The sequence below is a fragment of the Rhodococcus phenolicus genome, from assembly GCF_001646785.1.
GTDB lineage: Bacteria > Actinomycetota > Actinomycetes > Mycobacteriales > Mycobacteriaceae > Rhodococcus > Rhodococcus phenolicus.
In genome coordinates, this window is record NZ_LRRH01000055.1 from 1 (window position 1) to 53444 (window position 53444).

57 protein-coding genes are annotated in these 53444 nt (G+C 67.9%); 27 read left to right on the top strand and 30 right to left on the bottom strand.

The window, feature by feature from the left end:
- Positions 1-763: 763 nt before the first annotated feature.
- From A8G15_RS15605 to A8G15_RS15620, 4 genes are all read left to right on the top strand, one after another.
- A complete protein-coding gene (locus A8G15_RS15605) occupies positions 764-2935 on the top strand; it encodes a transglycosylase domain-containing protein (RefSeq protein ID WP_068161318.1) in 2172 nt (723 codons plus the stop codon).
- 10 nt (positions 2936-2945) lie between these two features.
- Positions 2946-4553, top strand: coding sequence for a glycosyltransferase family 87 protein (locus A8G15_RS15610; protein WP_068161190.1), 1608 nt, complete (start codon positions 2946-2948; stop codon positions 4551-4553).
- A 26-nt stretch (positions 4554-4579) separates the two neighbouring features.
- Positions 4580-5053, top strand: a complete 474-nt coding sequence (locus tag A8G15_RS15615; protein WP_156665422.1) for an RNA polymerase subunit sigma-24 — start codon at positions 4580-4582, stop codon at positions 5051-5053.
- Between the two features lie 144 nt (positions 5054-5197).
- Entirely contained in the window at positions 5198-5473 is a 276-nt protein-coding gene (locus tag A8G15_RS15620; RefSeq protein WP_068161195.1) for a LuxR C-terminal-related transcriptional regulator, read from the top strand.
- A gap of 4 nt (positions 5474-5477) precedes the next feature.
- On the opposite strand, the gene A8G15_RS15625 is transcribed toward A8G15_RS15620, so the two are convergent.
- Positions 5478-5750, bottom strand: a complete 273-nt coding sequence (locus A8G15_RS15625) for a LuxR C-terminal-related transcriptional regulator (protein ID WP_068161198.1) — start codon at positions 5748-5750, stop codon at positions 5478-5480.
- Positions 5751-5946: 196 nt separating this feature from the next.
- Between A8G15_RS15625 and A8G15_RS15630 the strand changes: the two genes are divergently transcribed.
- The gene (locus A8G15_RS15630; RefSeq protein WP_068161201.1) at positions 5947-7590 is read left to right on the top strand and encodes an nSTAND1 domain-containing NTPase; all 1644 of its coding nucleotides are present in this window, start codon (positions 5947-5949) and stop codon (positions 7588-7590) included.
- Between the two features lie 24 nt (positions 7591-7614).
- On the opposite strand, the gene A8G15_RS15635 is transcribed toward A8G15_RS15630, so the two are convergent.
- Genes A8G15_RS15635 through A8G15_RS15650 form a run of 4 tightly spaced genes read right to left on the bottom strand, consistent with a single transcriptional unit; the run spans position 7615 to position 10425 of the window.
- On the bottom strand, positions 7615-8028 hold the full coding sequence (locus tag A8G15_RS15635) for a DUF2752 domain-containing protein (protein WP_068161207.1): 414 nt from the start codon (positions 8026-8028) through the stop codon (positions 7615-7617).
- Positions 8029-8037: 9 nt separating this feature from the next.
- Entirely contained in the window at positions 8038-8427 is a 390-nt protein-coding gene (locus A8G15_RS15640) for a CD225/dispanin family protein (protein WP_068161209.1), read from the bottom strand.
- Between the two features lie 46 nt (positions 8428-8473).
- Positions 8474-9070, bottom strand: a complete 597-nt coding sequence (locus A8G15_RS15645; protein WP_068161211.1) for a GNAT family N-acetyltransferase — start codon at positions 9068-9070, stop codon at positions 8474-8476.
- Positions 9067-10425 carry a glycosyltransferase 87 family protein gene (locus tag A8G15_RS15650; RefSeq protein WP_068161213.1) on the bottom strand — a complete coding sequence of 453 codons (1359 nt, stop codon included), beginning with the start codon at positions 10423-10425 and terminating at the stop codon, positions 9067-9069. Before A8G15_RS15650 ends, A8G15_RS15645 begins: the two co-directional genes overlap by 4 nt.
- 130 nt (positions 10426-10555) lie before the next feature.
- Here A8G15_RS15650 and rpsF point away from each other — a divergent pair, with 130 nt between their 5' ends.
- The 7 genes from rpsF (at position 10556) to A8G15_RS15685 (ending at position 16600) form a co-directional block, all read left to right on the top strand.
- Positions 10556-10843 carry a 30S ribosomal protein S6 gene (rpsF, locus tag A8G15_RS15655; protein WP_068161222.1) on the top strand — a complete coding sequence of 96 codons (288 nt, stop codon included), beginning with the start codon at positions 10556-10558 and terminating at the stop codon, positions 10841-10843.
- 64 nt (positions 10844-10907) lie between these two features.
- Positions 10908-11426 carry a single-stranded DNA-binding protein gene (locus A8G15_RS15660; protein ID WP_068161224.1) on the top strand — a complete coding sequence of 173 codons (519 nt, stop codon included), beginning with the start codon at positions 10908-10910 and terminating at the stop codon, positions 11424-11426.
- A gap of 42 nt (positions 11427-11468) precedes the next feature.
- Complete coding sequence (rpsR, locus tag A8G15_RS15665; RefSeq protein ID WP_068161227.1) at positions 11469-11711, top strand: 30S ribosomal protein S18; 243 nt, start codon at positions 11469-11471, stop codon at positions 11709-11711.
- Between the two features lie 16 nt (positions 11712-11727).
- A complete protein-coding gene (rplI, locus tag A8G15_RS15670; protein ID WP_068161231.1) occupies positions 11728-12183 on the top strand; it encodes a 50S ribosomal protein L9 in 456 nt (151 codons plus the stop codon).
- Between the two features lie 446 nt (positions 12184-12629).
- A complete protein-coding gene (gene dnaB / locus A8G15_RS15675) occupies positions 12630-14828 on the top strand; it encodes a replicative DNA helicase (RefSeq protein WP_211270178.1) in 2199 nt (732 codons plus the stop codon).
- 339 nt (positions 14829-15167) lie between these two features.
- Entirely contained in the window at positions 15168-15929 is a 762-nt protein-coding gene (locus A8G15_RS15680; RefSeq protein ID WP_068161239.1) for a dienelactone hydrolase family protein, read from the top strand.
- A gap of 191 nt (positions 15930-16120) precedes the next feature.
- Positions 16121-16600 (top strand): hypothetical protein, encoded by a 480-nt coding sequence (locus A8G15_RS15685; protein WP_068161248.1) that lies wholly within the window; start codon positions 16121-16123, stop codon positions 16598-16600.
- Between the two features lie 92 nt (positions 16601-16692).
- Here A8G15_RS15685 and A8G15_RS15690 read toward each other — a convergent pair whose 3' ends face one another.
- Positions 16693-18174 carry a DHA2 family efflux MFS transporter permease subunit gene (locus A8G15_RS15690; RefSeq protein WP_068161251.1) on the bottom strand — a complete coding sequence of 494 codons (1482 nt, stop codon included), beginning with the start codon at positions 18172-18174 and terminating at the stop codon, positions 16693-16695.
- 81 nt (positions 18175-18255) lie between these two features.
- Entirely contained in the window at positions 18256-18921 is a 666-nt protein-coding gene (locus tag A8G15_RS15695; protein WP_068161323.1) for a PadR family transcriptional regulator, read from the bottom strand.
- 298 nt (positions 18922-19219) lie between these two features.
- Here A8G15_RS15695 and A8G15_RS15700 point away from each other — a divergent pair, with 298 nt between their 5' ends.
- The 3 genes from A8G15_RS15700 to A8G15_RS15710 all read left to right on the top strand — a co-directional run bounded on the left by A8G15_RS15700 (position 19220) and on the right by A8G15_RS15710 (position 20949).
- Complete coding sequence (locus A8G15_RS15700; protein WP_068161255.1) at positions 19220-19669, top strand: hypothetical protein; 450 nt, start codon at positions 19220-19222, stop codon at positions 19667-19669.
- Positions 19670-19751: 82 nt separating this feature from the next.
- Entirely contained in the window at positions 19752-20210 is a 459-nt protein-coding gene (locus A8G15_RS15705) for a cupin domain-containing protein (RefSeq protein ID WP_068161258.1), read from the top strand.
- A gap of 127 nt (positions 20211-20337) precedes the next feature.
- Complete coding sequence (locus A8G15_RS15710; protein WP_068161259.1) at positions 20338-20949, top strand: phosphoribosylanthranilate isomerase; 612 nt, start codon at positions 20338-20340, stop codon at positions 20947-20949.
- Positions 20950-20969: 20 nt separating this feature from the next.
- Here A8G15_RS15710 and A8G15_RS15715 read toward each other — a convergent pair whose 3' ends face one another.
- The 4 genes from A8G15_RS15715 to A8G15_RS15730 all read right to left on the bottom strand — a co-directional run bounded on the left by A8G15_RS15715 (position 20970) and on the right by A8G15_RS15730 (position 25044).
- Entirely contained in the window at positions 20970-21923 is a 954-nt protein-coding gene (locus A8G15_RS15715; RefSeq protein ID WP_068161260.1) for a DUF808 domain-containing protein, read from the bottom strand.
- A gap of 104 nt (positions 21924-22027) precedes the next feature.
- Positions 22028-23113: a phosphotransferase family protein gene (locus A8G15_RS15720; RefSeq protein ID WP_068161325.1), complete on the bottom strand. Its 1086-nt coding sequence runs from the start codon at positions 23111-23113 to the stop codon at positions 22028-22030.
- Positions 23114-23159: 46 nt separating this feature from the next.
- Positions 23160-24227 carry a TIGR03857 family LLM class F420-dependent oxidoreductase gene (locus A8G15_RS15725; protein ID WP_169833899.1) on the bottom strand — a complete coding sequence of 356 codons (1068 nt, stop codon included), beginning with the start codon at positions 24225-24227 and terminating at the stop codon, positions 23160-23162.
- A gap of 136 nt (positions 24228-24363) precedes the next feature.
- Positions 24364-25044: a TetR/AcrR family transcriptional regulator gene (locus tag A8G15_RS15730; RefSeq protein ID WP_068161348.1), complete on the bottom strand. Its 681-nt coding sequence runs from the start codon at positions 25042-25044 to the stop codon at positions 24364-24366.
- A 156-nt stretch (positions 25045-25200) separates the two neighbouring features.
- Between A8G15_RS15730 and A8G15_RS15735 the strand changes: the two genes are divergently transcribed.
- Entirely contained in the window at positions 25201-26427 is a 1227-nt protein-coding gene (locus A8G15_RS15735; RefSeq protein ID WP_068161262.1) for an oxygenase MpaB family protein, read from the top strand.
- Positions 26428-26448: 21 nt separating this feature from the next.
- Here A8G15_RS15735 and A8G15_RS15740 read toward each other — a convergent pair whose 3' ends face one another.
- The 3 genes from A8G15_RS15740 to A8G15_RS15750 all read right to left on the bottom strand — a co-directional run bounded on the left by A8G15_RS15740 (position 26449) and on the right by A8G15_RS15750 (position 29236).
- Positions 26449-27987, bottom strand: coding sequence for an acyl-CoA carboxylase subunit beta (locus A8G15_RS15740; RefSeq protein WP_068161274.1), 1539 nt, complete (start codon positions 27985-27987; stop codon positions 26449-26451).
- Between the two features lie 53 nt (positions 27988-28040).
- Positions 28041-28652, bottom strand: a complete 612-nt coding sequence (locus tag A8G15_RS15745; RefSeq protein ID WP_068161275.1) for a maleylpyruvate isomerase family mycothiol-dependent enzyme — start codon at positions 28650-28652, stop codon at positions 28041-28043.
- Between the two features lie 74 nt (positions 28653-28726).
- Positions 28727-29236, bottom strand: a complete 510-nt coding sequence (locus tag A8G15_RS15750; RefSeq protein ID WP_068161276.1) for a hypothetical protein — start codon at positions 29234-29236, stop codon at positions 28727-28729.
- Between the two features lie 174 nt (positions 29237-29410).
- Between A8G15_RS15750 and A8G15_RS15755 the strand changes: the two genes are divergently transcribed.
- Positions 29411-29593, top strand: coding sequence for a hypothetical protein (locus A8G15_RS15755; protein ID WP_068161277.1), 183 nt, complete (start codon positions 29411-29413; stop codon positions 29591-29593).
- 47 nt (positions 29594-29640) lie between these two features.
- The gene (locus A8G15_RS15760; RefSeq protein WP_068161278.1) at positions 29641-30288 is read left to right on the top strand and encodes a (2Fe-2S)-binding protein; all 648 of its coding nucleotides are present in this window, start codon (positions 29641-29643) and stop codon (positions 30286-30288) included.
- Between the two features lie 477 nt (positions 30289-30765).
- Here the strand turns inward: A8G15_RS15760 and A8G15_RS15765 are convergent, their stop codons facing one another.
- A complete protein-coding gene (locus tag A8G15_RS15765) occupies positions 30766-31278 on the bottom strand; it encodes a nitroreductase/quinone reductase family protein (protein ID WP_068161279.1) in 513 nt (170 codons plus the stop codon).
- Between the two features lie 620 nt (positions 31279-31898).
- On the opposite strand from A8G15_RS15765, the gene A8G15_RS15770 reads away from it, so the two are divergent.
- Entirely contained in the window at positions 31899-33155 is a 1257-nt protein-coding gene (locus A8G15_RS15770; protein ID WP_169833900.1) for an MFS transporter, read from the top strand.
- A 25-nt stretch (positions 33156-33180) separates the two neighbouring features.
- On the opposite strand, the gene A8G15_RS32230 is transcribed toward A8G15_RS15770, so the two are convergent.
- The 8 genes from A8G15_RS32230 to A8G15_RS30690 are packed head-to-tail and all read right to left on the bottom strand — an operon-like array spanning position 33181 to position 41332.
- Positions 33181-33315, bottom strand: a complete 135-nt coding sequence (locus A8G15_RS32230; RefSeq protein ID WP_281180686.1) for a hypothetical protein — start codon at positions 33313-33315, stop codon at positions 33181-33183.
- Complete coding sequence (locus A8G15_RS15775; RefSeq protein ID WP_068161281.1) at positions 33315-33995, bottom strand: response regulator; 681 nt, start codon at positions 33993-33995, stop codon at positions 33315-33317. Before A8G15_RS15775 ends, A8G15_RS32230 begins: the two co-directional genes overlap by 1 nt.
- A complete protein-coding gene (locus A8G15_RS15780; RefSeq protein ID WP_068161282.1) occupies positions 33992-36514 on the bottom strand; it encodes a sensor histidine kinase in 2523 nt (840 codons plus the stop codon). The genes A8G15_RS15775 and A8G15_RS15780 overlap by 4 nt, the downstream gene beginning before the upstream one ends.
- Positions 36515-36522: 8 nt before the next feature.
- On the bottom strand, positions 36523-37179 hold the full coding sequence (locus A8G15_RS15785; protein ID WP_068161283.1) for a potassium-transporting ATPase subunit C: 657 nt from the start codon (positions 37177-37179) through the stop codon (positions 36523-36525).
- 6 nt (positions 37180-37185) lie between these two features.
- Positions 37186-39285 (bottom strand): potassium-transporting ATPase subunit KdpB, encoded by a 2100-nt coding sequence (gene kdpB / locus A8G15_RS15790; protein WP_082899937.1) that lies wholly within the window; start codon positions 39283-39285, stop codon positions 37186-37188.
- 58 nt (positions 39286-39343) lie between these two features.
- The gene (gene kdpA, locus A8G15_RS15795) at positions 39344-41044 is read right to left on the bottom strand and encodes a potassium-transporting ATPase subunit KdpA (protein WP_068161284.1); all 1701 of its coding nucleotides are present in this window, start codon (positions 41042-41044) and stop codon (positions 39344-39346) included.
- Positions 41045-41051: 7 nt separating this feature from the next.
- Positions 41052-41150 (bottom strand): K(+)-transporting ATPase subunit F, encoded by a 99-nt coding sequence (gene kdpF, locus A8G15_RS15800; RefSeq protein ID WP_068161285.1) that lies wholly within the window; start codon positions 41148-41150, stop codon positions 41052-41054.
- Positions 41147-41332, bottom strand: a complete 186-nt coding sequence (locus tag A8G15_RS30690; RefSeq protein ID WP_156665423.1) for a hypothetical protein — start codon at positions 41330-41332, stop codon at positions 41147-41149. The genes kdpF and A8G15_RS30690 overlap by 4 nt, the downstream gene beginning before the upstream one ends.
- 184 nt (positions 41333-41516) lie before the next feature.
- Between A8G15_RS30690 and A8G15_RS15805 the strand changes: the two genes are divergently transcribed.
- Both A8G15_RS15805 and A8G15_RS15810 read left to right on the top strand, forming a co-directional pair.
- Entirely contained in the window at positions 41517-41963 is a 447-nt protein-coding gene (locus tag A8G15_RS15805) for a hypothetical protein (protein ID WP_068161286.1), read from the top strand.
- Positions 41960-42250: a hypothetical protein gene (locus tag A8G15_RS15810; protein WP_068161287.1), complete on the top strand. Its 291-nt coding sequence runs from the start codon at positions 41960-41962 to the stop codon at positions 42248-42250. Before A8G15_RS15805 ends, A8G15_RS15810 begins: the two co-directional genes overlap by 4 nt.
- A gap of 6 nt (positions 42251-42256) precedes the next feature.
- Here the strand turns inward: A8G15_RS15810 and A8G15_RS15815 are convergent, their stop codons facing one another.
- The 4 genes from A8G15_RS15815 to A8G15_RS15830 all read right to left on the bottom strand — a co-directional run bounded on the left by A8G15_RS15815 (position 42257) and on the right by A8G15_RS15830 (position 45818).
- Positions 42257-42571 carry a hypothetical protein gene (locus tag A8G15_RS15815; RefSeq protein ID WP_342671585.1) on the bottom strand — a complete coding sequence of 105 codons (315 nt, stop codon included), beginning with the start codon at positions 42569-42571 and terminating at the stop codon, positions 42257-42259.
- Between the two features lie 73 nt (positions 42572-42644).
- The gene (locus A8G15_RS15820) at positions 42645-44240 is read right to left on the bottom strand and encodes a phytoene desaturase family protein (RefSeq protein WP_068161289.1); all 1596 of its coding nucleotides are present in this window, start codon (positions 44238-44240) and stop codon (positions 42645-42647) included.
- Entirely contained in the window at positions 44237-44704 is a 468-nt protein-coding gene (locus A8G15_RS15825) for an SRPBCC family protein (RefSeq protein WP_068161290.1), read from the bottom strand. The genes A8G15_RS15820 and A8G15_RS15825 overlap by 4 nt, the downstream gene beginning before the upstream one ends.
- 34 nt (positions 44705-44738) lie before the next feature.
- Complete coding sequence (locus A8G15_RS15830) at positions 44739-45818, bottom strand: NAD-dependent epimerase/dehydratase family protein (RefSeq protein ID WP_068161291.1); 1080 nt, start codon at positions 45816-45818, stop codon at positions 44739-44741.
- Positions 45819-46205: 387 nt separating this feature from the next.
- Between A8G15_RS15830 and A8G15_RS15835 the strand changes: the two genes are divergently transcribed.
- Genes A8G15_RS15835 through A8G15_RS15850 form a run of 5 tightly spaced genes read left to right on the top strand, consistent with a single transcriptional unit; the run spans position 46206 to position 49823 of the window.
- Complete coding sequence (locus tag A8G15_RS15835; protein ID WP_068161294.1) at positions 46206-47735, top strand: nitric oxide reductase activation protein NorD; 1530 nt, start codon at positions 46206-46208, stop codon at positions 47733-47735.
- A complete protein-coding gene (locus A8G15_RS15840; protein ID WP_068161297.1) occupies positions 47732-48556 on the top strand; it encodes a CbbQ/NirQ/NorQ/GpvN family protein in 825 nt (274 codons plus the stop codon). The genes A8G15_RS15835 and A8G15_RS15840 overlap by 4 nt, the downstream gene beginning before the upstream one ends.
- The gene (locus tag A8G15_RS32235; RefSeq protein WP_281180687.1) at positions 48553-48684 is read left to right on the top strand and encodes a hypothetical protein; all 132 of its coding nucleotides are present in this window, start codon (positions 48553-48555) and stop codon (positions 48682-48684) included. The genes A8G15_RS15840 and A8G15_RS32235 overlap by 4 nt, the downstream gene beginning before the upstream one ends.
- The gene (locus tag A8G15_RS15845) at positions 48681-49394 is read left to right on the top strand and encodes a hypothetical protein (RefSeq protein ID WP_068161363.1); all 714 of its coding nucleotides are present in this window, start codon (positions 48681-48683) and stop codon (positions 49392-49394) included. The genes A8G15_RS32235 and A8G15_RS15845 overlap by 4 nt, the downstream gene beginning before the upstream one ends.
- Before the next feature lie 36 nt (positions 49395-49430).
- Positions 49431-49823 carry a hypothetical protein gene (locus tag A8G15_RS15850; RefSeq protein WP_068161300.1) on the top strand — a complete coding sequence of 131 codons (393 nt, stop codon included), beginning with the start codon at positions 49431-49433 and terminating at the stop codon, positions 49821-49823.
- Positions 49824-49966: 143 nt separating this feature from the next.
- Here the strand turns inward: A8G15_RS15850 and dmpG are convergent, their stop codons facing one another.
- From dmpG to A8G15_RS15865, 3 genes are read right to left on the bottom strand one after another with little or no spacing between them, the layout of a single operon-like run.
- Positions 49967-50977: a 4-hydroxy-2-oxovalerate aldolase gene (dmpG, locus tag A8G15_RS15855; protein ID WP_068161302.1), complete on the bottom strand. Its 1011-nt coding sequence runs from the start codon at positions 50975-50977 to the stop codon at positions 49967-49969.
- Positions 50974-51948, bottom strand: a complete 975-nt coding sequence (locus A8G15_RS15860; protein ID WP_068161305.1) for an acetaldehyde dehydrogenase (acetylating) — start codon at positions 51946-51948, stop codon at positions 50974-50976. Before A8G15_RS15860 ends, dmpG begins: the two co-directional genes overlap by 4 nt.
- Positions 51945-52757, bottom strand: a complete 813-nt coding sequence (locus A8G15_RS15865) for a 2-keto-4-pentenoate hydratase (protein WP_068161307.1) — start codon at positions 52755-52757, stop codon at positions 51945-51947. The genes A8G15_RS15860 and A8G15_RS15865 overlap by 4 nt, the downstream gene beginning before the upstream one ends.
- 174 nt (positions 52758-52931) lie before the next feature.
- Here A8G15_RS15865 and A8G15_RS15870 point away from each other — a divergent pair, with 174 nt between their 5' ends.
- Positions 52932-53390 (top strand): DoxX family protein, encoded by a 459-nt coding sequence (locus A8G15_RS15870; protein ID WP_068161309.1) that lies wholly within the window; start codon positions 52932-52934, stop codon positions 53388-53390.
- Positions 53391-53444 lie beyond the last annotated feature (54 nt).

A 53444-nucleotide genomic window follows, 5' to 3' on the forward strand; every position in this document is an offset into this window, starting at 1 on the left:
CGCAGAACCCCCACGCCATAGGGTGCCAACCGACGTAAAACGAGGACGTGTCGTCCCGCGTCCGCGCACCCAGTTGGAGATGAGTACGTGAGTTCCCCCGACAACGATCCACAGGTCGATCGGCCGACCCCGCCGCCCCGGACCGGCCCCGCCGATCCGCGCCGGCAGCGGGCCCCGGGACCGGGACCGGTCGGGGGATCCGCCCAGGGACGGCCGCTGCCCCCGCAGCCCGGCCAGGGCCGGCCCTACCCCCCGCAGCCTTACCCGGGTCAGCAGGGACAGCCCGGCCCGCGCGCGGGTGGTCAGCCGGGTCAGCAGCCGCCGCGGAACCCGATGCCGCCGCGGAACCCGCAGAACCCTCAGCAGCAGTACCCCCGGAGCGGGCCGATCCCCCAGCAGAACCCGCGCAGCGGACCGATGCCGCAGCAGTACCCGCGCAGCGGACCCATCCCGCAGCAACGCCCGCAGGGGCAGCCGCAGCAGTTCGCCGGTGCGCAGGGGAATCGTGCACAGTCCGGCCCCCAGCAGCCCGCCGGTGGTGGTCGGCCGCCCGCCGACCGGACGCGGCGCATCCCGCAGCAGGACCCGGACCGGCAGACCACCGCGAACCGGCAGCCTCCCGCACGTCCCGCGGGTGCCCCACCGGGAGGGCGTCCCCCGACTCCGCCACCGACCGCCCGCGGTGGCGGCAACGGCGGCAACGGCGGCGGCAAAGGAAAAGGTGGCCGTCGCGCTCGGCCTGATCCTGCCGATCCTCACGTTCATGGTCGCCTACGTCGTCCAGGACGTGCCCCGGCCCGGCGACCTCAAGACCAACCAGGTCGCCACGATCTACGCGTCGGACGGTTCGACGGTCATCACGAAGGTCATCCCGCCCGAAGGGAACCGCACCGAGGTGCGGCTCGACGAGATCCCCGAGCACGTCCGCAACGCCGTGCTCGCCGCCGAGGACCGCGACTTCTACACCAACCCGGGGTTCTCGGTCAGCGGCTTCGCGCGCGCGGCCCGCGACAACATCCTCGGCCGCGACAGCGCCGGTGGCGGCTCGACCATCACCCAGCAGTACGTCAAGACCGCCCTCGTCGGATCCGAGCGCACGCTCACCCGGAAGATGAAGGAACTGGTCCTGTCGTCGAAGATGGCCAACCAGTGGTCGAAGGACGACATCCTCGCCGCGTATCTGAACACCATCTACTTCGGTCGTGGCGCGTACGGCATCGCCGCCGCGTCCAACGCCTACTTCGGTAAGCCGGTCGGTGAGCTGAGTGTCGAGGAAGGTGCCGTGCTGGCGTCGTCGATCCAGTTGCCGTCGCTGCTCGATCCCGAGCAGAACCCCGACGGCGCGCAGGCGCGCTGGAACTATGTGCTCGACGGCATGGTCACGGCCGGGACGCTCGGCGCGCAGGACCGGGCGGGTATGAAGTACCCGGCCTACGTGCCGCTCGCCGAACTCGACAACGGCGACCAGACGACCGGCCCGGACGGTCTGCTCAAGAACCAGGTCCTGCAGGAGCTGTCCGCCGAGGGCATCAACGAGCAGCTCCTCAACACCGAGGGACTCGAGATCACCACGACCATCGACCCGCAGGCGCAGGAAGCGGCGCTCGACGCGGTCCGCACCACCATGGAGGGCGAACCGGAGGAACTGCGCACCGCCGTGGTGTCCGTGGATCCGCACACCGGTGCCGTCCGCGCGTACTACGGCGGCGACAGCGGCATCGGGTTCGATTTCGCGCAGTCCGGCCTGCAGACCGGTTCGTCGTTCAAGGTGTTCGGCCTGGCCGCGAACCTCGATCAGGGCAAACCGCTGTCGACCACCTACGACAGTGGTCCGCTCACGGTCAACGGCATCTCCATCGGCAACGTCGAAGGCGAACAGTGCGGTCAGTGCACCATCGCCGAGGCGCTGAAGCGGTCACTGAACACCAGCTTCTACCGGATGATGCTGTCGATGGACAACGGTCCGCAGGCGATCGCGGACATGGCGCACAAGCTCGGCATCCCGAAGGAGATCCCGGGTGTCGGGGAAACCCTCACCGAGCCGGAGGGCGCGGGCCCGAACTACGGCATCGTGCTGGGCCAGTACCAGTCCCGTGTCATCGACATGGCCTCCGCGTACGCGACCCTCGCCGCGTCCGGCACCTACCACCAGCCGTACTTCGTGCAGAAGGTCGTCACCGCCGACGGCAATGTGCTGCTCGATCGTGGTGCCCCCGCCGGTGAGAAGGTCGTGGACGACGCGGTGGCCGACAACACCACCGCCGCAATGCAGCCGATCGCCGCGTACTCCAACGGGCACGCCCTCGCGGGTGGCCGCCCGTCGGCGTCGAAGACCGGCACCGCGCAGCTCGGCGACACCGGATCCAACAAGGACGCCTGGATGGTCGGGTACACGCCGTCGCTCGCGACGGCGGTGTGGGTCGGCACCGAGCAGGGCCTGCCCCTCGAGAACAGCTGGGGCGGCATGATCTACGGCTCCGGCCTGCCGTCCGACATCTGGAAGGCGACGATGGACGGCGCGCTCGAGGGCACGGACGTCGAGAAGTTCCCGACTCCGGAGCCGATCGCCGGCATCGCCGGTGTGCCCGCCTTCACCGCCGAGGTGACGGCCGTGCCGACGACCACCAAGGCGCCGGAGACGAGCCGCACCGTCCCGTCGTTGCCGGAGGTCCCGGAGATCACGACCCGCAATGTCGAGATCCTTCCGGGCGTGACGATCCCGCTGCCCGGTGTGGCACCGCAGCAGACGACCACCACCCCGCAGCGACCCGGCCGCGACACGGAGACGACCCCGGAGGAGGACGCCCCGGGCTACGGAACCGAGGAGGATCCGGGCTTCGGGCAGGACACGGAAGAATCGGTGGAGGAAGCGGTTCCGGCTCCGGGCGGGCAGGTCAACCAGCAGCAATCGGGCGGCACACTACCCGGAAGGTAACCTCGCCTCCGTGAGCGAGAAGGCAGCGACCGGCAGGCCGACGGGTACGAAGGCGAAGGTCGTGTCGCCGGCTCCGCTCGCACCCGACCTTCGCTCGGCGGACTGGCGCGACACCCCCGGATGGAACGATCCGATGGTGTCGCGCCTGTCCACCGCGATCGGCGGGCCGGTCGGCCGGTACGCCCTGCTCGGCCGCACCCGCTTCTTCACCCCGCTGCGGGCGCTGCTGCTCCTGGCAGTGGTGTTCCTGGCGTTCGGCTGGTTCACCAAGGCCGCATGCATCCAGCAGGCACCGATCGGACCGAACGGCGAACTCGGACTCGACTGGCGCGGCAACCGTCAGTACGTCGCCATGTGTTACTCGGATGTGGTGCCGCTCTACGGCGCCGAACGCCTCAACGAAGGCGCGTTCCCATACGCGACGTCGTGGGAAGAACCCGCCGCCGACGGGGGAACCCAGATCCGCTACATGGAATACCCGGTGGTCGCCGGGCTCTACCAGTACATGTCGATGCGGGTCGCGAAGGCGTGGGATTCCGTGTCGTGGCTGCCCGGTGGTCTCCAGGTGGCGATCTACTTCAACGTTGTCGCGCTCGGCCTTGCCGCGGCGTGGCTCGTGACGGTGTGGGCGACCGCGCTGTCCGCGGGTCGCCGGATCTGGGATGCCGCGCTCGTCGCTGCGTCACCGCTGGTGATCGTCCACGCCTTCACCAACTTCGACGCCCTCGCCACCGCCTGCGCGGCCGGTGGTCTGCTCGCCTGGGCGCGCCGCCGGCCGGTGCTCGCCGGCGTCCTCCTCGGACTCGGTGGCGCCACGAAGCTGTATCCGCTGCTGCTGCTGGGCCCGTTGTTCCTCGTGTGCCTGCGCGCGGGCAGGATGCGCGCCTTCGGTCGGACCGCGGCAGCGGCTGCCGCGGCGTGGCTGGCGGTGAACCTGCCGATCATGGTGCTGTTCCCGCGCGGATGGGCCGAGTTCTTCCGTCTCAACACCGAACGTGGCGCGGACCCCGACTCGATCTACAACGTGGTCCGGTCCCTCACCACCTGGTCCGGTTGGGATCCGGCGACGTCGAATTCGGTGTCGCTGTTGCTGTTCGCGGCCGCATGCGCGGCGATCGCGTGGCTCGCTCTCACCGCCGCCCGCCGGCCACGGCTCGCCCAGCTGTGCTTCCTCGTGGTCGCGGCGTTCCTGCTCACCAACAAGGTGTGGAGTCCGCAATATTCGCTGTGGCTCGTGCCGCTCGCGGTGCTCGCGCTGCCTCACCGCCGGGCACTGCTCGCCTGGATGACGATCGACGCGCTCGTGTGGGTACCGCGCATGTACTACTACCTCGGCACCGCCGACAGGGGGCTGCCCGAACAGTGGTTCACCGTCACCGTCCTGATCCGGGACGTGGCGGTCGTCGCCCTGTGCGTCGCGGTGATCCGGCAGATCCGGAAACCGGCCGAGGACCTCGTGCGCTACGGATTCGTCGACGACCCGATCGGCGGCGTCGCCGATCAGGCTCCGGACGCGTTCCCGAGCTGGTTGCCGCGGATGCTGCGGCCACGGGGCGAGCGCGATTCACCCGCGAAGTCATCCGAAGGGACGACGCGAACCGCAGGGGTCGCATCCTAATCTCGACGAGGATGTGAGGAGGCGCTGTGGCAGTGAATCACCGCGGCTCGTCGGGACGGGCGACGGCCGGATCCGCTCCGTGTGAGCTCGCATGGGCGGTTGCCCGCGGCGACTCGTCGGCGATCCCCGCTCTGCTGCGCGTCCTCCACCCACCGGTCGCCGCATATTGCCGCGCCCGCGCCCGCGACGGTGGTATCGCCTTCGCCGACGCCGACCGGCTCGCACTCGACGTGTGCCGGACCGTGCTCGCCGAACTCTCCTCGTCGACGGGCGCGAATCGGAACTTCACGACCCTCGTCTACGAGATCGCCTCCCGTGCCGTCGAGCGGGTCGTCGCGGCCGGGCACGCCCGCACCGCGATCCACCTGCGCAGGGAGGTGCTGATCCTGCGCACCATCGTGGGTCTCGATCCCGAACAGACCGCGACGGTACTGGGCATCAGTCCCGGCCGGGTCCGGCTGGAACAACACGCGGCGTTGCGGTCCCTGCGTGCGGCATGAGAATCCCCGGGCGTTGCGGACACGCGCTGTGACGACGACCTCGTCATCACAGGGCCTCGCATCTGCACACAACCGTTAATATCCCAACGTCTCTTTTCGGAAGGTCGGGGGGCCTGCGGCGGTCGGCCGCTCGAGGAGGATTCCGTGTCAGCTGATGCCCTGTCGTCGGTTGCTGCTGTCGTGCACATATCGTCGCGCCCCGCGCTGTCCGCCCGCGAAGTGCAGGTATTACGCGGCTGGCTCCGGTCCGATTCGAAGACCGACGTCGCTGCCGCCCTGTTCATCTCCGTCGCCACCGTCAACACGCATCTGGCCCGGATACGGGAGAAGTACGTCGCGGCGGGCCGGCCCGCGGGCACCAAAGCGGCGCTCACCGCCCGGGCCCTGCAGGACGGCTACATCACCCTCGACGAACTGTAGGTGGCTACCACTCGTCGAGCGTCGTCAGGCCGTCCTGCAGAGCCCGCGCGAACAGCGCGGCCTTCGTGGGGGCACTGCGACCCACCGACGCGTATTTCAGCCGGATCCGCGCGATGTGGGTGTTGAGCGTCGACTGGGAGACGAACAACTCCCGCGCCGCCTGAGCCTTCGAATCCGCCGCCAGCCACGTCAGCAGCACCTGCACCTCGCGCGTGCTGAGCAGCGGGCGGCTCACCAGCGTCGCGCCGGCCGGGGACACGGGTTCGAACGCAATCATGGCGCGCCTTCCGGGAAGAAGCCGTAACGGAATGCGGCGCGCGAGCGCCGAAGAGGACGGCGCGAACGCCGGGGAACCATCCTCACCGCGACCGGTGGTGAACGGAACTACACCCACCGGTCCGATACGGAATCCGTACGGAGAAAACCTCTTCTGTCCACTCCGATTCTGTCCACTCCGACCCGAAAGGACTTCGATGCCCCACCCGAGCACGGAACCGCTCGATCCGGGACGGATCGGCTCCCGGGCGCAGTTCGCCGATGCGCTGACCGAACTCCGCACCCGGGCCGGGTTGTCCGTGCGCGACGTCGTCGCGGCGTCCGGAGCCCTGCACGGCACGGTCGCCGGATGGTTCGCCGGCCGGCACCTGCCGACGACAGCGAGCGCTCCCGCTCTCGCCGCAGTGCTCGCCGCGTGCGGGATCGCCGATCCTGCCGACGTCGCCGCGTGGCAGGCCGCCGCCGGCCGCGCCCGGCAGGCCGCGCGTCGTCGTACCGACCTGACCGCCGTGCCGTACCGGGGATCGGCACCGTTCCGAGAAGCGGACGCCCCGTGGTTCTTCGGGCGCGACGATCTCACCGCTGAACTACTCGCCCGTGTCCGTGCCGCGACCACCGGAGCCTCCGGCCGGGTGACCCTTGTGATCGGACCTTCCGGTGCCGGGAAATCCTCGCTGCTGCGCGCCGGGCTGGCCGCCGCTGCCGCCACCGACGCCGATCTCGCGGCGTGGCGGCCCACCGTCGTCACCCCGGCGGGCATCGGTGTGCCCGCGCTCGTCGCAGCCCTCACCGGCCCCGGACCGTCGGTGCTCGTCGTCGACCAGTTCGAGGAACTGTGGACGCACTGTGTGCCCGGCGATCGTGCGGCGGCCCTCGCCGCGCTGGCGGCCGGCCGCGGTGTCGTGGTGGTGCTCGGTTTGCGGGCGGACTTCTGCCCCGCAGCCGCGCGCGAACCGGTTCTGCTGCCGATCCTCGCGGCGGACCCGCTCGTCGTCGGTCCGCTGAGCGGAGCCGACCTCGAAACCGTCGTCGTCGCACCGGCGGAGAAGGCCGGTGCCACCGTGTCCGACGACCTGGTCCGCGTTCTGCTCGCCGACCTCACATCGCGCACCGCCCGCACGGCAACGGATCCGGGCACGCTGCCGTGGCTGTCGCACGCGCTGCTCGGAACCTGGCAGCAGGCTCGTCGCCGCACCCTGACCGTCGCGGATTATCTGGCCACCGGTGGTGTCTCCGGCGCCGTGCAGCAGAGCGCCGAGGAGGTCTACGCGGAGCTGAGCCCGGAACAGCAGATGCTCGCCCGGCGCATCTTCCTGCGGTTGGTCAACGTCGACGACGAGACCCAGACGCGGCGCCGCACTCCGCGGAGCGAACTGGTGATCGGCGACAGTGCCCGAGTCGCTTCGGTCGTCGATCGGTTCGTCGCGCGCCGGCTGCTCACCGTCGACGAGGGCACCGTGCAGTTGTCCCACGAGGTGCTGCTCACCGCATGGGAACGGCTGCGCGAATGGATCGAGTCGGACCGCGCCGCCCTGGGTGTGCACCGACGTCTGACCCACGCCGCGCGAGTATGGCAGGACAGTGGACGAGACACCGGCGCGCTCCTCGCCGAGGGCCGGTTCGACCTGTTCGAGGAGCGGGCCGGCGATCGGCGGAATCTCCTCACTCCCCTCGAAATCGAGTTCGTCGAAGCCGGTCTTCGGCATCGCGACCGGACCGCCCGCTCCGAACAGCGCCGGACGAGAATGCTGCGGGGTCTCCTCGGCGTTCTGTCCGTGGTCGCCGTGACGGCTGCGGCCGCCGCGGTCGCGTCCGTTCCGCAGTCTGCCCGGTCGAGGTGAGTACACGCTGCCCCACCCGCGGTCTCAGACCCGGAGAGACGAGAACGGTTCCAGCGGAATGTTGCGAATCACGAACCAGGACAGGATGATCAGTAGCACGAGCTGGGGAGCCCGGCGCCACTGATGCCATTGCCGGTAGCGCCGGTCGCGTGCTCGTCCCACGGTCCACACCGCGAACGACCACAGCAGGACCAGCACCGCGAGCACACCGACTGCGTTGTACCGCAACGCCGACGGGACATCCAGGTGCAGAAGCGAATACAGCATTCGCGACGAGCCGCAGCCGGGGCACCACACGCCGAACAGCGCGCGGGTCGGGCACGGCGGGATCGGTCCGCCGGGAGTGGTCGGGTCGGCCCACACGACGGCAGCGCACACACACGCGGACACGGCAACCACCCCGGCGGGGGCGGCGAGCCTGGTCAGTGTGCTGTGCATGATCGTCCGTCAGTAACCCGAGGACGACATCGAGACGATGAAGACGATCACGTAGAACAGGGTGACGGCGACCGCGATCACGACGAAGGTGGCCGCCGACCAGACGGCGAACTTCCTGGCGTCGTCGGCCGCTTTGCGGGCGGCGTCGAATCTTCCCTGCGCCCACAGGGAGTTGACCTGGGATGCTTTCACGATCGACACGATGCCCAGCGGTTGACAGCACATGACCGTCGCGAGGATCCCCCAGACCAGATTGTTCTCCGGAGGCGGACCGTACTGGGGTCCGGGTGGGAACTGGGGTCCGGGTGGGTGGTATCCGTAGCCGGCCGGTGTCCCCTGCGGGACGTACTTACCCGGGCCGTCCTGCGGATACTGCGGATACTGCGAGTAGTCGGTCATTCCGTCCTTCGGTCGGTGCCCGTCGGTGGGCGCGGATCTCGCGGGTCTAGGAGGGAAGGTCGGCCACCCGGGCCTCGAGACGAGCGCGGGCGGCGGGCCAGTCGTCGTCGGTCATGGCAAACAACGCGGTGGTTCGCCAGCTTCCGTCGCGGCGGCGGCGATGCTTACGCATCAACCCCTCGAATTCGGCGCCGAGTTTTGCGATCGCGCCGCGCGAGTGCGCGTTGCGCTCGTCGGTGTGCCATTCCACGCGCACCGCGTCGAGGTCCTCGAAGGCACGTCGGAGCAACAGCAGCTTCGATTCCGCGTTGATGCCGGTGCCCTGGGCCGACCGCGACAACCAGGTATGGCCGATGACGAGTTTCCGGTGGGCAGGATCGATCAGGTAGTAGGACGTGGTGCCCACCACCGAGCCGGTGCGGGTGTCGACGACTGCGTACGCCAGCCGATCGGTATCGGCGACCGCGGTGCGCACGAACGCCTCGGCGTCGTCGAGGTCCCGGATGACCGCGGAGGTCCATCGGAAGATCGCGTCGGCGTCGTCGACGGCCGCCAGCAGCTGCGGCGCGTGCTCGGGTGCGAGCGGCTCGAGCCGGACGCGGATGCCTTCCAGTGTGGGTTGCCGATACCAGGATTCGCTCATCGGGCACGTCCGGTGGTCGTCATCGGAATCGGCCTTTCGGGATCCGTCGGGGCGGGAGCGCGCATCCGCAGCGGTGCGCGTGCGAACACGACGAAGAGTACGACCAGCAGGATTGCCCGGCCCCACACACCCACCTGGGTGAGCAGCAGTGCCGTGGTCATGTCGCGCTGTCCGCCGGTGGCGGCGAACCAGAGGAAGACTCCGATGCCGATCGCGGCGTCGGCGACCAGGTACGCGGCGACGAGCGGCCAGCGGATCCGCACCAGCACCAGCAGCGGCAGCAACCACAGCGTGTACTGCGGGGAGTGGACCTTGTGCAACAGCAGGAATCCGCACAGCATCGCCGCGCCGACCGCGATCCACGGGTACGTGCCTTCTCGCCGACAGCGGCGCCACCCGATCGCCAGTGCCACCGCGAACGACACGCAGATCAGCAGCGGCGACAGGAGGGAGACGAGGCTGTTGTAGGCGGGGGTGACGTCGGTGCCCTCGTAACCGCCGAGGAGCGGTCGCAGCCCCCAGAACCAGATCGAGTTGCTCGTCGAGTCCGCCGCGCGGTTGCTCTGGAATTCGAAGGACGCACGCCAGCCCGTGTAGCCGAGCAACGCGAACGGCAGGTTCACGGCGACGACGGTCGCGGCGCCCGCGGCCGCGACCGCCACGGCGCCGCGCACGTCGAAGCGAGCAGCCGTCGCGTCACGGCGAGCGTGGTCGCCGCCGGTGAGGACGTAGGCGACGAGTGTCAGCAGGAAGATCCCCGGATAGAGCTTCAGGCAGAAGCCGATGCCGAGCAGCACCGCGGCGATCATCCCGCGGGTCCGCAGCGACCAGCGTCTCGTGGCGACGATCGCGACGGCACCCACCACCGTCGCGACCACCGGCAGGTCCCAGTTGAGGAACGCGTAGAGCACGAGCGGGGGCGTCGCCGACCACAGCAGCGCGGCCCAGCCGGCGAGCCGGCCCAGCAGCCAGGCGGTGAGCAGACCGAACGGCGCCAGCAACAGTGCCGACCAGAGCAGGAATTCCGCGTCGTTGTGGGCGGGGACGGCGCCGAGCCACATCAGCACCCCGCTGAGTACGGGGTATTCGACGGTGCCGCCGACGAGGTGGCCGGCGGCGGTGATGTCGCCGTCCAGGAACGGGAAGCGATGCAGGTTGATGTCCCGCCCGATCCACAGTTGCTGGATGTCGGAGTAGCAGACGTCGGCGTCCTTGATCCTCTCGAAGCGCAGGGTGCGGCCCAGCTCGTCGAATACCGGTCCGGCACAGCGTGCTTTGTTGAGGTAGCCGAGGACGAGGGTGACGGCGCACACCACGACGGCGACGAGCGCGGGGGTCCTGGTGCTCGTGCGCATATTCCTCACCCTAGGTGAATTTCGCTGGTCAGGGCGGGGTCATGTACCCTTCTTGGGTTGCTGACGCAACGACCCTCCTGTCACGGATCGTCCGTGACCGTTCACAGTCCATGGGAGGTGATGAGGTCTTATGCGTCATTACGAATTGATGATCATCCTGGACCCCAGCCTGGATGAGCGCACTGTCGCTCCCTCGCTGGAGACGTTCCTCAACGTGATCCGCCAGGAAGGCGGCAAGGTCGACAAGGTCGACGTGTGGGGTAAGCGTCGTCTCGCGTACGAGATCGCGAAGAACAGCGAAGGCATCTACGCGGTGATCGACATCAGCGCGACGCCTGCTGCCGTTGCGGAGCTGGATCGCCAGCTCGGCCTGAACGAGTCGGTGCTCCGCACCAAGGTTCTGCGCAACGACAAGTGATCCTGTCGGCGCCTGACCGTAGGCTCGGGCGCATCAGGACTCCACACACAGCAGGAGGAACCACATGGCAGGCGATACCGTCATCACCGTGGTCGGCAATCTGACCGCCGATCCCGAACTGCGTTTCACCCCGGCGGGTGCCGCGGTCGCGAACTTCACCGTCGCGTCCACGCCCCGCGTCTTCGACCGTCAGTCCAACGAATGGAAGGACGGCGAGGCTCTGTTCCTGCGCTGCAACATCTGGCGTGAGGCAGCGGAGAACGTGGCCGAGAGCTTGACCCGCGGCTCGCGCGTGATCGTGCAGGGCCGGCTCAAGCAGCGCAGCTACGAGACGCGTGAAGGCGAGAAGCGCACTGTCGTGGAGCTCGAGGTCGACGAGATCGGCCCCTCGCTGCGCTACGCGACGGCCAAGGTCACCAAGGCCGGTCGTGGTGGTGGCGGCGGTGGCTTCGGTGGTTCCTCCGGCGGATCGGGCGGCGGGCGTGCAAGCGCCGGCGCGAACACCGGCGGCGACGACCCGTGGGGCAGCGCTCCGCAGGCCGGCTCGTTCGGTGGTCCCGGGGACGACGAGCCCCCGTTCTGATCCGACCTCGATCGGAACATCCAGAAATTACGGAGAAAGACCATGCCTAAGCCGCCTGCGCGCGACAAGGTTTTGAAGAAGAAGGTCTGCACCTTCTGCAAGGAAAAGAACGTGCAGATCGACTACAAGGACACGACGCTGCTGCGCAAGTACGTCAGCGATCGCGGCAAGATCCGTGCTCGCCGCGTCACCGGCAACTGCGTGCAGCACCAGCGTGACGTCGCTGTTGCTGTCAAGAACTCTCGTGAGGTCGCGCTGCTTCCTTACGTTTCGACGGCTCGCTGAGGAAAGGGAGGAACCGATGAAGCTCATTCTCACTGCTGACGTTGACAACCTCGGTGCGCCTGGCGACACCGTCGAGGTCAAGGACGGCTACGGCCGCAACTACCTGCTGCCCCGCGGCCTGGCGATCGTCGCCACCCGCGGTGCCCAGAAGCAGGTCGAGGGCATCCGCCGTGCTCAGGAAGCGCGCGCTGTGCGCGGCCTGGATCACGCCAAGGAGCTCAAGGAGGCCATCGAGGGCCTCGAGAGCGTCTCGCTGAGCGTCAAGACCGCCGGCGACTCGGGCAAGCTGTTCGGCTCGGTCACCGCCGCCGACGTTGCCGGTGCCATCAAGGCTGCCGGTGGCCCGGTCGTCGACAAGCGCATCGTCGAGCTGCCCAAGGCTCACATCAAGGCGACGGGCAAGCACATCGTCGTCGTGAAGCTGCACCCGGACGTCACCGCGAAGTTCACCCTGAACGTCGTCGGCGCCTGATTCCGGCTCCCGGAGAGCCCCACGCACCTGGTGCGTGGGGCTCTTCGTCGTCTATCCACAGGGCTGTGGATAGCGAGGTCACAATGTGACCTGAGACATATCGTTTCGGGAACGAAGCAGCGAACACGCCCGGTGCGCGACACGCCGAAATCGTTGTTGTACACAGGTGTGAAAGGCGATTTTCTGCGTCTGAACTGGGCAAACATGAAGTGTGAGATGTGTTGTCCCCAGTTTGTCCACAGTAGGTGCACAAGCGTGGCCTCCCATTTCCACATTTCATCCACAGATGTGTGCACAACCCGATTTGGATCGGCGCGGCGAAGTCCCTAACGTCGAGCGCGCCTGCACCCTCGATGTCGGTGGGGGCGAGTAGAACGTGGGTACGGACATGCGCGTCGACCACGCCCTACCGAACGTGGAACGCGGATGGGGAAGGATGGCATCGCGTGGCTGTAGTGGACGATCGAGGCCATTCCGACTACAACGATCCGCCGGAGGAACCGGGCGGAGACTTCGGCCGGCAACCTCCGCAGGACATGGTGGCCGAGCAGTCCGTGCTCGGCGGCATGCTGCTCAGCAAGGACGCCATCGCCGACGTCCTCGAGGTACTGCGCCCCGGCGACTTCTACCGTCCCGCCCACCAGGTCGTCTACGACTCGATCCTCGACCTCTACAGCCGCGGTGAACCGGCCGACCCGGTGACGGTGTCCGCCGAACTGGACCGCCGCGGCGAACTCAAGCGCCTCGGCGGTGCCGCCTACCTGGTCACGCTCACCCAGACGGTACCCACGGCCGCCAACGCCGGCTACTACGCCGAGATCGTCGCCGAGAAAGCCGTGCTGCGCCGCCTCGTCGAAGCGGGCACCCGCATCGTCCAGTACGGCTACGCGGGCGCCGAAGGCCAGGACGTCGCCGAGGTCGTCGACCGCGCCCAGGCCGAGATCTTCGATGTCGCCGAGCGCCGCACCACCGAGGACTTCGTTCCGCTCGAGGAACTGCTCCAGCCGACGATGGACGAGATCGACTCCATCGCGAGCCGCGGCGGTATCTCCCTCGGTGTTCCCACCGGATTCGCCGAACTCGACGAACTCACCAACGGCCTGCACGCCGGCCAGATGATCATCGTGGCCGCGCGCCCCGGTGTCGGTAAGGCACTCGCCCTCGACACTCCCCTGCCCACCCCCGACGGGTGGACGACGATGGGCGAGGTCGCGGTGGGCGACCTGCTGCTCGACGCTCACGGCGCCCCCACCCGCGTCGTCGCCGCCACCCCCGTCATGACCGGTCGGCCGTGCTACGACGTCGAGTTCTCCGACGGCACCGTCGTCGTCGCCGACGAACAACACCAATGGCGGACGGTCGCCGGGATCCGTACCACCGGCGAGCTCGCCGCGACCGTCGCGGACGGTCACGTCGTCGCGAACAGCGCGGCGCTGCAACTCCCGGAGGCGGACCTGCCGGTCGCGCCGTTCACGCTCGGCGCGTGGCTCGGCGGCCCGTCCGAGGACCCGGACCTGCACATGCGGATGGAAGGCGAAGGCGACTTCGCCGAGGAGCTGATGACGCTCGGCGCCCACATCCCCGAGATCTACCTGCGCGCCTCCGAACGGCAGCGTCGCGACCTGCTCGCCGGGGTCCTCGACGCCGGCGGCACCGTCCTCGCGGACGGCACCGTGCGCTTCGAGACCGACTGCCCGCGCCTCCTCCACGGCATCGCCGAACTGATCGCCGGTCTCGGCTACACCCGCACCGTCGACGCGGGCTCGGTGGTCTTCTCCGCCGACGACGACGTGTTCGTGCTGCCCAGTAAGGCATTGCAGCACAAAGAGAACCGGCTCGCGGTCGCGCAGGAACGCCGCATCGTCGCGGTACGGCGGGTCGCGTCGGTGCCGGTGCGATGCGTCGAGGTCGACGGCGAACACCTGTACCTCGCGGGCCGATCGATGATCCCCACCCACAATTCGACGCTCAGCATGGACTTCATGCGGTCGTGCTCCATCAAGCACGGCATGGCGTCGGTCATCTTCTCCCTGGAGATGGGCAAGACGGAGATCGTCATGCGTCTGCTCTCCGCCGAAGCGAAGATCAAGCTCGGCGACATGAGGTCAGGCCGCATGACCGACGACGACTGGACCCGCCTCGCCCGGCGGATGAGCGAGATCAGCGAGGCCCCGCTGTTCATCGACGACTCCCCCAACCTGACGATGATGGAGATCCGCGCAAAAGCACGGCGGCTCAAGCAGAAACACGACATACGCCTCATCGTCATCGACTACCTCCAGCTGATGTCGTCCGGCAAGAAGGTCGAATCGCGCCAGCAGGAAGTCTCCGAATTCTCGCGTAGCCTCAAGCTTCTCGCGAAGGAACTCGAAGTTCCCGTCGTCGCGGTGTGTCAGCTCAACCGTGGTCCTGAGCAGCGCACCGACAAGAAACCGCAGGTCTCCGACCTTCGCGAGTCGGGATCGCTCGAGCAGGACGCCGACATGGTCATCCTGCTGCACCGCCCCGACGCATTCGAACGCGACGACCCGCGTGGCGGCGAAGCCGACCTCATCGTCGGCAAGCACCGTAACGGTCCGACGGCCACGATCACCGTCGCGCACCAGCTGCACCTGTCGCGGTTCGTGGATATGGCGCGGGGATAGCGGCGCGCCTTCGCTGCTGCTCCTGAGTCCCTCATCATCGGATTCAACCGATAGGCACCTGAAATCGTGGTTGGTGTGCAGATATATCCGTACACCAACCACAATTTTCGTCGTGCATGCACGGTGGCTGGCGGCCGGTCGGATCGGTCAGCAGAAAAATGGTTGGACGGGCTTCGGCTCGGATTGATAGCGTGCCCGAGACCGTGACATCACGCGAGGAGGTGAGACCCATGTACGCAACAACCATGTGGGTGCTCCCACTCGTGTTCGCGGTCGGGTGACCGATGTAGGTGTCGCCGGGAGCGCCTGATCAAAGGGCACTCTCCGAAAGGCTGCACCATGCATTTCATCTCCGAGACATCGTCGAACGGTGTCGTCGAACGTCATTTCACTCTCGACGGGATCACCGGCGTGCTGTGGACGCCCGCGTCCGGAACCGCCGGCGCACCACTGCTCCTGTCCGGGCACTCCGGCGGCATGCACAAGAAAGCGCCCGGGCTGGTCGCCGACGCGTTCCGCAACGTCACCACCCACGGGTTCACTGTCGCCGCCATCGACGCTCCCGGACACGGTGACCGGCCGCGCAACCCCCAGGACCAACAGTGGTCCGATGCGATCCATCGTGCCCGGAGAGAGGGCAAACCGATCGCCCCGGTCGTCATCGACTACAACTGGTCGTTGGCGGGTCGTGCGGTGCCGGAATGGCAGGCGACCCTGGACGCTCTGCAGGCACTACCCGAGATCGGCATCGAAGCTCCGATCGGCTACGGCGGTGTGAACCTCGGTGTCGTGACGGGACTGAGGTTGGCGGCGGTCGAACCGAGGATCGCTGCTGTGAGCTTCGGCGGAGTTTTCGTGGACGATGCCCTGATCGAGGTGGCGAGGAGGATCACCATCCCGATCGAGTACCGGATTCCTTGGGACGAAAAGGAATTCGACAACGAGTCCGCAGTCGCATTGTTCGATGCCTTCGCCTCGAAGGAGAAGACACTTCACGCGTACCCGGGCAGGCACAATCAGGTGCCGGTCTACGAGCGTGGCGGCTCGGCCCGGTTCTTCGCCCACCACCTCGGGCGGGACACCGACACGGTTTCGGGCTGACGTGACCGGTATCGGCGTCCGGCCCGCGCCGGACGCCGATACCGCCATTGCCGGGATCGTCCGGTCAGGGGCAGCGCACGGCACGTCTCCGGCCGCCCTCTTTCGCGATGAGTTCAACAGTGGTCTGCTGGACAGGTCATCACCCGGCCTCCGGGACGGGAGCGGATCAGTGAATCATCGAGGTATACGCCATGACCACGATCCATCTTCATCGGACGACCACCGCGACACCCGAGCAATTCATCGCCGGCCTCACCGACTTCGGGCCCGGCCGCAAGGAACTCTTCGCCAACAGTGCGGACAACTACCTCGAGGTGCACCACGAAGGCCCCCACGATGCCGATGTCACCGAGGGCTCGATGGGCATCTGGGAACGGCTGCACTACGACTGGAGCGACCCCCACCATGTCGTGATGACCACCACGGACTCGAATATGTGGGGTGGGGCGTCGAGCCACACCTACACTCTGACACCGCAGCCCAACGGAAAGACCGAGGTGGACGTCGTTGTGGTCCGCGACGGCAAGAACCTCAAAGGGCGGGTTCTCGCGGGTGTTCTCGGAGTGTTCGGAACCCGCTTTCTGGGAAAGCAATTCGAGAAGTCCGTGGAGGCCATCGAAGCGCGCACCGACGGTCCGACCGGCCCGGAAGTGCAGGGAACGGGAGGCTGATGCGAAGGGCGGCAACAGTACCCGCGACAGCCCCCGCCCGGGACCGGCCCCGGGGCCGGCACGACGCTCGCCGATGCCCCGAGGCTACCGGCTCAGCCGGCGACCTCGGCTTTGTCGGCATCGGACTCCGGTGCCGAGTCCTGTTGCGATCCTTGCCCGACGAACAGGGCCGAGGCGACGACGCCGATGAGAAGGATCGCCCCGGGCAGGAGCATCGACTGCGCCAGTGCCGTACTGAAGTTGTCCGCAATCTGTTCGGGGATCTTGCCCATCGCGCTCCCCCCGCCCTCGCCGACCTGGGCGTTGCCGAGCCCTTGCGCGGCCATGCGTGACGCGATCAGCGCGCTGATCGCGGCGCTGCCCAGGACCGAACCGATCTGCCGAGTGGTGTTGTAGACGCCCGCACCGGCACCCGCCTGATGGACCGGCAGGTTGCGGGTCGCCGTCGATGCCAGCGGTGCCCAGATGCACGAGTTGGACAGGCCCGCGACGCCGGCCACGATCAGGAACAGCACGATCGAACTGTCGGGCGTCATCAATGCAGAGAAGGCGAAGACGGTCACCGCGAAGACCGTGAACCCGATGGTGGGCAGCACTCGGGGCGGCATCCGGTCGGAGATCTTTCCGATCAGCGGTGCGGTCAGACCGGTCACGATCGCCATCGGCGCGAAGACCAGGGCGGCCTGCGTCGGTGTGTATTCCCGCACCGCTTCCAGATAGAAGTACGCGGGCACCATGAGTGAGGTCACGGCGGCACCCATCGCTGCGATCGCGATACTCGACATCGAGAAGTTCCGGTCGCGGAACAGGCTCAGCGGCAAGAGAGGTTCGCGCTTGCTGCGTGCCTGGTTGACGACGAACAAGACCAGCACCGCGATGCCGAGGATGATCATCACCCAGGTCCAGACATCCCAGTCACGGGTGTTGCCCTCCTGGATTCCGAAGACGAGCAGGAAGATTCCGATGCCGCTCAGTGCCACGCCGACGACGTCGAACTTGTGTCGATGCGTCTCGAGATCGGGCACCAGCCACGCCGCGAGAACGAAGGCCACGATGCCGATCGGGACGTTGATGTAGAAGATCCAGTTCCAGCCCTGCCAGTCCACCAGCACGCCACCGAGGATCGGCCCGACCAGGGTGGCGAGGCCGGCGACACCGCCCCACAGGCCCATGGCCGCACCGCGCCTGTCCGGCGGGAAGGTGCGGGTGATGACCGCCATCGTCTGCGGCGTCATCAGTGCAGCACCGAATCCCTGGGCTGCTCGGGCGGCGATCAGCATTTCGATCGTGCCCGACGTCGCGCACCACAGCGACGCGAGGGTGAACACCAGCAGACCCGCCAGGTAAACCCGTTTGGGCCCGAACCGGTCGCCGAGTCGGCCGGTGAACAGGAGTGGCACGGCATAGGTCAGCAGATATGCGCTGGTGACCCAGATGACCTTGTTGATGTCGGTGTTCAGGCTCGTCATGATGGCGGGGTTGGCCACTGCAACGATGGTCATGTCCAGCAGGATCATGAAGAACCCGACCACCAGCGCAGTGAGCGCAAGCCACGGATTTCGTTGGTGTGTCATGGTTTCCGTTCCTCGTCCGAACAGCGATCGTTCCGTCGACGAATCATGTGGGTTTCTTCGGCGCTGTCGATCTCGCATTCGTCAACCGTTCTGGCCGACCGTGTCGCCCTTCCGTAGTGCGTCGAGGGTCTCGGCGGTCAGCGCAGCTCCCCAATCGTGGCCGAGATCTCGTGCTTCGCCGGAGAGGCAGGGCGCCGCGCCGGCGTCTTCCTCCCATTGCAGCGAACCGTCGCGGAGATCCTGGACCAGACCGTCCAGCCACTCCAGGTCGTGAGCGGTCTGACTGCGGAGATACTCCAGGGAGATCCAGTAGCGGCGGGGTACGCCCTTGCCTGTCGCCCATTCGCGGATGACGTCGAGCTCCTCGACGTTGTCGCGTAGCTGCGTGATGCGTTCGCCGAGCAGGGCGATCACCTCGTCGGCGGGCAGGTTGTGCGCCTCTGCCAGCGCGAGGGGGAAGATCGGGTACTCGCGAACGGGTCGGCGAAGGATTTCGGCGATGCGCGTCCGCACTGCGGCGGTTCCGGCCGGCGTGATCCTGTATGTGGTTCGCTCCGGTCTGTTGCCCGCTCGCTCGATACCCGTTTCCTGCACCAGGTTTCGATCCGCGAGACGGGACACCGTGTGATAGAGCGAGCCGGCCCGCAACTTGACCAGGTTGTCTTCGCGACGTTGCAACAGTAGTTGGTACATCTCGTAGGGATGCATCGGGCGTTCTTCCAGCAGCGCCAGCACCGCGATGGCCATCGGCGTCAGTGTGGGATCGGCCTGCGTGGGCACCGGGTGTGTCCTCCCTTCGTGTCCGCCGTGCACATGCGGCGCGGTCGGGCGACATTCCGCAAATACTCCACGCCGAATATACGGTGCGGAACGTGCAGTGGCAATGGATCGGGGGAGGTGAGGTGATCACAGCGCCGTTCGGCCCCATACGAAATCGACAGATGGAATGATCTTCCGTGGCATCCCGCGTCCATCGGATGCCGCTGTTCGTGACCCACCCGGCAATTGTTTCCGCATGTGAGGAACTCACGAAGGGATCGGATCGATGGCGACGAACACCGGTGACGAAACGAGTTTCACCGACGCCGAGCGCGCCGCGATGAAGCAGCGTGCGGCCGAACTACGTGAGCAGGGCCGCAGCGGCAAGGGGGCGGCGAAGCGGGAGCGCGAGGCGCAGGCGTGCGTCGACGCGATCGCCGCGCTGACGGGCACCGACAAGCAGATCGCCGAGCGCCTGCACGCTGTCGTGACCGAGGAGGCTCCACACCTCGACCCGAAGACCTGGTACGGCTTCCCGTCCTACGCCCGCGACGGCAAGGTGGTCGTCTTCTACCAGCCCGCGTCGAAGTTCGACACCCGCTACGGCTCGATCGGCTTCAACGAGGACGCCCTCCTCGACGACGGGTCGTTCTGGGCCACGGCGTTCGCGGTGCTCGAAGTGACCGACGAGATCGAGAAGCGGCTGCGCGAGCTTGTGCGCAAGGCTGCGGGATAGGCCGCCTCCTCACGGGTGCCGCAGCAGCGGCCCGGGCCCGAAACCACCCATGTCGGGCAGGCCGCAGCGGTACGGTCCACGGATGACGCCATTCACCCGCGGTCTCGTCGGGGTCGTCGCAGTGGCCGCGATCGCCGGATCCGCGCCCGGGGTTGCCGGTGCCACGCCGTCGTCGGGTATCTCTGCAGTGACCCTGGCCGAATGGGAGATCCCTGCCGGCCTGTTGCCGTTCGTGCCGGAGGGCGCCCACATCGTCGTTCGCGAGATCACCCTCGCGCCCGGCGGGACCACCGGCTGGCACTTCCACCACGGGAACGTGTACGCCCTGGTCCGGTCGGGAACGCTGACCCATCCCGGTCCGGATTGTGTCCCGGACCTCTACCGCGCCGGCGACATCATCGGAGAGCCGCCCGGGCACGCAAATACGCACGAGGGCAACAACTTCGGCACCGAGCCGGTGGTCCTCGATGTTCTGTACGTCCTTCCCTCCGGCGATCCGTTGTCGGAGGACGCTTCCGCGCCGGAGTGCGCCGGAGGGTAGTCACCGTCCGGCGCTCCGGCGTCGATGGGGTGCGCAACGACGACGGTTGCCACCGGCGGTCCGCTGCCGCTGCCACCGGTGACCTGCCATATCGTGATGAGAAGGCACGCGAGACGAAAGGCATGCGGTGACGTTCATCAAGATGTGTGGGCTGCGCGACGAAGCGGCGGTGGATCTGGCCGTCGAACTCGGTGTCGACGCAGTCGGTTTCGTGTTCGCCGAGAGCCCTCGTCGTGTGTCTGCGGAGCAGGCGGCGCACCTGCGCTCGCGGGTTCCCGCCGGTGTTCTCGCGGTCGGGGTGTACGTGCGGATGCCGCTCGCCGAGATCATCGAGACAGCGAAAGCCGCGAATCTCGATCATGTTCAGGTGCACGACCTGCATTCGGGGGACGACGTGCGGGCGTTGCACGACGCCGGACTGACCGTGATCCGTGCCGTGAACACCGGCGGTGCCGAGGCGCTCACCGAGGACTTCGGCGCCGATCTGCTGCTGGTCGACGGCGCGGTCGCCGGCGCCGGAGTCACGTGGGACTGGCAGGACCGCAGCGCCCTGCCGTCCGGTCGCTGGATCCTCGCCGGTGGTCTGAACCCGGGCAATGTGGCGCGAGCGGTCAGGACGTCGGGTGCGTGGGGTGTGGATGTGTCCAGCGGCATCGAGTCGAGCCGCGGCGTCAAGGACCCTGACCAGATGCGGGCGTTCGCGGATGCGGTGCGCGGGAGCGGCCCGGCCGAAACATAGGGCGAACCGCGCGTCCGGCGTCAGTGCGCGGCGGCGCTCTTCTTCCGCTTCGGAATCAGGTGCACGATCAGCACGACGATCGCACCGAGGACGAGGCCGACGAGCGCAGACGCCACAGTCCCCGCGGTCCACGACAGGACACCACCGAAGCCGCCGCTCACGAGTTCGCCGAACCAGTGCTCGAGATCGTGGAGGACATCGGCCGGCCAGTGGAACCCGGCCTCGCCGACGTTGACGATCAGGATGTGCCCACCGACCCACAGCATCGCGGCGATCCCCACGACGGTCAGCACCGACATCACCTTGGGCATCGCGGCGACGAGGCCGCGGCCGATCTTCTGGCTGAACCGTGACTCGCGCCCCGCGAGCGCCAGGCCCACGTCGTCCATCTTCACGATCAACGCGACCACTCCGTACACCAGGGCGGTGATGAGGAACGCGACGACGATGAGCACCGCCAGTCGGGTGAGGAACGGTTCGTCCTCGACCGAGGACAGGGAGATCACCATGATCTCGGCGGACAGGATCAGGTCGGTGCGGATCGCGCCGTTGACCATCGACTTCTCGAACTCGGGGCCGCCACGCCGGGCGGTCGCGTCCGCATCGTCGTGGTGACCGCCCGTGAGTGCTTCATAGACCTTCTCGGCCCCCTCGAAGCACAGGAACAGACCACCGGCGATCAACAGGTACGGCAGCGCCTGGGGCAGGAACTGGCTCAGGATCATCGCCACCGGCAGGATGATCAGGAGCTTGTTGCGAATCGACCCGATCGCGATCTTGCGGATGATCGGCAGCTCGCGGTCGGGGGTGAATCCGTCCACGTAGCGCGGGGTGACGGCAGTGTCGTCGACGACCACACCCGCGGCCTTCACACTGGCCCTACCGGCTGCGGCGCCGATGTCGTCGATGGATGCCGCGGCTGCCTTCGCGAGTGCCGCGACGTCGTCCAGCAGGGCGACGAGACCACCAGCCACGGGAACCTCCCAATTTCGGCTGTGCCGAGCCGAGCGCGACACGCGGTTTTTGCGGGTCGACTCGAACGGTACCGAATCCGCGGGTGCGGGCACCAACGAGCCCGCTACCGGGCGCGCTTCCCGACGAGATCCAGCGTGCCCAGGTCCCGGATCGCCTCGCAGCCGCGTTCCAGCATCACCACCATCATCTCGTCACCGCGTTCGGTCGTCGTCGCGAACGCGGTGCCCAGGGTCGCGAGCAGCGGTATCTGCAGCATGCCGAACCGGTAGTCGTCCCAGCACATCGCGCGGGAATATCCGCTCACCCCGAACCGGAGCAACGCCTCGTGATAGGTGGCGACGAGATCGGCCTCGGCGGCGCGCCGGGCATCCGGGAGCATGCCGGTTCCGATGAAGTAGGCGAGGTCGCGTGCGGCCAATCCGACGCCCATGGTCTGCCAGTCGACCACACCGACCGTGTCCGTGCCGACGTCGAACAGCAGGTTGTCCAGGCGGTAGTCGCCGTGCATCAACGCATACCGCTCGGGTCCTGCGAGCAGCCACGGCGTCACGAGCTGCATCGCCGCGCCCAGGGTGTCGCGGGTGGATGCATCCAGCCGGGACCCGAGCTTGTCCAGGACGATGTCGACGGCCGTGCGGCAGATCTCCCCGAGACCTTCGGATGCGTCGAGATCGCCGGGTTTGGGCATGGCGCACTCGGTGAGATCGAGCCAGCGCGCGTCGCACCAGCTGGGTCCGTGCAGGCCCGCCAACGCCGTGACCGCCAGTTCGGCGTCGTGGACGGTGCATCCGGCGAGCTGGTCGCCCTGGGTGGCGGGATGGAGATCGTCGAGCAGCAGAGCGAAGTCCGTACCGTCCTCGCTGATATCGCAGTAATAGCAGTGCGGCACCGGGACTTTCACAAATGCCGAGGCTTTCCGGTAGAACGCGACTTCGCTGATGTAGCCCAACGCCACGCCACCGCGTACCGAGTCGTCCTGGGCCGGAAGCTTGAGCACGAAGGTCGCGGGTAGTCCCGGGTCGTCGACGGTGTAGCGGGGCGTGATCCGGTAGGTGGCACCGGTCTGGCCGGTGCCGACCGCGTGGATGTCGACGTCGGCGACGGTGACCTGTGCGCCGGTGGTGCTCAATACGGCGGACAACCACGCTGCGGTGACATCGGACGGGCGGCGGGGAATTTGCTCGGACATCATCGTGCTCCCCGTTCCCGGGATCGATCGATCACAGGTCTGCGAGTCACGGGAGCACCTCGTCGTTCGTACGATAGGCGGTGGCGATCGGTTCCAGTTCGTCGGGGGTGCATCCGTGCAGGATCACGGCGTCGGCACCGAAGTCGAACTCGCGGCGGATCCGCTGGACGCACTGCGCAGCCGATCCGGTGGCCGCGGGCTCGAGCCATTCGTCCGGAAGCAGCGTCGCGATGTGCTCGATCTGGTCGGCGGAGGCCTTGTGGTCGATTCCACCGGGGATCGAGAGCACCACCGGGTCCTGCCGGAATCGTTGCAGCACAGCGGGATCCCAGTTGTTCGTCTTCACCAGCAGATCACCGTAGCCCTGCAGGTACGTGGCGAGCCGCGCCACCGTCTTCTTCAATCGCACTTCTTCGGGCAGGTGGTCGCCGACGGTCGCGAAGCACGACCACACCCGGACGTCGCCGGGATCGCGGCCCGCCTGTTCGGCGGCCTTCTTCACGATCGCCACCGAGCGTTGCAGTGTGTCGGGGGTGAAGTAGGTGTGCAGGATGACGTCGTCGAACGCCCGGCCCCCCAGTGCGAGTGAACGGGGCCCGAACGCCACCAGGCCGAGGCGGATGTCCTCGTCGAATTCCGGATCGAGGAACAGCAACGGATATCGTCCGATCGGACCGTCGTGACCGGCGATGACCTCACCGCGCCAGAGCCGGCGCATGACCTGTGCGAAATCCTCCATCTGTGCGGTCGTCACCGCCGGCACTCCGAACGCGGAATACAGGGCCGCGACGCCGCGTCCGATTCCGAGTGTGAAGCGGCCGCCGGAAAGCCGGTGCATCGTGGTCGCCCACGAGGCGGTGATCAGGGGATGCCGCGTGTTGTGGTTGGTTGCTGCGGTGGCGATCTGCATGCGGTCGGTGACCGCGCACGCCGCGCCGACCAGCGACGCGGCCTCTTTGATGTTCCAGCGTTCGGAGACGAATGCGGTGCCGAAGCCGAGTTCCTCCCCGCGGCGGGCTTCGTCGACCAGAGTTCTCGGCCCGTCCCCGCCGGCTCCCGCCAGCAGGTAGTAGCCCAGTTCGTCGAGCGTACGCTGACCCCTGTCCACAGGCATTGCGATGAGCCTCCCGTATGAAGTACCGCTCATACTGCATCGACGACCGACATGCCTACCGTAAGCCTGTCTGTTCCCCGATGAAGAAGGTAGGTGTCGCGCATCGGAAATGGCAAGAGGCGAACGTCGGCCGGTTTCAGCGCGTCGCTCGGCCCGGTGGCGGGACCTCCAGCATGGGTACCAGGAATCTGCGAGCGATCGCGGTCAGTGCGGCGTCGTCGTCGAGATCGACGATGCGACTGGGAAAGGCGAGGAACGACCCGGTGATGCGGACCATCATCTCTGCCACCAGATCCACGTCGAGATCCACCGAGACCGTGCCGGACGCCTGCTCGCGCCGTAGCTGACCGGCAACGAATGTCTGTACTGCCGAGAGCATTTCACCGTCGGCGCCGATGATGGAGCCGGCGAACGAGGTGGGATCGGTTTCGATCAGTCCCGCGACGAGCGGATTCGTGCGGATCGTCCGCAGTGAGCTCACGAAGCCGAGCGTCACGCGGTCGGCCACGGTGGGTGCACCGGCGACCTCCTCGATGAACCGGGTGAAGTACCGGCTGAACTCCCGCATGATCACCTGGTCGACGAGCGCTTCCTTGGTGTCGAATTTGCGGTAGATCGTGATGCGGGAGAGATTGGCGCGTTTGGCGACCTCCTCCATCGTCGACCGTTGGATGCCCATCCGGCAGAACTGCTCGTAGGCGGCGTCGAGGAGACGGGTGCGCGTCGCGTCGGTGTCGTCGGTGTTCTCGACAGCGTCGTTGTACGCGCGTTCGAGAAGCGACGTCGATCTACACAATCCGGATCGGGCCGACGGCATGGGTTCCACGAATACCTCCTGTGCTTGTTCCGTACCAGGGTGACGCTTCGGGACGGATTCCGTGAATCTTCCGTGAGGATCGTGGTGATGTGCTCTGATGTTACATAGTTACCTAGACTGTTTCATTGCATCATCGAGCCCAATACAGGGGGGCGGATGTCAGATCTGAGCAGGCGGAACGTGTTGAAGGCCGGAGGGGCGCTCGCGGCGCTAGGCGCCGTCGCTGCGGCGTCCCCGGCGCAGGCACTTCCGTGGAGGTGGTCGCCGGCCGGGTCCATTCCCGGCGCCGGCAGCGGAGCGGATCCGCGACAGGTGTGGGACACGGAAGCCGACCCGCTGGTCGCGTCGCTCTTCGAGCGCGGCGAGGTCGAACGCGCGAACGGCCTGTTGCGCGAGTGGAAGAAGAACGGGCAGCCTCTACCCGCGGGGCTACCCCCCGACCTTCACGACTTCCTGGAGCGCCATCGGCAGCTTCCGGCGTGGGCGGACCCGCAGAAGCTCGAAACCGCGGTACGGTTCAACGAGAAGCGGGGACTCTATCTCGGTGTCCTCTACGGGTTCGCCAGCGGCATGATGAGCACCGTCATCCCGAAGGAAGCAGTCGCCGTCTACTACTCCAAGGGCGGCGCCGACATGAAGCGCCGGATCTCGCGAACAGCGAAGCTGGGATACGACATCGGTTCGCGCAATGCGTATCTGCCCGACGGCGAGATGATCGTGACTGGCCTGAAGACTCGTCTCGCCCACGCCGGTGTGCGGCACCTGCTGCCGCAGTCGGCGCACTGGACGGGAGCGGCACCCGAGGGCCGTCCCATCAGCCAGCACGACATCATGGTCACCTGGCACAGCCTGCCCACCTCGGTGATGCGGGTACTGCGGGCATGGAAGGTGCCGATCGCTGCGGACGAGAGCGAGGGTTTCCTCCATTCGTGGCAGGTCAGCGCGCACATGCTCGGAGTCGAGGACCAGTACATCCCGGCGACCTGGGCCGACGCCGAATCGCAGGCCACCCAGGTGCTCGACCCGATCCTGGCGCCGACGCCGGAGGGACTGAAGCTGGCCGACATGCTTCTCGATCTCGGTAAGGGGCTGGACTTCACGCTCTTGAGCCGCCCGATCCTGGGGGCACTGACACGATTCGTGCTCGGCGACAGGGTCGCCGATTGGCTTCAGATTCCCCGTGAGCCGGTGTGGGGGACGTTGCTGAACGTCGGATGGGGTCCGTTCATCGCGGTGCGCGAGGGCCTGCTGCCGTTGCCGCTCGCCCCGGAGGCGTACTGGTCCTTCGACGAGCTGCTGCGTCAGTTCGTGTTGCTGTACATGTCGGAACTGAAGACGATCAGCATCGAGATCCCGACGTTCAACAACCCGAACTACCCCTGACGGTCGGATCCGCCACGGCACCTACCACGTATCGACGACGCCGCCGCTCCCGGTGATCTCCCCTCCGTGAGCGGCTGCGTCCACCAACTGAGCTATGAGGGAACGGGTTTCGGCGGGATCGATCACGTCGTCGATCTCGAAGTATCGAGCCGCGTTGAGCCCCGTCGAGTTGGCGCGCAGCATCTCGGTCAGCAGCCGGACCCGTTCCTCGCGTTCGTCGTCGTCCGCGATCGCCTCGAGTTCGGCGCGCGTCGAGAGCCGCACCGCGCCTTCGAGTCCCATCGCGCCCATGGTCGCGCCGGGCCACGCGACCGTCATCAACGGCGAGTGGGTGCTACCGGCCAGCATGGCCTGGGCTCCGAGCCCGTAAGCGCGTCTGAGAATCACACCGATGAACGGCACCCGGATACGTGCGGCGGCAACCAGCAGGCGGGACGCGTGCCGGACCAGCCCGGTGCGTTCCGCATCCGGACCGACCATGATGCCCGGGGTGTCCACGAGGGAGATCACCGGGAATCCGTATGCGTCGCACAGCTGCAGGAACCGCGCCGCCTTGTCGCTGCCGTCGGACGTGATCGCCCCGGCCGTGTGGCGCGAATCGTTGGCGAGGATCCCGACCGTTCGGCCCTCGATCCGCCCGAGCGCGGTGCACAACTCCGGTGCGAATCCGGGCCGCAACACGGTGACGGAATCCTCATCGCACAGGGTTTCGACGACGGGCACGACATCGAAGGTCGTGCGCTCGTGTTCGGGCACGAGGTCGCGAAGGGTGGATTGATCTGCGATGGACCAGGATTCGGATCTGCCGAGGAAGTAGCCCAGCAGGTGGCAGGCCATCTCCGCGGCGTCCTCGGAATCGTCCACCGCGACGTCGACCACGCCGTTCTCGATCATCACGTCGAGCGGCCCGATATCCGCGGCCGCGACCTCACCCAGTCCTCCACCGGAGATCATCGCCGGGCCGCCCATGCCCAGCGAGGCGCGGGGCGTCGCGACGATGAGATCGGCGCAACCGGCGATGACGGCGTTCCCGGCGAAGCAGTTGTCGTCGACGACGGCGATACGCGGTACCCGGCCGGACAGCGCGGCCCACGCGGCGAACGTCGTCACGTCCAGCGCCGACACCAACGGCAGATCCGTGTCACCGGGGCGGCCCCCGCCGCCGGACGCGACGAACACCGTGGGCAGACCGAGCCGGCCGATGACGTCGAGCAGACGGTCGGTCTTGCGGTGCCCGCGCATCCCCTGGGTACCGGCCATGACGAGATAGTCGTAGGACAGCACCGCGCACGAGCGCCCGTCGATCGTGGCCACACCCCCGACGATGCCGTCCGCGACCGTGCGGTCGAGCAGTTCGTTCGTGCTGCGGCGGGACTCCTGTGCCGCGGTGACGAACCGTCCGTACTCGACGAAGCTGCCCGGATCCACGATGCGGGCGATGTGTTCGCGGGCGGAGGTCCCGCCACGGGCATGGAGTTTCTCGAGGGCATCCGGTCTCGCGGAGTCCTCGGTGAGGGCGCGGCGGGCGAGAACGTCCAGGAGGTCGGCGCGGATCGTCATGTCGACACAATAGAAACCGGTGTGCGGATGCCCAACCCCTGCCCGTCTCGGGGTCAGGCCCCGGACATACGCGTCCGCAGCAGGCCGACACCGTCCCCGTCCAGTTCGGCCGACACGGCGGCGCGGCCCACCATGGCCAGTGCGAGCACCTCCCCGGTGCCCCGGACGACGGGCCCGTCGCCTCGTTCCCAGGTCATGTCCGTGGCCACCAGCCGCAGCCCATCGGTGTAACGGGAGGGGCGGGCGAACGGATCTGGATGGTCGAGCACCGTGCGGAGACGGTCGGCGTCGATCGTGCGCGGCAGCCCCAGTGGACGACGGATGTCCTGTTGGTGCACAACGTGATCGGCGAGGGTCAACTGCGGGAACCAGCGGGTGAACCAGCTTCCCGAGATCGAGGTCGCCAGTCCCTCGACGAGCCGGTCGACGGGTACGGTACGTGCTTCCTCGACATAGTGCCGGTTGAGCCGGTCCACAGACGGATGTCGCAATCCGGCCAGGAGGTAGCGGTGCATCGGCACGGCGTCGATCGACAGGTGGCCGGCGACGTCCCGCACCGACCAGCCCGCGCACAGCGACGGTGTGTCCCATTGTTCCGGCGTCAGCGAGCGAAGCAGATCGACGAGCTCGGCGCGTTCGGCAATGATGTGCTGACGGGTGTTCACAGATACACCCCACTACATGTCTGCCGCTGCCGTGGGCGTTGCTATGACATGTCACAGGGCGCGGACCCGAATCGTCAGCTCTTCTTCTTGTTGTCCTTCTTCGCCTGCCGGCGTGCCCCGGCCGAGATGCTCGATGCCTCGTACTTCTTGCGGCCGGACGATTCCCGTGTCGTATCGACACGGATTTTCCCCGGCGACTTCACCTTGCCCCGACCCGCGGCGCCGTTGCCCGCGACGGGGGAGTCGACCCGGGCGAGGGCCAGTCGTTCCTGCTTGAGCGCTTCGGCGGACTGGCGGGCCACCGCACCCAGCCGCCGGCTGACCCGGGCCAGCGCCTCCTCGAAGACCTCGGCCTTGCCGGCGTTGCGCTGATTCGCCGACCGCCCCGTGGCCCGGGATTTCTTCTTGTCGACCTTCTCGGCACCGGCCCGGCGATACAACTTCACGTACTTGTTGCGAGCCCGGCGAATCCGGCTGTGGAGATCGATCAGGGCGTCCTCGTCGAGATCCGCCATCTGCGCCTTCTTGGTTTCCCGTACGAGAACGAATTCGTCCTCGGACAGCGAGTTCTCCAGCTTGCTCATACCTACTCCGATCATCTCGAAGGGTGGATGGTGTCAGCATCGTATCCCGCAGTCGCGCAGCCCCGGACGCACTTCCGCGGGCTCGTATCCGCAGGTTGCCGCCCGGAGAGGCCACCGACGGGCTACCGTACCGGGAGGTCGCACCACACATCCGGACCTGCGAGGGGCAGCGAGATGGAGATGGACGAACAGTTGCACGAGCTGGCGTGGCAGCTCAGTGAGGCCGGGCACGACTGGGCGGCGGTGGCCGACGAACTCGGCTGCGACGCGACGCTCGCGCAGGCCATGGCCGAGCGATATCGGGTCGACACCGATGCGCGGGCCCAGGAAGCCCAGTTCCGCCTCTTCGACGTGTGACACCGCGCCAGGGCTATCGTGTTCGGGACCCGACACGGAGATCGAACATGCCCCGCCCCGACGCACCCACGACCCTCGGCCGCCTCGCCGCCCACGGTTCCTACTTCACGGTGGGTACCGGACCGGTGCCGCCCGGGACATGGCAGCCGACGGCGACGCTGCGCGAGCGCGCGATCCGGAACGGGCTCGCCGCTGCCACCGCCGATCGGATGGGGGTCACCGAAGCCCGTGTCGCCGCGTCGACGGTGTTCTCCGGCTACGCGGCGCGGTTGTGGTCGATCGCGGTCGGCTCGACGGTGGTGGCCGGCCGCTGCGTGAGTCTCGGTGCCGAGGAACTGTTGTGGCGCAGCGAATCCGGCACGTTGCACCTGCACATCGAGCGTCCCCGTTTCGGGAATCCTGCGGCCACGGAGGTCCTGGAAGGTCAGCTCGCACCGCTGATCGAGGCGTGGAGCGACACCGTTGCGCCCGGACTGTCGTGGGGGAACGCGGCGTCGGCCCTGCGCGGCACCGGCAGCGTTCTCGGGCCGGCCGCGGACACGGTGGTCGCGGCACTGTTCCGGGACGAGCGCCTGAGCTCCGCGCTGGACCCGGCCACCGGGCGCCGGCGCAGCTGCTGCCTGTTCTACCGCACCCCGTCCGGCGGCGTGTGCGGTGATTGCCCCTTTCCGTCGGCGCCTTCGTCCCGGGGATGAACCTCATCGGGTCCGGACGACGGGGCCTCGGGATCCGACGGGGCCTGGGAATCACGGCTGGGCCGTGTTCCAAAAGTCGGCTGCCTCAGAGCCACTGACCGATCGCAGCTGCCTGGACGGTGGCCGGGTACCGCACCGCAAGTTTGTCGTAGCGCGTGGGCCACCGCCCGAAACTGCTCGAGTTGGTTGATCCCGCACTCGACCGCATGCCGATGCCGGTACACGTCCCGATCGAACGTCGGAGGTCGCCCACCACCGGAACCTCGGCGGTGGTGGGCGAGTTGGTCGGGCGGTTCGCGCAAGAACTGAAGCCTTGCCCGCCGAAACAACGAAGTCGCCTCGAGCAGCGGTGATGTCGGGTGCGGGCTGCGACGCGTGCAGGATGCAATGCCGAGTGCGACCTCCGGCCTCCTGGTTCTGCCGCGCAGCCCGGTGCGAAGCACTCGACGTCCCGTGGTCGGGAGGTCTCGCGATCGCTCAGACCTCGCCGTCGAGGGTCAGCACAACCAGCGGCATGGGCCGGTCGATCTTGGACTGGAAGTCCGCCAGCAGGGGGTTGGCGGCCAGCACCCAGGTCGCGAACTCGTCGTAGTCCGCGCCTTCGAGCACCTTGCCGGTCGCCCGGTAGGTCTTGTCCCGGAGCTCGACAGTAACCTGCGGATTCGCCTTGATGTTGTACCACCAGGCCGGGTACTTGTCCTCGATGAACGAGCTCACGAACATGATTTCGTCCCGGTACAGAGGTCCCAGCGGAGTTGTGTGCCGCTTGCCGCTCCTGGCACCGGTGGTGGTGAGCAGGATGAGGTCCCCGCCCGCGTAAGCACCGCCTACCTTGCCCGAGTTCTCCCGGAACTCCTTGATCACATCATCGTTCCAGTTGGCGATGCTGCCCTGCTGGTCCCAAGCCTGGTTCCACGGCGCATCGGGATCGTTGTAGTCGGTGATTTCGGTCTGATTCGGCTGTCCCGCAGTCGAGTAGGTTTCGCTCATGATTCGAGTGTGCCGCGGATATAGGACAGCTGCCGTCCTGAATTGTGGTGGCTGACGATCTCGTCGCCGGTCGTTCACGCGCGGCGCCCCCACCGACACCGCGCCCGCCGCAGTCACGACCTCACGTTCAGCGTGGTAACCGTCGCGGACCCTCGAGCGATGCCGGTTCGGCCACCGGGGGATCCGCCGATCGGGCTGAGTCCCGGTCCACCCCGTGTGGGACTCGGGTAGCCATTGCAGCATGCCCGGGGACAGCGGGAACTGTCGATCACGCTCTGCCGGTCATATCTCTTGGCCACCAACACATTATCGACCAATCCTGCTGGTCGAGGGTTTGTTTGCGACACGCTCACGATCGGCTCCGTATTTCGCAACAGCCCCCTGTGTGCAGGCGAAACAACCACATCTCGTTCTGAACATGGTCCGCTGGGTGGGAATCCGGCATCAAGGCGAGCTCCACCCGAGCGTTTCAACCTCGGGTGAACTCTGCTGTAGAGTGGTCGGGTTGATTCTGGGTCAGGCACGGCGGGAGGCAGGGACGCCGTGCGCTTCTTTCTGCATGCAGAAGGTTCCGAAAGGTACTGATGACCCACAACTCCAACACCTCTCATTTTCGCGCCATGCATGATCTCGTCGGATCGGCCTACTTTCCGGTATCGGCGTTGGCTCGTCTCCCGCTGTCCATGCTTGTCATGGGTGTCCTGACCTATGTCGTCGCATCGACCTCCGATTTCGCCTCGGCGGGCATCGCAGCCGCGGTCACCGGAGTGGGTGTCGCTGTAGGTGCCCCGCTGTCCGGAATCGCCTCGGACCGCTGGGGTCAGCGGCCGACGCTCCTCGTCTCGACCGCGGTATACGTGCTGGCGGTGATCGCTGTACTCGTCGCGGGGGACCCGAGCGGCGATGCTCCGGCGTTGTCGCCGGATCTGCTCGCAGCGGCATTCGCCGCCGGCATCGTGGTGCCCCAGTGTGGCCCGATGACTCGCGTGCGGTGGATCCGTGGGTTGTCGAGTCGCGGCTCGGGACACGCTGTCGCGGTTGCTCAAGGCTTCGAGGGCACGATGGACGAGCTCGGATTCGTTCTCGGACCGGCGGCCGTCGGCATCGTTGCTGCGCTCTTCGGTGCTGCAGTACCGCTGTATGTGCTCATCGCGCTCACGGTGATCGTGGTTCCTTGGTTTGCGCTGCACCCCAGTGCGCAGTTCGCAGCACCCGCCGACGGTGCCGATTCTCTGCGTGAGAGGGAGTTCTCCTCCGAACCCGCGAGGGTGTCATGGGCTCCGGTATCTGTCCTTCTCCTGGGGATGCTCGGCATCGGAACCATTTTCGGCTCGCTGGCCACCACCACCGCGGTCTTCGCCGATGAGACCGGTCACCCGGGGAGCGGGGGCCTGATCTACGCCGCGCTCGGTTTGACCTCCGGCGCAGCCGCATTGAGTGTGTCTCGGTGGAGTGAACGGCTGACCGCGTCGGCGCGGTGGAGTGCGTGTGCCGTCATGCTGGTCGCTGCTCTGGCGTTGATGTGGTTGCCGAGCGTTCCGTGGCAGATGGTAGTCGTCCTGCTGTTCGTCGGCGCGCCGATCGGGCCGATCCTTGTGACGATCTTCAAGGTCGCCGGCGATCACACGCCGGCGCGACGTCTCGGATTCATCATGACCCTGCTCAGTGCCGGAATCACCCTGGGCACCTCGATCGGAAACTGGGTCGGTGGGGAGGTTGCGAACGCGGGCGGTCACTCGGCCGCAATCTGGGTGGCCTTCGGCGCGGGTGTGTCGCTGCTGGTCTGCGGCGTGTTGTTCACCGTCGTTCGATTCGAGCCGGTGAGCCGTGCATCTGCACGGCCTGCGGCACAGGATGTGCTCGAACCGCTCGGCTGAACCACTCCTGTGGGCGAGAACACGATCAGGACCCGCTGTCGGTCGGCAAGTGCCGGAAATCCTCGAAAACCGCCCCGGCGACGATGCCGTAGGCGATCGACAGGAACAGCGAATGCGTGACACAGAACAGAAGGAAGGTGCGGACCTGCGGCTGCAGCACTAGGGCTCGAACCGGTAGCCGCGTCCCGCTTCGGTGATCAGATGCCGGGGACGTGCCGGTTCGGGTTCGAGCTTGTGGCGCAGTTGCGCGAGATAGATACGGAGATAGTGCGTTTGATCGACATAGGTGGGACCCCACAACTCGGTCAGCAACTCTCGTTGCCCGACGAGCTTGCCGCGGTTGCGGACCAGCATTTCGAGCATCCCCCACTCCGTCGGTGTCAGATGCACCGGCGCGCCGTCCCGGGTGACCTTCTTCGCCGCGAGATCGACGACGAAATCGTCCGTCTCGACAACGGGGTCGGACGAATCCGGTACCGCGGTCCCGCGGCGGACGGCCGCCCGGATACGCGCGAGGAACTCCTCCATCCCGAACGGCTTCGTCACGTAGTCGTCGGCGCCGGTATCGAGCGCGGCGACCTTGTCGGCCGAGTCGGTCCGTGCGGACAGCACGATCACCGGGGCGGTGCACCAGCCCTTCAACCCCGCCAGCACCTCGATGCCGTCGAGATCGGGCAACCCCAGATCCAGCACGATCACATCGGGGTGCCGCTGCGCGGCCGCGCGCAGGGCCCCTGCACCGTCGGCGGCGGTGATCACCTCGTAGCCGCGGGCCGTGAGGTTGATGCGCAACGCCCGCAGGATCTGTGGTTCGTCGTCGACGACGAGGATGCGGGTCACGGGTGTTCCTTCGCGGGCGCGGCGAGTTCGACGATCACGGTGGTACCGCCGCCGGGGGTGTCGGCGGTTGCGATGGTACCGCCCATCGCCTCGACGAATCCGCGAGCGACGGTCAGTCCCAGCCCCGCGCCACCGGTGGTGTGCCGGTCGCCGGTGCGGGGAAACGTGGCGAAGACATCGTCCTCGTGCTCGAGCCCCGGACCGGAATCGGCGACGGTGATGGTGACGCGTTCGTTCGTGGTGTCCGCCTCGACGCGGATCGGTCCGGTCGGGGCGTAGCGCAACGCGTTGTCGAGCAGGTTGGCCAGGACCCGTTCCAGGAGAGCGGCGTCCGCGTCGGCCATGATGTCGGCGACGTCGATTTCGACCCTTTCGCGGATGGCGCGGACGACCTCGGGGCCCCCACCGGACAGTCCGGCGAGCGCGCCGTGCACGACCTCGTCGAGATAGACGGGCGCCGGGACCGGTGTGACCACCCCGGCGGCGAGCCGGGACGAGTCGAGGAGGTTCGCCACCAGCCGGGTGAGCTGATCGGTGGACTCCTCGATGGTCGCGAGCAGTTCCGCGGTGTCCTCGGCGGAGAACTCGATGTCCGTGCTGCGCAGGCTCGACACCGAGGCCTTGACGGCTGCGAGCGGGGTGCGCAGGTCGTGGCCGACGGCGGAGAGCAGCAGCCGCCGCATCCTGTCGGTCTCGCTCAGGGCGGAGGCGCGGGCGGCTTCGGCGGCGAGTTCCTGTTGCCGGACCAGCGCGGCGGCCTGACCTGCCACGGCGGTGAGGACCCGGCGGTCCCGGGCGTGGAGCCGAGGTCCGCCGAGAAGAAGGGTGTAGGGGCTGCCTTCCACATCGCAGACGGTATCGGCGGCCTCGGGAGTCGTCGGTGGCACCGAACCGGCGGTTCCCAGCACGATCGGTGGACCGCTGTCGGCGCGGACCAGGCTCACCCCACGCTGCGTGTACGTTTCCCGGACCTTCTCGAGCAGGCGCGGGACATCCGCACCGCGCAGCACGGCCCCGGCGAACATCGCGAGCAACTCCGCTTCCCGGGACGCCAGCCGGGCTTCGCGGCTGCGCGCGGCCGCGGCATCGACGAGTGCGGCGACCGCGACGGCGATCACGAGCAGCACCACGGTGGTGACGAAATTGTCCGGTTGCGCGATGGTGAAGCTGTAGAGCGGCTCGGTGAAGAAGAAGTTGAGCAGCAGCCCGGACAACAGTGCCGCCACGATCGCCGGGCCGATGCCGCCGAACAACGCCACGGCCAGGACGACGACGAAGAACAGGGCGTTCTGCCCGGCGACGCCGGTGAGCCGATCGACCCCGGCGAGGAGGCCGGTGGCGCCGAGCGGAATGAGGAACGCGGCGATCCACGACTGCACCCGCCGGTCGCGCCGGCCACCCAGCGCCACCCGGGGTGGGGCAGCGGTGTGCTCGTGGGTGACCATGTGCACGTCGATCTTCCCGGATTCGCGGACCACGGCCGTGCCGATGCCTTCGTCGACGATCCGCGCCCACCGTGATCGCCGTGACGTGCCGATCACCAGCTGCGTCGCGTTGACCTCCCGCGCAAAATCCAGCAACGCGCCGGGTACGTCGTCTCCGACCACGCTGTGGATACTGGCACCCAGGCTCGTCGCCAGCGCCCGTACCGGCCCCATTCGCGGCGCGGCCACCCCCGCCAGCCCGTCACCGCGCACCACGTGCACGACCAGCAGCTCGGCGCTGGCCTTGGCCGCGATCCGGCTGGCTCGTCGCACCAGCGTGTCCGATTCCGGTCCGCCGGTCACCGCGACGACCACGCGCTCGCGGGCCTCCCACGTCGCGGTGATCGCGTGCTCACCGCGGTACTTGGCCAGCGCGACATCGACCTGGTCGGCGAGCCATAGCAACGCGATCTCCCGCAGCGCGGTCAGGTTGCCTTCCCGGAAGTAGTTCCGCAGCGCGGCGTCGACCTTCTCAGGGGCGTAAACGTTGCCGTGCGCAAGCCGCCGCTGCAACGCCTGCGGGGTGATGTCGACCAGTTCGACCTGCTCGGCGCGGCGCACCACCTCATCGGGGATCGTCTCGCGCTGCACCACCCCGGTGATCTGCTCGACCACGTCGTTGAGCGAGGCGAGATGCTGGATGTTGACCGTCGAGAGCACGTCGATCCCGGCGTCGAGGAGTTCGTCGACGTCCTGCCAGCGCTTCTCGTTCCGGCTGCCCGGCACGTTGGAGTGTGCGAGTTCGTCGACCAGCGCGACCGCCGGCCTGCGAGCCAGCACGGCATCGAGGTCCAGTTCCTCGAACGTCGTGCCCCGGTACTCGATCCGCTGCGGCGGAACGACTTCCAGGCCGCCGAGCTGCTCCGCTGTGCGAGTGCGCCCGTGGGTGTCCACGATCGCGACGACGACGTCGGCACCGCGGGCGATGCGCCGGTGGGCCTCGCCCAGCATCGCGTAGGTCTTGCCCGCACCCGGGGCGGCACCGAGGTAGATCCGCAGCTTTCCGCGCCGGGGCGGCAAACCGGTAACACCCATCTGTCTCCTCACGAACCGGTCGGTACGGCTGCCCCACCCTGGCAGCCGGGTGCCGTCAAGCCTAGTGCCACATTCAGTTCCGGCACGTTCACACGCTCGACGCCGAGGAACCCGAGTTGCCTTCCCTCGGTGTGTTCGGCGACCAGTTCCCGGACCCGGTCCTCGCTCGTGCCGGTTTCCCGTGCGACCCGCGGCACCTGCAATTCGGCGTAGGCGGGGGAGATGTGCGGGTCGATTCCGGACCCGGAGCCGGTGACCGCGTCGACCGGTACCCGATCGGGGGTGACCTGTTCGCGTGCCGCGATCGCGGCACGACGCGCGTCGACGAAACCGGCGAGCACCTCGCTGCTCGGTCCCTGGTTGGACGGCAGAGCCGCCGCCGGGTCGCCCGGGGTGAAGGGGTCGTCGTCGGCGACGGACCCGACCACGCGCGGATGGAAGAAGGGGTCGGGTTGCCCGGGTGCGACCTGCGGGTCCACGCCGACCAGTCGGCTACCGACGACGCAGCCGTGCGCGTCGGTCAGCTCCGAACCCTCTGCAGTCGCGGTGCCCATCCGGCTCACCGCCCACACCGCCGCCGGATAGGCGACACCGGCGATGACGGTGAGCGCGATCAGCACGAGGAATCCCACGCGGAGCTGGCGGAGAAAATTCATCGAATACATTGCGCGTTACCCCATTCCAGGGATGAGTCGGACGACGAGGTCGATCAGCCAGATACCGATGAAAGGTGTGACGACACCACCGAGTCCGTACACGAGCAGGTTGCGTCCCAGCAGTGACGACGCGCTCGCCGGGCGATAGCGAACACCCTTGAGCGCCAACGGGATCAACGCCACGATCACGAGTGCGTTGAAGATCACCGCCGAGAGGATCGCGGACTGCGGCGTCGCCAGGCCCATGATGTTCAGTCCTGCCAGCTGCGGGTAGATACCGCTGAACAGCGCTGGAAGGATCGCGAAGTACTTCGCCAGGTCGTTCGCGAGCGAGAAGGTGGTCAGGGCGCCGCGGGTGATCAACAACTGTTTGCCGATCTCGACGATCTCGATCAGCTTGGTCGGATCGGAATCGAGGTCGACCATGTTGCCGGCTTCCTTCGCGGCCGAGGTCCCGGTGTTCATCGCGACCCCGACGTCCGCCTGCGCGAGCGCGGGGGCGTCGTTGGTGCCGTCGCCGGTCATCGCGACCAGCCGCCCGCCCTGCTGTTCGGCACGGATCAGCGCCAGCTTGTCCTCCGGGGTCGCCTCGGCCAGGAAGTCGTCCACTCCGGCCTCGCCGGCGATCGCCTTCGCCGTCAGCGGATTGTCACCGGTGATCATCACCGTGCGTATCCCCATCGCCCGCAGCTGCGCGAATCGTTCGGCCATACCGGGTTTGACGACGTCGGAGAGTTCCACGACACCGAGAACAGTTGCTGCTCCAGCGGAACCACGGGCGACCACGAGAGGAGTCCCGCCGCGCCGGGCGATGTCGGTGACGAGGTCGGTGACAGCTCCCGGCATCTCGACGTCGTGGTCCTGCATCCAGCGCGCGACCGCGTCGGCGGCGCCCTTGCGGATCCGGATCGGTGTGCTGTCGGCAGGGTCCACGGTGTCGAGCCCGCTCATCCGGGTCTGAGCGGTGAACGGGACGAACTCGGCGGAACGCTCGGCAGCCGACGGGCTGGGGTCCAGGTGGTAGCGCTCGGCGCACAGTTCGACGATGCTGCGGCCCTCCGGGGTGCCGTCCGCGAGACTGGACAGGCGTGCGGCAGCGGCGAGTTCGCTGTCGGCGACACCGGGTGCGGCGTGGAGCGCGGTGGCCCGGCGGTTGCCGAAGGTGATGGTGCCGGTCTTGTCCAGCAGCAGCGTGTCGATATCGCCTGCCGCCTCGACGGCGCGCCCGGACATCGCCAGTACGTTGCGCTGGACCAGCCGGTCCATCCCGGCGATGCCGATCGCCGAGAGCAGCGCCCCGATCGTCGTCGGGATCAGGCACACCAGGAGGGCGATCAGTTCCACCGGTCCCTGTTCGGCACCGGCATACGCGCTCATCGGCCCGACCGCGACGACCGCGAGCACGAAGATGATCGTCAGTGCCGCGAGCAGGATGTTCAGGGCGATCTCGTTGGGTGTCTTGCGGCGGGCCGCGCCCTCGACGAGCGAGATCATCCGGTCGACGAACGTTTTCCCCGGCGGGGCGGTGATCTGCACGACGATGCGATCGGACAGCACCGTGGTGCCCCCGGTCACGGCGCAGCGATCGCCCCCGGACTCGCGGATCACCGGTGCGGATTCGCCGGTGACGGCGGACTCGTCGACGGTCGCGACTCCGTCGATCACGTCGCCGTCACCGGGGATCACCTGGCCGGCCTCGACCACCACCAGATCCCCGACCTGCAGCTCGGTGGCAGGCACGGACACTTCGTGTCCGGAGTCGGTGACCCGGCGGGCGACGGTGTCCTGCTTGGCCTGCCGCAGGCTGGCGGCCTGTGCCTTGCCGCGACCCTCGGCGACGGACTCGGCGAGATTGGCGAACAGCACGGTGAACCACAGCCAGGCCGTGATCGACCAGGCGAACACGGTGGGTTCGAGGACCGCCGCGACAGTGGCGACGGCCGAGCCGACGAGCACGACGAACATCACCGGGTTCCGCGCCACGTGGCGCGGATCGAGTTTGCGGAACGCGCCCGGCAACGAATCCGCCAGCTGACGCGTACTGAACGCCCCACCCGCCACGCGGTGTGGACGGGTCGACGTGATCTCCCCGCCGGGACGAATGTCGAGGGTCAACGAAGTATCTCCGTGATCTGCGCCGCGAGGCGGCGGAACGAATGGTGGTGGCGGGCGGTCACTGAAGCGCCTCCGCGATCGGTCCCAGCGCCAGCGCCGGGAAGAAGGTCAGGGCCGCCACGAGGACGGTCGTGCCGGTCAGCAGACCCGCGAACGCGACACCCGTGGTGGGGAGTGTTCCCGCTCCGGCGGGGGTGCGACGCTGGGCCGCGAGGGAGCCGGCCAGGGCCAGGACGAACACGATCGGCAGGAACCGGCCGAGCAGCATGCACATGCCGAGGGACGACTGGAACCAGTCGCTGGTGACGGTGAGCCCGCCGAAGGCGCTGCCGTTGTTGTTCGACGCCGAGGCGAACGCGTACAGCACCTCGGAGAATCCGTGGATGGCGCCCGGCGTTCCGGGATCGCCGGAGTTGCCCAGGTAGCCGGTGGTCGATGACAGGATCACAGTGATCGCGGTGCCGGTCAGCACGAGCGCCGGCATCACCAGCACGCTGAGCGCCGCGAGCGTGATCTCGCGCCTGCCGAGCTTCTTGCCCAGGAACTCCGGTGTGCGGCCGACGAGGAGACCGCCGACGAACACCGCGATGATCGCGAGCACGAGCATGCCGTACAGGCCGGTGCCCACGCCGCCCGGCGCGATCTCGCCGAGCAGCATGTTCAGCAGCACGGCACCACCTCCGAGTGGGGACATGCTGTCGTGCGCGGAGTTCACGGCGCCGGTGCTCGTGCCCGTGGTCGCGACGGCGAACAGCGCCGAACCCGGGATACCGAACCGGACCTCCTTGCCTTCCATCATCGCGCCGGCGGCGTTCGCCGCGACCCCCCGGACTCCGGACTCGGCGGCCAGCGTCACGGCCAGCAGGGTGCCGAACAGGGCGGTCATCACGGCGAGAACGGTCAGGCCCTGCTTGCGGTTGCCGATCATGGTGCCGAAGGTGCGGGTCAACGCGACCGGGATGAGCAGGATCGCGAGGATCTCCACGATGTTGCTGATCGGCGTCGGATTCTCGAACGGGTGGGCCGAGTTCGCGGCCAGGATGCCACCGCCGTTGGTGCCGAGTTCCTTGATCGCCTCCTGCGACGCCACCGGGGCCAGCGCGGTGGTGAGCGCCTGCCCGTCGAGCCCGGTTGCGGTGAAACTGCTGCGGTACGACTGGATCACGCCCTGGCTCAGCAGGATCAGCGCGATCACGAATGCGAGGGGCAGCAGGATCCGCAGGGTACCGCGGACGAGATCGACCCAGAAGTTGCCGATCTCACCGCCGCGACCGACCCGGACGAGACCGCGGATCAGAGCCACGGCCACACCCATCCCGACTGCAGCGGACACGAAGTTCTGCACCGCGAGCCCCGCGGACTGGGTGAGGTGGCTCATCGTCGTCTCGGGGACGTAGGACTGCCAGTTGGTGTTGGCGACGAACGAGATCGCGGTGTTGAACGCGACTGCGGGACTGACCCCGCCGAGCCCGTTGCCGAGGGGGAGGACACCCTGGATACGTTGGAGCAGATACAGGAACAACGCGCTCGCCAGCGAGAAGCCGAGCACACTGACGGCGTAGCCGAACCAGGTCTGCTCGGATCGGGGATCGATTCGGCACAGCCGGTAGATCAGCGACTCGATCCGCAGGTCCTTCCACCGTGTGCCGGAGTCGGTGGTGTACACCCGCGCCATGTAGTCGCCGAGTGGAACGTATGCCAATGCGAGGACCGCGACCACCAGCGCGATCTGTAGTCCCGCAGCAACAGCAGGATTCATCCGATTCTCAGAACCTCTCCGGATCGAGCAGAGCCACCAGCAGATACACGACCAGTGCCACCGCGATCACCACGAGCGCGACGCTCGCGATCCCGGCCCACGTCACCGTTGCCCACCCCTGGAATGCAGCACGCGCAGGATCAGCGTGCACAATCCGAACCCTGCGAGGATCAGCACCACAAATGCGGTGTCGGCCATCTCGTCTTCCCTTGCTGTAGAAAAGAATCCGGCGCCGGACGGCGCCGCATCACACAGTTGCACCGTTCGGGACGATTCGCCCGGATCCATGCGAAATCCTGACGCCCGCAGCTGCTGTCCTTACGAATTCCTTGCACAGGGTGTAAGCAATCCGTCAAGCTTCCGCGGCCGCGCGTAGGGAAAACGTCACGACGTGCCGTCAGCGCCGGCCGGAGCGGTAGAGGTGGAAGTGGAACCTGCACTGGGCAGGCCCACGCATCGAGGAGAGTGCGCCATGTTCGACCGCCGGCACCTGTTCGCCCGCCCCTTGCCGCAGCACAACGTCTGGCTCGATGTGTCCGACCTCGCGGCGGACCCCGATGCACTCGACACCGCCGTCGACCGCGTCCTGCAGCAGCCACGACTGCGCCTGGCGGGGGCGAGCTGTGCCCTCGGCGCCCGGGACGAGGGAGCCCGCTGCGCGGAGGCGTGCATCGACCGCGCGATCGCTGCGATGGCGCAGATCCGCCGCCGTCGCGGTGTGACCCTCACCCAGTTGGCCGTTGCGGTCGCCGGCGGGACGGATCCGGGCGTGAGCATCGAGAGTTGCCTCGACGACGCGTGTGCCCGGCACCGCTATCCGCGCCCGACGACCACGCTCCTCTTCCGCACCGCTCCCGCCGGGCGGTATCCGGCGGGCACGCTCGGCGCCGTTCCCGGCGCTGCGGTCGAGCTCTCGTGACCGGCGCAGCCGTCCGCGCAGGGACGTTCACCCCCGAGCAGGATCCGATCTCGTCGCAGCCCGCCGACCGGGTTCAGGCCGGAATCTTCCTGAGCCTGCTCGAGCGCGAATTCGAGCAGGTCACCGGCAGGATCGAATTCGCCGAACGCTGCGCGTCCGCCGAACACGGGAACGGATTCCCCGTCAGTGCACAGCGATTCGAGGACGAGGTGCGCCTCCTGTGGGCCACCCTCGCCGAGCTTCACCGGATGATCACAGCCCTGAGAGGGTTCGCAGGCCGGACCTGAGGCCGCTCAGCCACCGGGAGCATGCGTCGCGATGAACACGAGGAAGACGACGAACAGCGCCGTGGTGCCCAGGGCGAGACCCGTGATCGCTTCGCGGTGATTCGACGCGAGCCCCCGGTCCGCGCGGTTGAAACCGACCCATCCGCACGTCACCGCCACGATCCCGGTGGGAACGGTGACGAGATCACCGATGATCGGAACGAACGCGAACACCAGCGCGACGATGCCCGTGATCAGGGCGATGCTGCCGACGCCGTTGCGGTACGACGACTGCGGGGGACGCTTCGGCGGCATCTCGGGCTCCCGGGTACGAACGGACACGCGTGTCCGTTCATGATGCCGTGCCGCGGCGTGCGATGCCGCACGAGCGCCCGAACACACCGCAGCCGACACGCTAGTCGACAAGCGCGTGCGCGATCATCCCGCGAATCCGGCCGCGCAGACGCCCGGTGACGCCGTGATCGGCAAGAGCGGCGGCGGCGGCATGCGCGCCGCACATGCCGTGCACACCGCCACCGGGATGCGTCGCCGCCCCGGCGAGATAGACGCGGTCGACCGGTGTCCGTGGCCCTGCGAGACCGGGAATCGGCCGGAACACCAGTTGCTGGTGCAACTGTGCCGTGCCGCCGTTGACCGCACCACCGACCAGGTTGGCGTCGGCGCGCTCGAGGTCGCCGGGTAGTTGCACACTGCGGTGCACGACACCGGCGAGTGCGCCCGGGGCGTACTCCTCGATCACCGCGTCCATTCGCTGGGCGAGGACCGTCGCGGCGTCGTCGTCGGACACGTCCCGCGGGAGATGCGTGTATGCCCAGGCACTCTCGGTTCCTGCCGGTGATCTGGTGGGATCGGCGGTCGTCATCTGACCGACGATCACGAACGGGGAGCGCGGTACCGTGCCCGTGCCGAGGTCCGCTCCCCACTGGACCAGCCCGTTGCCGTCGGCCCCGAGATGCACGGTGCCCGCACTCCGCAGGCTCGGCGACCGCCACGGAATCGGCTGGGACATGGCGTAGTTCACCTTCACCACCGAGGTGTCCCAGTCGAATCGTTTCACGTCCTCCCGGACACGGTGCGGGAGGATCTCCGGGGAGAGGAGATGCCCGTACAGTGAGGTCGCGGCCACGTCGGCCAACACGGCCCGCCGCGCGGTGATGCGCTCTCCGCCGGTGGTGCGCACGATCGTCGTGGTGCCGCTGGGCTCGATGCGCTCGACGTTCCGGCCGCATCGCAGTTCGGCGCCGGCGCTGGTCGCACGCCGCACGAGCGCGGCGGTCAGCTCGCCCGCGCCGCCCGTCGGAACGGGAAACCCGACGTCCTGGGCGACCATCGTCAGCAGGTAGCCCATCAGGCCGCTGCCGGCGGCGTCGACCGGAATGTCGGCGTGCGCGGCATTGCCCTGGAGCAACAGTCCGGCACTCTCACCGGTGAACAGCTCGTGCGCCATCCGCCGCACCGGCAGGGCCAGCATCCGGGCGAACCGGAGGGCCTCGCCGGCGCCGAGGCGGCGCAGTGCCGTGAGCGGACTCCGGATCGGCGGGAACGGCCCGAGCAGCATCCGCAGGAACGGCTCGCGGATCGTGGACCACTGCTCGTGCAGGCGCATCCACGCGTCCCCGTCGCCGGCGCATCGACGCTCGAGGTCGTGCGCCGTGTCCTGTGCTGTGGCCCGCAGCGTCACCGCGTCCTCGTCCTCGGGAGCGCGCGGATGGCCGAACGCAGCGGGGGACCGCGACCACACCAGACCGTGGGCGGGCAGGTCCAGCTCGGCGAAGACCGGAGAGACGGCAGCCAGCGGGTAGAAGGCGCTGAAGAGATCGGCACGGTAACCGGAGTGCAGTTCCGCGGTGCGGACCGCACCACCCGGTTCGGGTTGGGCCTCGAGGACGAGCACGTCCCATCCCGCGTCCGCGAGCAGGGCAGCCGCGGTCAGCCCGTTCGGGCCGGCCCCGACGACGATCGCGTCGACCTGCTCACCGACAGCGCTCACACTTCACCTGCCGTGCCCGCCGTCGGGTCGGTCGCGTGCTCGGCGATCAACGACAGGCGGCGCAGGCACTCGCGGTTGCGTGGACGAACCGCCCAATCCTGGACGATGTCGGGAATCCACGACGCAGGGCGGCTGACCGCGTGCTCGAGCATCTCGATTTCGCACCCGCCGTCACGTTCGGTGAACCGGATGCGGATCTCTGCAGCGCCGAACGGCCAGGCCCGCGCGTGCAGAACGAGTTCGGACCGCGGAACGGCACGGACGACTTCGGTCGAATCGTGCAACAGCCCGGGCCACAGACCCACCGAATGGTGGATGCGCGTTCCCACCTCGGGCCAGCCGTCGTCGACGGCCCGCACCCGTGCGGCACCGACCACCCAGGCGGGAAAAGTCCATCCGTCGGCGAGTACCTCCCACACCCGGTCGCAGCTCACCCTGGTCTTCCAGACCACCGCTTTTCTCATCGTCCTACCTCTTTCCGACGAATGGTGCGGGCAGTCACGGCACCGGTCGCCGTCCGACCGTACCGCCGGCGACGACAGCGGCGACCGTTTCCCGTGGGCTGCGGGCTCCGAGTACCGGCCCCGTTCCGCTCGCACCCGAGCGCATACCCTCGATGGTCTCGCGCCACACCTCCCGGCCGGGAACGACGGGAGACCAGCCGAGTTTCTGCCCGGCACGGCCGCAGTCGAGGAGCGGGGTGTCGTACATGAGGTCGATCCAACCCCCGTGCACCGGTTGCAGGTGCAGCTGCCAGGTGACCTGTGCGAGGAAGCGCAGGGTGCGGCGCGACACCGGCCACGGCCGGGTCCCGAGGGACTCGACGACGTCCGTCGTGCGGACCGCGTCGGTGGCGGCCAGGTTCACCGATCCGGCGCCGGGGGCGAGGAGAGCGTGCTCGACTGCGGCGGCCACGTCCGTCGCGTGCACGGCGGGGAGTGCGACGGACGGATCGAGAGGCAGGACGGGCAGGTGACGCAGCGCCGCTGCCGGCATCCACGCCGGCAGCGCGTACCGGCGCAGCGCCGCTCCGGCAGCGGTCTGCCCGATCAGGCCCGGCCTCAGCACGGTGACTTCGGGTGCCCCGGCCGTGCTCGCGACCGCGGCGACGATCCTCTCCGCCGTGACCTTGTCCATGCTGTATTGCGACGTGGGAACCCCTGTCGCCGGCCATGATTCGTCTACCTGCCGGCCGTGCGCCCCGGGTGCGTAGACGGCGGCCGACGACATGTGCACGAGATGAGGGACACCCGCTCGTGCCGCGGCGACTGTCACCGCGCGAGTGCCGTCGATCGCGGTGCGCCGCAGCAGGTCCGCTCGATGCGACGGCTGGAATCCCCACGCGAGGTGGACGACGGCGTCGGCGGTGTCGAAGACCCGGCACAACATCTCCTCTGCGCCGGAATCTCCCACATCGATCGCATGCCAGCATGCATGTCGATACGGCCGGACCGCAGGCGGGACCCGGCGCGCGACAGCGACGATCTCGTACGCGTCGCGCTCGGTGGACAATCGCGTGAGGAGTGCGCTTCCCACGTTGCCGCTGGCGCCGGTGACGACGATACGGAGCGGTGCCATTCCACGGAGGTACCCGCGGCGCCGCCGTTCCAACCCGTTCCGGACCTCCGGCCGGGAAGATGTTGACTTCAGTCAATCAAAACTGCGTCCATCTGTCACAAAAATTGTGCCGCTCTAATGGATCCGTCACAGAAATTGACGAATTTCTGCAGCGAGTCGGCGTCATCGAGCCTAGCGTCCCTCCGGTCATGAATTGACTCGAGTCAGTCCTGGGCGGGACCGCCCGCCCGAGTGGAGGTGGAACGATGTGGCTCGACATTCTGCGGCTGATCGTGGCGTGGGGCTCGATGGGCGCGGTCATCGCGTTCTGGTACTGGGTGTTCTCCAACATCGGAACCTTCTAGGGACGGCCGGGGTGGACACAGGATCCGGTGGAAGAGCCGGCACATGAGTGCGGTGGGTGTCTCACCGCGGACGATCGAGCGGACCTGTGCCCTGACCGCGGTGGCGTTCTCCGAAGGGCGGAGACGCGATGCGCGTCTCGTATCCGGTGACCGGCGCAGCTTCGGCCTGACCGGCACGCTGCGGGTGGTTCACGTTCCGTACCCGCCTCCCGTGCCCGACTGGCGTGTCCGGACGCTGACGTGCGGTGTGGCACTGCAATGTGCACCGTCGAAGGACCGGATCGCCCGGTATCCGTTGCACGAGCTGTCGGCCCGCGAGCGCGCGGCGCTCACCGTCGTGGAAGGCAACGTCGCGCTGGGGTGGGTGAGCACCCGTTGGCCGGGGTTGTTGCCGGACCTGATCCGGGTGCTTCCTGGGCTCGAACCGATCGACGGGGACACCGACAGCGCCGACATGCTGCGGATGACCGACACGCTGGTGCGGTCGCGTGAACCGATCACGCCGCATCCGGTTCTCGGCCGCCTGCCGCTGACGGAACGGCCTCGTACCGGCCTGGGTGCCGCGGTCCGGCGCATGTACGGACGGATGCCGTGGACCTCCCTCCGGTCCGATTCGGTGCGCCTGATGTCCATCCCGGTCGGTGGTGAGGGTGGTGTCCGCAACCCGAATCTGCCGCCACCGAGCAGGCCGGAGGACGAGGAGATCGAGATCCGGCCGGACGAACGGATCGGTATTCCGTACCCGGAGTGGAACGCATGGCGTGAGGCCTTTCTGCCCGATCACGTGGCGGTGCTGGAAACCCGGGCACCGGCCGGATCCGCCGTGCCGATTCCGGTCGTCACCGACGTGCGCCGCTGGTTCGAGCGAAACACCCACCGTGCCATGACAAATCGTCTCGAGGATGGCTCGGACCTGGACATCGACGCGTACCTCGACCATCACGTCGACACGATCACCGGGCACGCGTCCGACCCCCGGATCTTCCGTGACCTGCTCCCGAGTTCCCGCGACGTCACCACTGCGCTGCTGCTCGACGGCAGCTCGTCCCTCGGCGTTCACCGCGGCACGGTGTTCGCACTGGAACTCGCGTGCGCCGACGCGCTGTCCCACGCGATGATGCTCGCCCGCGAACGTCACGGGATCTTCGTGTTCAGTGGCAATACCCGGCATCGCGTGGAAGTGCTCTGCCTCAAGGACTTCGACGACCGGCACCTCGTCGTGCCGAGCACGTCGGGTCTGAGGACCGGGGGGTACACCCGGCTCGGGGCACCGCTCCGGCACCTGACCCGCCGGTTGCTCGAACGGCCGTCGGAACGGCGGCTGCTGCTCGTCATCGGAGACGGCTTGATGTCCGACGAAGGGTACGAAGGCCGATACGCCTGGGCCGACGTCGCCCACGCGGTGGGGGAAGCCGAGGAGGCAGGAGTGTGCATGTACTACATCGGAGTCGGCCCGGCACGGGTCGATCCGCTGCCGGAGGTGTTCGGGCCCGGCCGGTCCCAGCGCATCCAGCGGGTCGAGGACCTCCCGCGGGTGCTCGCCCACGTGCATCGGGAACTGGTGACGGCATGAACGACAAGGCCCTGTACTACGCGTCCGGCAACGAAGTGGAACTCTTCGAACATTCGTTCCGGCAACGGCTTCCGGTGATGCTGACCGGACCGACGGGTTGCGGCAAGACTCGCTTCGTCGAGCACATGGGCGGACTTCTCGGCCGGCCAGTCGTCACCGTCGGCTGCCACGACGACCTCACCAGTTCCGACCTGGTGGGCAGGTTCATGGTGTCCGGCGGTGATGTCGTGTGGCTCGACGGGCCGTTGACGAAGGCGGTCAGGGACGGCGCGATCTGCTACCTCGACGAAGTGGTCGAGGCCCGCCACGATTCGCTGGCCGTCCTGCACTCGCTGACCGACCATCGCCGCACCCTCTATCTCGACCGGGCGGGCGAGGTGGTGCCGGCCCCGGCTTCCTTCATGCTGGTGTGTTCCTACAACCCGGCCTATCGGAGCTCGCTCAAGGAACTGAAACCGTCCTTCCGGCAGCGCTTCGTCACGCTGCCGCTGGGGTACCTGCCACCCGAGCGGGAGGCCGACGTGCTCGTTGCCGAAACCGGCGTCGACCGTGCCGTCGCCGAACGGCTCGTCGCGTGCGCGGTGAGCATCCGCACGGCCGACGACGTCTTCCACTTCGAACCGCCGTCCACCCGGGTGCTCGTCACCGCGGCGCTGCTCGTCGTCGCCGGTTCGAGCGAGATCGACGCCGCCGAAGCGTCGATCCTCGCGCCGCTGAGCACCGACGGGGCGATCACCGGGGGCCTGCGGGAGGTCGCCGCCGCGACACTGCTCGCCGCGGACGAACCGAACATCCGCCCCGAACCGAAGGAGACCCGATGAACGAGCAGGACCGGCGCCGCAGACGCGGCCTCATCGCGTTCCAGATCTTCGCGTACGGATTCCTACTGTCGCAGTTCCTGATACAGCTGTACATGTCGGTGGTGCGCGGCTGGTGGGGGGCACCGTGAATCTTCCCGCCTTCACCCGGCGACGCGCCGACACCACGCCCGGAGCGGGGTACGACGAACACCAGGAGGAGTCCCGTCGCGCGCAACGCGCCGCCGACCACTGGCTGACGGCCGGAACACTGCTCATGGGTACTCTCGTGCTGGGCATCGTCGGCCTGCCGATCTTCCTGCGCGGTGTGTGGCTGCAACGCCGGGCACAACGGTCCGGGTTGTCGGTGCGGCCCGTGATCGTCACGCTCATCGGCTATCTCGTCATCCTCGACGCGGCGCTCAACAGCATCGGGTGGGCCCTGGACCTGGTCGCGAACCACACCCTGATCAACCGGGTGGTCCTCACCGCGTGGGGCAACATGTTCGACGCCGGGTACTTCTGGCACTACAACGAACTGTGGATCGGTGGTGCGGCCGGGCCGGGGGAGAAAGGCTGGGAGGTCGCCCTGATGCTCACGGTGTTCCCCATGCGGATCGCCGCGGCCATCGCGTTCCTCCAGATGAAGCGGTGGGGACACCAGTGGATGATCGTCACCTGCTGGATGGGACTCGTCATCTGGGTCGGCTACACGTTCAACATGACCATGTATGCCGACGTCCGGTACGACGGGGTGGTGCTGCCCGTGATCGGCTGGTGGCTGTACGACATCTTCTACATCACCCCGTTCCTGGCGATTCCGTACCTGCACACCGTCAATCGAGAGATCTTCTCCGACTGAGATGTGTCCCGAGCCGGACGCAGAAGGGAGAACCCCGTGAAGAAGACCGAATCGGACGGCAAGGTCGCGGACGACCTGCCACTCGGCACCACGCCCGCATTCGCACGGATGCACAAGTGGATCAAGCGCGGTGTGTTCGTGTGCCTGTTCGCGCTCGTCGTGGAGGGCGCCTTCACGGTACCGGCGCTCGCGATCTGGTACGGCTGGCCGCAACTGTCGTTCCAGGAGATCTGCAGCGAACTCATGAAGGTCCGCTACTCGGACGACACGATGGAATGCGAGTACCCCTATCCGCTGTTCGGGCCGCCCGAGGGCGCGGCGGGGAAGGACACCGCCGAGGACGAGTGGGGGATCCAGCCCACGCCCGGATGGGACCGCATCGGCTTCCGTGAACTCGTCCACAATCGGGACGAGCGGGAGGGGCGTTAGAAACGGGTGGGCTCCCGGCCGGAGTCCGGCCGGGGGCCACCGAGCGATCAGCGCGCGGTGGTGCCGAGCGATCAGCTCGCGGTGGTGCCGAGTGATCAGCTCGCGGTGGTGCCGAGCGATCAGCTCGCGGTGGTGCCGAGCGATCAGCTCGCAGCGGCGACGAGGTCGAGCGCGATGTCGACGATCATGTCCTCCTGGCCGCCGACGAGCTGGCGGCGACCGACCTCGAGCAGGATGGTGCGGACGTCGATGCCGTACCGCTCGGAGGCGGCTTCGGCGTGACGGAGGAAGCTCGAGTACACGCCGGCGTAGCCGAGCGTGAGGGTCTCGCGGTCCACGCGCACCGGCCGGTCCTGCAGCGGGCGGACGATGTCGTCGGCGGCGTCCTGCAGCGCGAACAGGTCGGAGCCGTGCTCCCAGCCGTTGATGTTCGCGACCGCGATGAACGGTTCGATCGGGCAGTTGCCGGCGCCTGCACCGTGTCCGGCGAGGGACGCGTCCACACGGTAGACGCCCTCCTCGACGGCGACGACCGAGTTGGCCACCGACAGCGAGAGGTTCTCGTGGGCGTGGATGCCGATCTCGGTGCCCTCGTCGAGAACGTCACGGTAGGCGCGGATGCGGTCGCGGACACCGTTCATGGTGAGGCGGCCACCCGAGTCGGTGACGTACACGCAGTGCGCGCCATACGATTCCATGAGTTTGGCCTGCTCGGCGAGCTTGGCCGGCTCGGCGAGGTGGCTCATCATGAGGAAGCCGGAGACGTCCATGCCGAGTTCACGTGCGGTGGCGATGTGCTGGGCGGACACGTCGGCCTCGGTGCAGTGCGTCGCGACGCGGACCGAGCGCACACCCAGGTCGTAGGCGTGGCGCAGTTCGGCGATCGTGCCGACGCCGGGGAGCAGCAGCGTCGTGAGCCGTGCGTTCTCGATGTTGGCCGCGGCGGCCTCGATCCACTCCCAGTCGGTGTTGCTGCCGGGGCCGTAGTTCACCGAGCCGCCGGCGAGGCCGTCACCGTGGGCGACCTCGATGGCGTCGACACCGGCGGCGTCGAGCGCGGCGACGATGCGTCCGACGTCTTCGGGGGAGATGCGGTGACGGATGGCGTGCATGCCGTCACGGAGGGTGACGTCCTGGATGAAGAGCTTGGTCATGCGGACACCTCGGAGTTCGGGCGGATGGCCATGCGCTCGGCCGCACGCAGCGCCGCCGAGGTCATGATGTCGAGATTGCCTGCGTACGCGGGCAGGTAGTGGGCCGCGCCCTCGACTTCCAGGAACACCGAAACCTGGTGCGTCACGGGGGCGTCGCCTGCGAGGGTGTGAACCGGCCGGTCCTCGGGGACCGGGGTGATCTGCACTTCCTGCTTGAGGCGGTAGCCGGGAACGTAGGTCGCGACCTTGGCGACCATGTCCTTGACGGAGGTGCGGATGCGCTCGTGCGTCTCCTCGGACGGATCGCCGATGAGGCAGAACACGGTGTCGCGCATGATCAGCGGCGGCTCGGCAGGGTTGAGGATGATGATCGCCTTGCCGCGGCCGGCGCCGCCGACCTTCTCGATCGCGTGGGACGTGGTCTCGGTGAACTCGTCGATGTTCGCGCGCGTGCCGGGGCCGGCGGACTTCGACGAGATCGACGCGACGATCTCGGCGTACGGGACCGGGGTGACGGTCGAGACGGCGGAGACGATCGGGATGGTGGCCTGGCCGCCGCACGTGACCATGTTGACGTTGTGCGCCGACAGGTGCTCGTCCAGGTTCACCGCGGGCACCACGAACGGGCCGATGGCGGCGGGGGTGAGATCGACGAGCAGCTTGCCCAGCGGAGCGAGCTTCTCGGCGTTGGCGACGTGGGCCTTGGCGCTCGTGGCGTCGAAGACGATTCCGATCTCGTCGAAATTGTCCATGGCGATGAGGCCGTCGACGCCCTCGTGGGTGGTGGGCACACCCAGGCGCTTCGCGCGGGCGAGACCGTCGGATTCGGGGTCGATACCGACCATCGCACCCATTTCGAGCGTGTCGCTCAGGCGGATCACCTTGATCATCAGGTCGGTGCCGATGTTGCCCGAGCCGATGATGGCGACCTTGGTCTTCTTGCCGGCCGGTGCCGGGGTCGTGTCAGTCACTGTTCCTCCTTCGAGAACGTCGCGGTCACCGAGCCGAGGCCGGTGATGTCGGCACGGACGACGTCGCCTGCGGCGAGCGGCGCCATGGGGCCGAGTGCACCGGAGAGGACGACCTGTCCGGCGCGCAGGGGTTCGCCGAACTCGCGTGCGGTGCGCGCGAGCCAGGACAGGGCGTTGAGGGGGTCGCCGAGGCATGCCGCACCGTTGCCGGTGGACACGGTCTCGCCGTTGATCGACATGGTCATCTCGGTTTCGATGGGCTCGAATTCGTCGAGTGTGACCTGCCGGGCGCCGAGTACGTAGACGCCGCTCGATGCGTTGTCGGCGACCGTGTCGGCGAACTTGATGTCCCAGTCGGCGACGCGGCTGTCGACGATCTCGAGGGCGGCGACGGCATAGGCGACCGCGCCGCGGACCTGCTCGACGTCGAGGGGTCCGTCGGCCAGGTCCTGCGAGAGCACGAACGCGACCTCGGCCTCGGCCTTCGGCTGCAGCAGCCGCGAGATCGGAATGACGGTGTCCTCGTCGTAGACCATGTCGTCGAACAGGACGCCGAAGTCGGGGCGGTCGACGCCGAGCTGCGCCTGGACGGCGGGGGAGGTCAGGCCGATCTTGCGGCCGACGACCGTCGCGCCGGCCGCGAGCTTCGCGTCCGTGAGGTGCTTCTGCACCTCGTAGGCGACCGCGATGTCGGTCGCGCCGATGAGGTCACGGATGGGTGCGCAGGGCACCCCGGTGGCCGCGGCGGTCAGCAGCCGCTCTGCGGCCTCGCCGATCGCGGCGGTGTCGGTTTCGATTCTCTGCGACATGTCTCTCAGCCTGAGGGGTATACGGCCCGGGGAACAGTGCGGCGTACCGGTGAGTGGAATGGTCACCCGATACGGTGGTTGACACGTCAACTTGAGCTCCGTACCGTTTGGTTGAAGCATCAACCAACCTGGGGCGTGTGCGCCCGCACCGAGTCCGTCTCGAAAGGTTCTCCCGTGAACAATCCCGCTGTCCGCAACACCGGAATTCTCCTCGCCCGGCTCGGGCTCGGCGTCATCTTCCTCGCGCACGGCCTGCAGAAGGTCACGTCCTGGGGGTACTCCGGCACCAAGGCGGGATTCGAGGGCATGGGTGCCCCGGTCCCGGCCGTGTCGGCGTTCCTCGCCACCTGGATCGAGGTCCTCGGCGGCAGCGCGCTGATCGTCGGCGTGCTCACCCCGATCGTCGGCGGTCTGCTGTTCCTCAACATGGTCGGCGCGCTGTTCATCACCCACATCGGCAACGGCCTGTGGGTGTCCGACGGCGGATACGAACTGGTTCTCGCGCTGGCCGCCGGTGCGCTGCTGCTCGCGGTCGTCGGTGCCGGGAAGTTCAGTGTCGACGCACTCCTCGGCGGAAAGCTGCCGGCCTGGATGACCGCAGCGCCCGAGCCTGCACTCACTCCCGCGCGCTGACGTTGTCCTCCCGCGCGCTCGCGACCGCCGCCCCCGGTGATGGGTGCCTCTCTG

Excerpts from the sequence above, each read along its gene's own strand:
- dmpG (WP_068161302.1), bottom strand. The coding sequence starts at position 50,977 with ATGACCAAGCTCTTCATCCAGGACGTCACCCTCCGTGACGGCATGCAC.
- A8G15_RS15645 (WP_068161211.1), bottom strand. The coding sequence starts at position 9,070 with ATGAGCGAATCCTGGTATCGGCAACCCACACTGGAAGGCATCCGCGTC.
- A8G15_RS15780 (WP_068161282.1), bottom strand. The coding sequence starts at position 36,514 with ATGGGTGTTACCGGTTTGCCGCCCCGGCGCGGAAAGCTGCGGATCTAC.
- rplI (WP_068161231.1), top strand. The coding sequence starts at position 11,728 with ATGAAGCTCATTCTCACTGCTGACGTTGACAACCTCGGTGCGCCTGGC.
- A8G15_RS15660 (WP_068161224.1), top strand. The coding sequence starts at position 10,908 with ATGGCAGGCGATACCGTCATCACCGTGGTCGGCAATCTGACCGCCGAT.
- A8G15_RS15785 (WP_068161283.1), bottom strand. The coding sequence starts at position 37,179 with ATGTATTCGATGAATTTTCTCCGCCAGCTCCGCGTGGGATTCCTCGTG.
- A8G15_RS15650 (WP_068161213.1), bottom strand. The coding sequence starts at position 10,425 with ATGCGCACGAGCACCAGGACCCCCGCGCTCGTCGCCGTCGTGGTGTGC.
- A8G15_RS15640 (WP_068161209.1), bottom strand. The coding sequence starts at position 8,427 with ATGACCGACTACTCGCAGTATCCGCAGTATCCGCAGGACGGCCCGGGT.
- A8G15_RS15720 (WP_068161325.1), bottom strand. The coding sequence starts at position 23,113 with ATGTCCGAGCAAATTCCCCGCCGCCCGTCCGATGTCACCGCAGCGTGG.
- A8G15_RS15695 (WP_068161323.1), bottom strand. The coding sequence starts at position 18,921 with ATGGCCATCGCGGTGCTGGCGCTGCTGGAAGAACGCCCGATGCATCCC.
- A8G15_RS15685 (WP_068161248.1), top strand. The coding sequence starts at position 16,121 with ATGACCACGATCCATCTTCATCGGACGACCACCGCGACACCCGAGCAA.
- A8G15_RS15770 (WP_169833900.1), top strand. The coding sequence starts at position 31,899 with ATGCATGATCTCGTCGGATCGGCCTACTTTCCGGTATCGGCGTTGGCT.
- A8G15_RS15740 (WP_068161274.1), bottom strand. The coding sequence starts at position 27,987 with ATGACGATCCGCGCCGACCTCCTGGACGTTCTCGCCCGCCGCGCCCTC.
- A8G15_RS15680 (WP_068161239.1), top strand. The coding sequence starts at position 15,168 with ATGCATTTCATCTCCGAGACATCGTCGAACGGTGTCGTCGAACGTCAT.
- A8G15_RS15700 (WP_068161255.1), top strand. The coding sequence starts at position 19,220 with ATGGCGACGAACACCGGTGACGAAACGAGTTTCACCGACGCCGAGCGC.
- A8G15_RS15835 (WP_068161294.1), top strand. The coding sequence starts at position 46,206 with ATGAGTGCGGTGGGTGTCTCACCGCGGACGATCGAGCGGACCTGTGCC.
- A8G15_RS15735 (WP_068161262.1), top strand. The coding sequence starts at position 25,201 with ATGTCAGATCTGAGCAGGCGGAACGTGTTGAAGGCCGGAGGGGCGCTC.
- kdpA (WP_068161284.1), bottom strand. The coding sequence starts at position 41,044 with ATGAATCCTGCTGTTGCTGCGGGACTACAGATCGCGCTGGTGGTCGCG.
- A8G15_RS30690 (WP_156665423.1), bottom strand. The coding sequence starts at position 41,332 with ATGGATCCGGGCGAATCGTCCCGAACGGTGCAACTGTGTGATGCGGCG.
- A8G15_RS32235 (WP_281180687.1), top strand. The coding sequence starts at position 48,553 with ATGAACGAGCAGGACCGGCGCCGCAGACGCGGCCTCATCGCGTTCCAG.
- rpsR (WP_068161227.1), top strand. The coding sequence starts at position 11,469 with ATGCCTAAGCCGCCTGCGCGCGACAAGGTTTTGAAGAAGAAGGTCTGC.
- A8G15_RS15825 (WP_068161290.1), bottom strand. The coding sequence starts at position 44,704 with ATGAGAAAAGCGGTGGTCTGGAAGACCAGGGTGAGCTGCGACCGGGTG.
- A8G15_RS15865 (WP_068161307.1), bottom strand. The coding sequence starts at position 52,757 with ATGTCGCAGAGAATCGAAACCGACACCGCCGCGATCGGCGAGGCCGCA.
- A8G15_RS15630 (WP_068161201.1), top strand. The coding sequence starts at position 5,947 with ATGCCCCACCCGAGCACGGAACCGCTCGATCCGGGACGGATCGGCTCC.
- rpsF (WP_068161222.1), top strand. The coding sequence starts at position 10,556 with ATGCGTCATTACGAATTGATGATCATCCTGGACCCCAGCCTGGATGAG.
- A8G15_RS15605 (WP_068161318.1), top strand. The coding sequence starts at position 764 with ATGGTCGCCTACGTCGTCCAGGACGTGCCCCGGCCCGGCGACCTCAAG.
- A8G15_RS15625 (WP_068161198.1), bottom strand. The coding sequence starts at position 5,750 with ATGATTGCGTTCGAACCCGTGTCCCCGGCCGGCGCGACGCTGGTGAGC.
- A8G15_RS15725 (WP_169833899.1), bottom strand. The coding sequence starts at position 24,227 with ATGCCTGTGGACAGGGGTCAGCGTACGCTCGACGAACTGGGCTACTAC.
- A8G15_RS15730 (WP_068161348.1), bottom strand. The coding sequence starts at position 25,044 with ATGCCGTCGGCCCGATCCGGATTGTGTAGATCGACGTCGCTTCTCGAA.
- A8G15_RS15840 (WP_068161297.1), top strand. The coding sequence starts at position 47,732 with ATGAACGACAAGGCCCTGTACTACGCGTCCGGCAACGAAGTGGAACTC.
- A8G15_RS15765 (WP_068161279.1), bottom strand. The coding sequence starts at position 31,278 with ATGAGCGAAACCTACTCGACTGCGGGACAGCCGAATCAGACCGAAATC.
- A8G15_RS15690 (WP_068161251.1), bottom strand. The coding sequence starts at position 18,174 with ATGACACACCAACGAAATCCGTGGCTTGCGCTCACTGCGCTGGTGGTC.
- A8G15_RS15760 (WP_068161278.1), top strand. The coding sequence starts at position 29,641 with ATGCCCCGCCCCGACGCACCCACGACCCTCGGCCGCCTCGCCGCCCAC.
- A8G15_RS15635 (WP_068161207.1), bottom strand. The coding sequence starts at position 8,028 with ATGCACAGCACACTGACCAGGCTCGCCGCCCCCGCCGGGGTGGTTGCC.
- A8G15_RS15750 (WP_068161276.1), bottom strand. The coding sequence starts at position 29,236 with ATGAGCAAGCTGGAGAACTCGCTGTCCGAGGACGAATTCGTTCTCGTA.
- A8G15_RS15705 (WP_068161258.1), top strand. The coding sequence starts at position 19,752 with ATGACGCCATTCACCCGCGGTCTCGTCGGGGTCGTCGCAGTGGCCGCG.
- A8G15_RS15755 (WP_068161277.1), top strand. The coding sequence starts at position 29,411 with ATGGAGATGGACGAACAGTTGCACGAGCTGGCGTGGCAGCTCAGTGAG.
- A8G15_RS15805 (WP_068161286.1), top strand. The coding sequence starts at position 41,517 with ATGTTCGACCGCCGGCACCTGTTCGCCCGCCCCTTGCCGCAGCACAAC.
- A8G15_RS15830 (WP_068161291.1), bottom strand. The coding sequence starts at position 45,818 with ATGGCACCGCTCCGTATCGTCGTCACCGGCGCCAGCGGCAACGTGGGA.